The 57671-nt window shown below is 58.9% G+C and carries 49 protein-coding genes and 1 pseudogene (2 of these 50 running past the window's edge); 23 read left to right on the top strand and 27 right to left on the bottom strand.

The window, feature by feature from the left end; all coding sequences use genetic code 11:
• The 6 genes from VJ464_10950 to VJ464_10925 form a co-directional block, all read right to left on the bottom strand.
• On the bottom strand, positions 1 to 807 hold the 5' portion of the coding sequence (locus VJ464_10950) for an efflux RND transporter periplasmic adaptor subunit (protein HKQ05641.1). Its footprint begins 939 nt before the window's first position; only the first 807 of its 1746 coding nucleotides appear in the window; the start codon lies at positions 805 to 807; its stop codon lies off the left edge, out of view.
• Between the two features lie 29 nt (positions 808 to 836).
• Positions 837 to 2168, bottom strand: coding sequence for a TolC family protein (locus tag VJ464_10945; GenBank protein ID HKQ05640.1), 1332 nt, complete (start codon positions 2166 to 2168; stop codon positions 837 to 839).
• A 163-nt stretch (positions 2169 to 2331) separates the two neighbouring features.
• Positions 2332 to 5598, bottom strand: coding sequence for an efflux RND transporter permease subunit (locus VJ464_10940; protein HKQ05639.1), 3267 nt, complete (start codon positions 5596 to 5598; stop codon positions 2332 to 2334).
• Between the two features lie 3 nt (positions 5599 to 5601).
• Positions 5602 to 6069, bottom strand: coding sequence for a hypothetical protein (locus tag VJ464_10935; protein ID HKQ05638.1), 468 nt, complete (start codon positions 6067 to 6069; stop codon positions 5602 to 5604).
• A 38-nt stretch (positions 6070 to 6107) separates the two neighbouring features.
• A complete protein-coding gene (locus VJ464_10930) occupies positions 6108 to 6539 on the bottom strand; it encodes a FixH family protein (protein ID HKQ05637.1) in 432 nt (143 codons plus the stop codon).
• 403 nt (positions 6540 to 6942) lie between these two features.
• Complete coding sequence (locus tag VJ464_10925) at positions 6943 to 7332, bottom strand: hypothetical protein (protein HKQ05636.1); 390 nt, start codon at positions 7330 to 7332, stop codon at positions 6943 to 6945.
• A 539-nt stretch (positions 7333 to 7871) separates the two neighbouring features.
• Here VJ464_10925 and VJ464_10920 point away from each other — a divergent pair.
• From VJ464_10920 to VJ464_10910, 3 genes are read left to right on the top strand one after another with little or no spacing between them, the layout of a single operon-like run.
• The gene (locus tag VJ464_10920) at positions 7872 to 9497 is read left to right on the top strand and encodes an efflux RND transporter periplasmic adaptor subunit (GenBank protein ID HKQ05635.1); all 1626 of its coding nucleotides are present in this window, start codon (positions 7872 to 7874) and stop codon (positions 9495 to 9497) included.
• Positions 9487 to 12654, top strand: a complete 3168-nt coding sequence (locus VJ464_10915) for an efflux RND transporter permease subunit (protein HKQ05634.1) — start codon at positions 9487 to 9489, stop codon at positions 12652 to 12654. The genes VJ464_10920 and VJ464_10915 overlap by 11 nt, the downstream gene beginning before the upstream one ends.
• A 47-nt stretch (positions 12655 to 12701) precedes the next feature.
• Entirely contained in the window at positions 12702 to 13352 is a 651-nt protein-coding gene (locus VJ464_10910; protein HKQ05633.1) for a cation transporter, read from the top strand.
• A 75-nt stretch (positions 13353 to 13427) separates the two neighbouring features.
• Here VJ464_10910 and VJ464_10905 read toward each other — a convergent pair.
• The 3 genes and pseudogenes from VJ464_10905 to VJ464_10895 form a co-directional block, all read right to left on the bottom strand.
• Positions 13428 to 13774 (bottom strand): annotated as a pseudogene (locus VJ464_10905) (YnfA family protein).
• A gap of 89 nt (positions 13775 to 13863) precedes the next feature.
• Complete coding sequence (locus VJ464_10900) at positions 13864 to 15390, bottom strand: ATP-binding protein (GenBank protein HKQ05632.1); 1527 nt, start codon at positions 15388 to 15390, stop codon at positions 13864 to 13866.
• Between the two features lie 49 nt (positions 15391 to 15439).
• A complete protein-coding gene (locus VJ464_10895) occupies positions 15440 to 15766 on the bottom strand; it encodes a hypothetical protein (GenBank protein HKQ05631.1) in 327 nt (108 codons plus the stop codon).
• Between VJ464_10895 and VJ464_10890 the strand changes: the two genes are divergently transcribed.
• Positions 15761 to 15982, top strand: coding sequence for a hypothetical protein (locus VJ464_10890; GenBank protein ID HKQ05630.1), 222 nt, complete (start codon positions 15761 to 15763; stop codon positions 15980 to 15982). The two genes, VJ464_10895 and VJ464_10890, sit on opposite strands and share 6 nt — an antisense overlap.
• A 59-nt stretch (positions 15983 to 16041) precedes the next feature.
• Here the strand turns inward: VJ464_10890 and VJ464_10885 are convergent, their stop codons facing one another.
• The 11 genes from VJ464_10885 to VJ464_10835 all read right to left on the bottom strand — a co-directional run bounded on the left by VJ464_10885 (position 16042) and on the right by VJ464_10835 (position 28693).
• Positions 16042 to 16689 (bottom strand): hypothetical protein, encoded by a 648-nt coding sequence (locus VJ464_10885; protein HKQ05629.1) that lies wholly within the window; start codon positions 16687 to 16689, stop codon positions 16042 to 16044.
• 31 nt (positions 16690 to 16720) lie between these two features.
• Positions 16721 to 18685: a heavy metal translocating P-type ATPase gene (locus tag VJ464_10880; GenBank protein HKQ05628.1), complete on the bottom strand. Its 1965-nt coding sequence runs from the start codon at positions 18683 to 18685 to the stop codon at positions 16721 to 16723.
• On the bottom strand, positions 18682 to 19776 hold the full coding sequence (locus VJ464_10875; protein HKQ05627.1) for an EamA family transporter: 1095 nt from the start codon (positions 19774 to 19776) through the stop codon (positions 18682 to 18684). The genes VJ464_10880 and VJ464_10875 overlap by 4 nt, the downstream gene beginning before the upstream one ends.
• Positions 19777 to 19838: 62 nt before the next feature.
• Complete coding sequence (locus VJ464_10870) at positions 19839 to 20567, bottom strand: transporter (GenBank protein HKQ05626.1); 729 nt, start codon at positions 20565 to 20567, stop codon at positions 19839 to 19841.
• Between the two features lie 74 nt (positions 20568 to 20641).
• Positions 20642 to 20992, bottom strand: coding sequence for a P-II family nitrogen regulator (locus VJ464_10865; protein HKQ05625.1), 351 nt, complete (start codon positions 20990 to 20992; stop codon positions 20642 to 20644).
• Positions 20993 to 21098: 106 nt separating this feature from the next.
• Positions 21099 to 21449 carry a P-II family nitrogen regulator gene (locus tag VJ464_10860; protein HKQ05624.1) on the bottom strand — a complete coding sequence of 117 codons (351 nt, stop codon included), beginning with the start codon at positions 21447 to 21449 and terminating at the stop codon, positions 21099 to 21101.
• A 16-nt stretch (positions 21450 to 21465) separates the two neighbouring features.
• Positions 21466 to 21990: an RNA polymerase sigma factor gene (locus tag VJ464_10855; protein HKQ05623.1), complete on the bottom strand. Its 525-nt coding sequence runs from the start codon at positions 21988 to 21990 to the stop codon at positions 21466 to 21468.
• Positions 21991 to 22099: 109 nt separating this feature from the next.
• The gene (locus tag VJ464_10850) at positions 22100 to 25192 is read right to left on the bottom strand and encodes a CusA/CzcA family heavy metal efflux RND transporter (GenBank protein ID HKQ05622.1); all 3093 of its coding nucleotides are present in this window, start codon (positions 25190 to 25192) and stop codon (positions 22100 to 22102) included.
• 8 nt (positions 25193 to 25200) lie between these two features.
• Positions 25201 to 26655 carry an efflux RND transporter periplasmic adaptor subunit gene (locus VJ464_10845; GenBank protein HKQ05621.1) on the bottom strand — a complete coding sequence of 485 codons (1455 nt, stop codon included), beginning with the start codon at positions 26653 to 26655 and terminating at the stop codon, positions 25201 to 25203.
• 12 nt (positions 26656 to 26667) lie between these two features.
• Positions 26668 to 28092 (bottom strand): TolC family protein, encoded by a 1425-nt coding sequence (locus VJ464_10840; protein ID HKQ05620.1) that lies wholly within the window; start codon positions 28090 to 28092, stop codon positions 26668 to 26670.
• Positions 28093 to 28288: 196 nt separating this feature from the next.
• Positions 28289 to 28693, bottom strand: a complete 405-nt coding sequence (locus VJ464_10835) for a hypothetical protein (protein HKQ05619.1) — start codon at positions 28691 to 28693, stop codon at positions 28289 to 28291.
• 706 nt (positions 28694 to 29399) lie between these two features.
• Here VJ464_10835 and VJ464_10830 point away from each other — a divergent pair.
• The 12 genes from VJ464_10830 to VJ464_10775 all read left to right on the top strand — a co-directional run bounded on the left by VJ464_10830 (position 29400) and on the right by VJ464_10775 (position 42858).
• The gene (locus VJ464_10830; protein HKQ05618.1) at positions 29400 to 29954 is read left to right on the top strand and encodes a hypothetical protein; all 555 of its coding nucleotides are present in this window, start codon (positions 29400 to 29402) and stop codon (positions 29952 to 29954) included.
• Positions 29955 to 31358: 1404 nt separating this feature from the next.
• On the top strand, positions 31359 to 32804 hold the full coding sequence (locus VJ464_10825; GenBank protein HKQ05617.1) for a TolC family protein: 1446 nt from the start codon (positions 31359 to 31361) through the stop codon (positions 32802 to 32804).
• 89 nt (positions 32805 to 32893) lie between these two features.
• Positions 32894 to 34408: a copper oxidase gene (locus VJ464_10820; GenBank protein HKQ05616.1), complete on the top strand. Its 1515-nt coding sequence runs from the start codon at positions 32894 to 32896 to the stop codon at positions 34406 to 34408.
• A gap of 258 nt (positions 34409 to 34666) precedes the next feature.
• The gene (locus VJ464_10815) at positions 34667 to 35239 is read left to right on the top strand and encodes a DUF2318 domain-containing protein (protein HKQ05615.1); all 573 of its coding nucleotides are present in this window, start codon (positions 34667 to 34669) and stop codon (positions 35237 to 35239) included.
• Between the two features lie 52 nt (positions 35240 to 35291).
• A complete protein-coding gene (locus VJ464_10810; protein HKQ05614.1) occupies positions 35292 to 36548 on the top strand; it encodes an FtsX-like permease family protein in 1257 nt (418 codons plus the stop codon).
• 14 nt (positions 36549 to 36562) lie between these two features.
• Positions 36563 to 37267: an ABC transporter ATP-binding protein gene (locus tag VJ464_10805; protein ID HKQ05613.1), complete on the top strand. Its 705-nt coding sequence runs from the start codon at positions 36563 to 36565 to the stop codon at positions 37265 to 37267.
• Positions 37268 to 37286: 19 nt separating this feature from the next.
• The gene (locus VJ464_10800; GenBank protein ID HKQ05612.1) at positions 37287 to 38471 is read left to right on the top strand and encodes an ATP-binding protein; all 1185 of its coding nucleotides are present in this window, start codon (positions 37287 to 37289) and stop codon (positions 38469 to 38471) included.
• On the top strand, positions 38461 to 39825 hold the full coding sequence (locus VJ464_10795) for a sigma-54 dependent transcriptional regulator (protein HKQ05611.1): 1365 nt from the start codon (positions 38461 to 38463) through the stop codon (positions 39823 to 39825). The genes VJ464_10800 and VJ464_10795 overlap by 11 nt, the downstream gene beginning before the upstream one ends.
• 432 nt (positions 39826 to 40257) lie before the next feature.
• Complete coding sequence (locus VJ464_10790; GenBank protein HKQ05610.1) at positions 40258 to 40827, top strand: hypothetical protein; 570 nt, start codon at positions 40258 to 40260, stop codon at positions 40825 to 40827.
• A 134-nt stretch (positions 40828 to 40961) separates the two neighbouring features.
• Complete coding sequence (locus VJ464_10785) at positions 40962 to 41489, top strand: nuclear transport factor 2 family protein (GenBank protein ID HKQ05609.1); 528 nt, start codon at positions 40962 to 40964, stop codon at positions 41487 to 41489.
• A gap of 204 nt (positions 41490 to 41693) precedes the next feature.
• The gene (locus VJ464_10780; protein HKQ05608.1) at positions 41694 to 42233 is read left to right on the top strand and encodes a hypothetical protein; all 540 of its coding nucleotides are present in this window, start codon (positions 41694 to 41696) and stop codon (positions 42231 to 42233) included.
• Positions 42234 to 42420: 187 nt separating this feature from the next.
• Positions 42421 to 42858, top strand: a complete 438-nt coding sequence (locus VJ464_10775) for a c-type cytochrome (GenBank protein HKQ05607.1) — start codon at positions 42421 to 42423, stop codon at positions 42856 to 42858.
• A 131-nt stretch (positions 42859 to 42989) separates the two neighbouring features.
• Here VJ464_10775 and VJ464_10770 read toward each other — a convergent pair whose 3' ends face one another.
• On the bottom strand, positions 42990 to 43310 hold the full coding sequence (locus VJ464_10770) for a metal-sensitive transcriptional regulator (protein HKQ05606.1): 321 nt from the start codon (positions 43308 to 43310) through the stop codon (positions 42990 to 42992).
• A 419-nt stretch (positions 43311 to 43729) separates the two neighbouring features.
• On the opposite strand from VJ464_10770, the gene VJ464_10765 reads away from it, so the two are divergent.
• From VJ464_10765 to VJ464_10735, 7 genes are all read left to right on the top strand, one after another.
• Complete coding sequence (locus VJ464_10765) at positions 43730 to 43888, top strand: YHS domain-containing protein (GenBank protein ID HKQ05605.1); 159 nt, start codon at positions 43730 to 43732, stop codon at positions 43886 to 43888.
• Positions 43889 to 43911: 23 nt separating this feature from the next.
• The gene (locus VJ464_10760) at positions 43912 to 44322 is read left to right on the top strand and encodes a hypothetical protein (GenBank protein HKQ05604.1); all 411 of its coding nucleotides are present in this window, start codon (positions 43912 to 43914) and stop codon (positions 44320 to 44322) included.
• Positions 44323 to 44470: 148 nt separating this feature from the next.
• Positions 44471 to 46963 carry a heavy metal translocating P-type ATPase gene (locus VJ464_10755; GenBank protein HKQ05603.1) on the top strand — a complete coding sequence of 831 codons (2493 nt, stop codon included), beginning with the start codon at positions 44471 to 44473 and terminating at the stop codon, positions 46961 to 46963.
• Positions 46964 to 46982: 19 nt separating this feature from the next.
• Complete coding sequence (locus VJ464_10750; protein ID HKQ05602.1) at positions 46983 to 47681, top strand: c-type cytochrome; 699 nt, start codon at positions 46983 to 46985, stop codon at positions 47679 to 47681.
• A gap of 217 nt (positions 47682 to 47898) precedes the next feature.
• On the top strand, positions 47899 to 48447 hold the full coding sequence (locus tag VJ464_10745; GenBank protein ID HKQ05601.1) for a ubiquinol-cytochrome c reductase iron-sulfur subunit: 549 nt from the start codon (positions 47899 to 47901) through the stop codon (positions 48445 to 48447).
• A 1-nt stretch (position 48448) separates the two neighbouring features.
• A complete protein-coding gene (locus VJ464_10740) occupies positions 48449 to 50200 on the top strand; it encodes a cytochrome b N-terminal domain-containing protein (GenBank protein HKQ05600.1) in 1752 nt (583 codons plus the stop codon).
• A gap of 287 nt (positions 50201 to 50487) precedes the next feature.
• A complete protein-coding gene (locus VJ464_10735; GenBank protein HKQ05599.1) occupies positions 50488 to 52491 on the top strand; it encodes a DUF4365 domain-containing protein in 2004 nt (667 codons plus the stop codon).
• Positions 52492 to 52522: 31 nt separating this feature from the next.
• Here the strand turns inward: VJ464_10735 and VJ464_10730 are convergent, their stop codons facing one another.
• From VJ464_10730 to VJ464_10705, 6 genes are all read right to left on the bottom strand, one after another.
• Positions 52523 to 53086: a class I SAM-dependent methyltransferase gene (locus VJ464_10730; GenBank protein HKQ05598.1), complete on the bottom strand. Its 564-nt coding sequence runs from the start codon at positions 53084 to 53086 to the stop codon at positions 52523 to 52525.
• A 46-nt stretch (positions 53087 to 53132) separates the two neighbouring features.
• A complete protein-coding gene (locus VJ464_10725) occupies positions 53133 to 53897 on the bottom strand; it encodes an AraC family transcriptional regulator (protein ID HKQ05597.1) in 765 nt (254 codons plus the stop codon).
• Between the two features lie 297 nt (positions 53898 to 54194).
• Complete coding sequence (locus tag VJ464_10720) at positions 54195 to 54536, bottom strand: hypothetical protein (GenBank protein ID HKQ05596.1); 342 nt, start codon at positions 54534 to 54536, stop codon at positions 54195 to 54197.
• 63 nt (positions 54537 to 54599) lie between these two features.
• The gene (locus VJ464_10715; protein HKQ05595.1) at positions 54600 to 55157 is read right to left on the bottom strand and encodes a hypothetical protein; all 558 of its coding nucleotides are present in this window, start codon (positions 55155 to 55157) and stop codon (positions 54600 to 54602) included.
• Positions 55158 to 55171: 14 nt separating this feature from the next.
• On the bottom strand, positions 55172 to 57622 hold the full coding sequence (gene mobL / locus VJ464_10710) for a relaxase MobL (GenBank protein HKQ05594.1): 2451 nt from the start codon (positions 57620 to 57622) through the stop codon (positions 55172 to 55174).
• A 7-nt stretch (positions 57623 to 57629) separates the two neighbouring features.
• Positions 57630 to 57671, bottom strand: partial view of a hypothetical protein gene (locus tag VJ464_10705; protein HKQ05593.1) — the end only. It continues 492 nt past the right edge of the window; 42 of the gene's 534 nt are visible here — the last part of the coding sequence; its start codon lies beyond the right edge, outside the window; the stop codon is at positions 57630 to 57632.

The following is a 57671-nucleotide window of genomic DNA, read 5'->3' as shown; positions in this document are numbered from 1 at the left end:
CGAAACCGGCGCGGGCACCGAGATGAGCGACTTGATCTGACCAGGAGATTTGAGCGTCTCGACCTCTTGCGGAGTCAGACCTAACAGGATCAGCCGCTGCCGCGCCGTCGCCACGTTCGCCTCCGCCCGCTTATAGTTCGATATTGCCTGCTCCAGTTCTTCGCGGCTCATGGCACCGATCTCGACCAGCTCGGTAGCGCGGCGATGATGCTGGTGATGCTCCTCCAGTTCAGCGAGCATCTTGAGGTACTCTCCCTGCGCCTCCGCAAGCTCGGTGCTGAAGATGGTCGCAAGTGGCTGCCCCTGCCTGACGCGGTCACCGAGTTGCGCGTTGACTTGGCGCACGATGCCGCTGGCAATGGGGAAGACCGGCGTCTCTCTGTAGGCATTCGACTGCACGGTGCCGGTCGTGCGCAGGCCACCCGCGTTCGGCGCAACCGTACCGGCTTGTGCGGTCGCCACCTCGGTCTTCAGTTGCGCACTCTCCACTTTGTCGGGCGAAAGCGTAATGGTGAGGTCGCCCGGCTGCGGCTCGGTTCCGACAGGCGATCCGTCTGCCGGCGCGGGCACCGTCACGCCTGTCGGCGCGGGCACTGGGCGGCCCTCTTGGTTGCCCGGTTCACGACCACTCAACAGCGCGATGGCAATGGCCGCGACGCCGAGCAGGGCCAGGATGATGATGAGCCATCGCTTCCATGTCAGCAGACGGGTCGCGCGATCACGCTCGCCTGCGGCTTGGCCAGTCTCGCTTGCTCCGCTTTCTTTGAGAGGAGGGATGTCGTGGTTGCTTTGTCGATCTTCAGGCATTGGTTTTCATTCTCCAGTTTCTATTTCAGTCATGCGGAAGGGACCGGCGACGCGGCAGCCCGGTCAATCTCGATGAGTGATTCGTAATACGCTTTGAGTATGTCGGTGAAGCTCGTCTCGACTTCGATGAAGCGGCGCTGTTCGGCAATAAAATCGAGCAGGGTCTTCTGGCCAAGCACGTAGGTCTGCCGAATCACGTCGAGGTTGCGCTGCGCCTGGTTGCGCACGCCATCGCGGTAAACTGTGAGCGCCGCCCGGGCGTGCTCGAAACCGGCATAGGCCGCCGCCACTTCGTTGCGGATGACGATCTCGGCAAATGAACGACGGCTGCGCGCCGCCTCAAGCAGGGCCTGCGCCGCTTCGATATTGCCCTGGTTCTTGTTTCTAAACGGGAGCATCAGCTTTACGCCGACGCCGACGTAATGAAAGATACCTTGCACCGGCGCAAGCAAACCTTGATCGTTGATGCCGCGCACGCCGAATCCCATGTCTTGACGCATATAGCTAGCGAAGAGGCTCGCATCGACTTTGCCTTCAGTGCGCGCCTGATCGATCTGCGCCAGGGCTAAATTCTCTGCCGCATGCGCCGCCGTCAGATCAGGCCGCGCCGCCATGGCATTGCGGGTCGCGTCGCTCTGTGGTGGCGGTTGGTGGGCGACGTCAAATTCGCCTCGTAAGAGCAGAGGCTCGTCAGGCAGTATGCCGACCGTCTTCTTGAGTTCGAGCATGGCCACTTCTGTCTTGCCCTCGAAGTTGATCCGCATCGCATCAACGCGGTTCAACTCCACATAGACAACGTTCTGGTCAAGCGGCGCGCTCTTGCCGCGCTCGACGCGCGCCTGGACGATCTGGTATGAATCGCGCGTCAGGGTCAACAGGTCTTCGGTGAACTTCAGGTTGCGCGCCGCAGCTATCGCGGCGGCGTATTTTATTCGTACTTCAGCGGCGAGCTTGCGCTCGAAATCGGCGACCTCAGCCTGCCGCATCTCCAGTTCGCGCTCGGCGACGGCGACGCGCGCCTCGCGCCGCCCGCCGAGTTCAAGCGGCAATTCCGCCATCAGGTTGAGGTTGTTGTCGCTCGATGTCACGCCACGCTGGTAGCTGCTCTCGACCATCGGGTTAGGCCGCAGCCCAGCCTGATGCAATCGGCCTCGTACTTCGGCGATCATCTGCCGCGCCGCCGCCAATTCACCGTTGTGTTTGAGGGCGTAGCGCACCAGATCATCTGCCGTGAGCCCGTTCGCCGGATCAATGAAGCGTGAGAAAGATGTGGGCGTTTGCGCCGGAGCAACTGGCTGCGCCGAGTTGGCCGGCAGAATGACACCGGCAACACTCGGTTCGCCTGCCGACGTTTCAGACACGCTTGCTCTGACCTGCGCAGCCTTATCGCGCAGTTTATGATCATCATTGGATTGTGGCAGCGCGCGCGCCGGTAAAGACATCAACCAGACTGCGCTTGCGAGAACAATGATTTGAATCTTGCTTACCATACTGAACCTCTCGACCATTGCTTTGCCCATGCTTTCAGCGCTCTTTCTCGGTCTCGGCACTGAGCGCAGAAGGCTCTTCCAACACTTCATCATGATGATTTGTTCTGGCAGCGTGACGCCGCATCTCGCGCTCACGCAGCCAGAAGAAAATCACCGGCGTCACGATCAGCACATGCAGCAGCGACGAGACCATGCCGCCGAGCACCGGCGTCGCCAGCGGCTTCATCACTTCGGCGCCGGCGCTCGCGCTCCACATAATCGGCAGCAGTCCCGCGACTACGGTTGATACGGTCATTACCTTCGGCCTGAGCCTCAGCACCGCGCCTTCCATCACCGCCTCTTTGAGTTCCTGTCGCGTGAGCTGATCGCCGACTTCGAGCTTCTTGCGCTCAACGGCTTCGTTCAGATAGATCACCATCACCACGCCGGTCTGCACGGCTGTGCCGAACAGCGCGATGAAGCCGACCCACACCGCCACCGAGAAGTTGTAGCCGAGTGCGTAAAGCAGGTAGACGCCGCCGGTGAGAGCGAACGGCACGGCCATCAGCACGTGCGCCGCCTCGACCGCGGAGTGATAGGTGAAGTAGAGCATCACAAAGATGACCAGCAAGACGACCGGCAGCACGAGTTGCAAGCGCGCCCGCGCCCGCTGCTGGTTCTCGTACTCACCGCTCCACTCGACGTAGTAGCCAGGTGGCAGATGCACGCGTTCGTTCAAGGCGCGTTTAGCCTCTTCTACAAAGCTGCCGACGTCGCGGTCGCGGACGTTGAGTGTGACAGTGCCGCGCAGCAATCCATTCTCGCTTGAGATCATGGTCGGCCCCGTCACCGTGCGCATGGTCGTCAGTTGGGAGAGCGGAATCTGCATGCCGTTCGATCCGGGCACCAGTAATTGGGCAAGTGATTGCGGGCTGGTGCGGAACTCCGGTGCGTAGCGCACGCGCACCGGAAAGCGTTTGCGCCCTTCGATGGTCACGGTGAGGTTGGTTTCGCCGATGCCTTTATCGATCACGTCTTGAATCGCGCCGACATCGATGCCATAGCGCGCCGCCGCCTGGCGGTCGATTTGAATATCGATGTAGGGTGCGCCGGTGATCTGTTCCGGGTATACGTCTTTGGCGCCGGGAATTGCTTGGAGTACGGTGGCGATTTCGCGCGAACGTTGCTCTAGCTCATTGAGGTCGCTGCCGAAGAGCTTGACGCCGACCTGTGTCCGGATGCCGGTCGACAGCATCTCGATGCGGTTGATGATGGGCTGCGTCCAGATGTTGGTGACGCCGGGCATCTGTAGCTTTTCATCCATCTCAGCGATCAGCTTTTCGCGGGTCATCCCCGGACGCCACTGCTCGGCTGGTTTCAGGTGCACGATGGTCTCGTTCATGTTGACCGGCGCCGGGTCGGTCGAGGTCTCCGCCCGGCCCGCTTTGCCGGTGACCCATTCGACCTCCTGGAACGACTTGAGGATCTCATCCTGCCGCTGCATGACGTGGAGGGCCTGATTGATCGAGATGCCAGGATCGGTCACCGGCATATACATCAGATCGCCTTCATTGAGCGGCGGCATGAACTCATTGCCGATGGGGTGTACCCTCGCAAGCAGTGGCCCGATGATCGGCACATTCGCGGTGTGAGCACGCACAACCGGCAGCCAGCTCCCTGAGGTTGCCAGCAGCGCGGCAATGCTGAATAACAGGGCTGCCGCACTAACGGTCAGCTTGCGGTGACCGAGCGCCCAGTTAAGTGTTGGCCTGTAAACGCGATGTAATCCGCGCATCACCGGATTCTCGTCTTCAGAATGAAAGCGCCCGCCGAGCAGAAGGGTACACAGCACTGGCACGAATGTAACCGCGATTACGGTTGCCGCGACCATCGCGAAGGTCTTGGTGAAGGCGAGCGGGTGAAACAGCTTGCCCTCGCGCCCGGTCAGCGCGAAGACGGGCACGAACGCGAGAATGATGATGGCCATCGAAAAAAAGATGGGTCGCCCGACCAGCTTGGTCGATTCAAATACACCCCACCAGACGCTGTGCCGGTCGCGTGGGTCAATATGATTTTTTTCCATGTGGCGGAAGGCGTTTTCGGTGACGACGATGCCGGCGTCGACCAGCACGCCGATGGCGATGGCGATGCCAGCCAGCGACATCAGGTTCGAACTGATGCCGAGGTAATACATGAACAGGAACGACAACAACACGGCGAGCGGCAACGGGATGGTGACAATCAGGATTGAACGGAAGTGATAGAGAAAGATGATGTGAGCGAGCGTCACCAGAATGATCTCTTCGATCAATGCGCGCCTCAGCGTATGAGTCGCCCGCAGGATCAACTCTGTGCGGTCGTAAAAGGGAACGATCCTCACTCCCTGAGGAAGTCCGGCTCCGAGCGATTGCAGCTTCTGCTTGACCGCGTCGATAACGTCCAGCGTGTTCACTCCATAACGGGCAATCACAACTCCACCTACCGCTTCGTGACCGTCGCGGTCGAGCGCGCCGACTCTGAAGGCATCGCCGATCTTGACGCTGGCGACGTTGCGCGCGTAGACAGGCGTGCCGCCCGACCCGCCGATCACAATGTTTTCAACATCGGCGACCGAGTTGATCAGGCCGACGCCGCGCACCACCGACCACTGGCCATTCTGTTCGATGACGTTGCCGCCGACGTTCAGATTGCTGCGGCGCACGGCATCAACCAGCATCGAAAACGGAAGGTTGTAGGCGCGCAGGCGATTCGGATCGACGTCAATCTGATACTGCTGCACATAGCCGCCGACCGAGGCGACTTCGGCGACGCCGGGAACAGAATTCAATTGGTAGCGGATGAACCAGTCCTGTAGCGTGCGCAGGTCGCGCAGGCTGTAGCCTTCGCCTTCGACCGTGTACCAGAAAATCTGGCCCACCCCGGAAGCATCGGGGCCGAGCGTCGGCACGACCCCTTCCGGCAGTTGCGCCGTCACCAGGTTCAATCGTTCGAGCACCCGTGTGCGCGCCCAGTAGAGATCGACTGAGTCTTCAAAGATGATGTTAATCATCGAGAAACTGAAAGCCGATTGGCCGCGCACCACGCGCACACCGGGCAGTCCCTGGAGCGCGGTGGTGAGCGGATAGGTCACCTGGTCTTCAACTTCCTGCGGGCTGCGCCCGGTCCAGTCCGTGAAGACGATCACCTGGTTATCCGATAGGTCGGGGATAGCATCAATCGGCGTGCGCAAGAGCGCCCAGTAGCCCCAGGCCGCTAGCAGCAGGTAGGCGGCAAGGATGATGAAACGGTTGCGCATCGAGAATTCGATTAGTCGGCTGATCATGGATTACTCCCTTATTTGCCTGCGTGAAATCCAACCCGAAGACAGTCGCATTGCTAACGGGACGAGCAGCGTCAGTTGCAAAAGGGGCCAGAATCCCGCGCCGAACACCGGCACGACCGGCATGCGACTGCTATAAGACCAGAAGTCCACTGCGAGAGACGCCTTCTCAATCACGATGGCGACCGCCGCGCCAGACAGTGACGCCGCCAGGTATGTCTTCCACCGCCCCTCCGACGGCCACCGCCAGCGCTTCGTAATCAAAGCTACAAGCGCGTAGATGCCGAGTGTGATGGCCGCGTCACCAAGGGCCGCGACGGTGCAGGTCAGCACCGTCGTGCGCCACGGGCGACCCATCATCTGCTCGAAGCCAGGCATCTGCAACATCTCCCAGAACCAGTTAAGGGCAAGTGCGACCGCGAATAGCCTGACCAGGAACTGCCGCAACCACCCTGGCTTTCTAATGGATCGCATCTTCGCCCTATTCTTTAAGCGCGCCTGGACGAGCGCGCTCACTTCGCCGTCACGGTCATGCTGGTTTGACCAGTGCCCTGCTGCCCTTGATATTTGACCTGTGCCTCCCAGGTGCCGCCGACTTCGAGCGTGACCTTGGCGTGATACATCCCCGGCGTGTTGGTTGTCGTCAGCGCCGCCTGGTCGTTCATCACAGCCATCGCCCCCATTGCTGGCATGTGAAAGTTCAGCGAGGCAGCGCCGACATCGACGGATTTGCCCGATGCGTCGGCGAAGGTCAACATCAGATCGTTGTCGCCGTTCTTGAGTTCGCCCGTCGAGCTCGACAGCGTTACGGTGAGGCTGCCTGCCTGTGCCGACTTGATCGTTTTACCGGCATCAGCCATTTTGCCGCCGTCAGACGCTTTGCGCCCACATGCAGCGGTAATCAGGATGGTCGTTACGATTACAAATATGGTGATGAGTTTCATCTTCACTCTCCGTTTAACAATGAATTTATTTCTGCCGTTTTTGCGGCCCGAACCGTTTCGGCTGTCCGTCCACCGTTGCCTTCGGGCGCGTGATCCGAGTTACTCGATCAGTCTTGCCACACCCTTTGCCTTCTTCTGCAACTCGTGTGGCGCGTCCAGCCTTTCAGCAAGCAAATGGATTTCGGCCTTGGATCAGCCGGTCTAGCGTTGCAAGTTCCTCTTTCAGTTTGCGTGCGTCTGTCCTATGCCCACTATGGGGTCAGAGTGATTTTGCGAATGCACGCATGAAGGTATTGCAAATCACCCGGGCAGGGCTCAATGTCGGGTCTGGTCGCCATAAGCTATGCCCACGGCAAGCCCGCCACGAGCTGACCGGCCCGGAAAAAGACACACTACGGCCTAGTTAAATCAGGAAGGTCGAATGGTGGAGGAATAGATCGGGAGGATCGTGGTAAAGCAGTGCGGACTCCGCCGACCGCATCGAAACGGCGAGTTGGGCGGCGAAGAGTCTGTCCGAAGGTTCAACACGGACTCTGACAGTCGGCTGTGAGAAATCTAACTGTTGCGCGCTGGCCTGCGGTTGCGCCGTGGGCGTATCGTCGGTGGACTCGCCGCACACCGTCTGGCAGCAGAGCATCGCCGCCGGCGAAGCCGCAGGCGATTTCGCCATCGCACAGCAGGCCATCCTGGCCATGCCGTGACAGCCGCTGCTCTCGGCGCACACGAGCCCACCGGCCAGTTCAGGGCCGATGAAGGCGAGAACGATAACGAGTGCGGCAAGACGGTGCAACATATTCAATCCGATACAGACCTTACTAAGTTATGCATTCCCATCCTACGCTGTCAAGGGCGAAAGAGTTCAAAATTGTCTTTGTGTTACGCCATGTGGATCGGCTATATTCAACAGCATGTTTTCACGGCAATCCGCATTCAATCGCTCAGTGGCAATGCTGCTACCGGTCTGCTTTGTGTGGATTTTCGTGGCCTGTGTAACGATCTGCACGTCTCATGCCGCAGAGGAGCAGCGTCAACACTCCGCGCAGTCAACGAGTGAGACCGTGTGTTCAGGGGATGTTTATTGCTGTCCGATTAACCATCCGCAAGTGAGTGTACTACAGGATCGCCGGTCAGTTGTGCCTCAGGTCAGTGGCTCTCAATGCGTGGATCGCGCCTTGCCAATAGAGTTACCGTTGTCCGGATCATCGGCTGATTCGCGCACGCCCTCGGTTCCTTCCTTTACCGGCCCGCCCTTTGAGCGATTGTGTGCGCTCCGAATTTAACCGACTTTCATTTATAAAGAAGGTATCAGGCACGCGTCGATTGTCTTGAAGTGTGACTGTCGCCGTCCGCTATTGGCTTGACCCTGAGTCGCTGTATGGCTCAACGCGCAAGCCGGTCTTGCATCGAAAAGCTTCCTTTCACCAGGGTGTCATCAACTACCCGCGCGCCAGTGCGGTTCTTAATCTTATAAGGATTAAATCCATGCCAGACGATCTCATAAAAAACGATGGAGTAAGAGGCGCGGCGGTTACCGAAGCCCCGCAAGTAACCACTGAACCAGACGCGCCACACCGCCGCGTCAGCACCGTTCTGCTGGAACGGTTCCGAACTTCGCCAGGGCAAGCCGTCGCAATTGCCCTCGTGTTGGTCGCAGCAACCGCCTTGCTTGTCTACGTGCTCTGGCCGAAACATCCCAAGACCGCGGCGGGGGTTGAGAAACCACCCACGCTTGAGCACGTGGCTGGCGAAGCCGAAGAACATAGCCAGGAAGGGGCCATCGAGATCAGCGATGAGACGGCTGAGTTGATCGGCGTGAAAACCGCAGCAGCGGTCAGCGGCGAGATTGAAGACACCATAGCGACGACCGGGAAAGCTCTCGTCGCCCCGAACGGTCAGGCCATCATTGGCGCCAAGGCCGAGGGCCGCGCCGTGCAGATCTCTGCCGAACCTGGACAGAGTGTTAAAGCCGGGCAGGTTCTGGTTGTGATCGACAGCCCGCAGATCGCTGACCTTCGCGGCCAGTTGATCGAAGCCGAAGCGCGCTTGAAGCTAGCCGAGCAGAACAAGGCGCGCACCGCAATGAGCGAGAATCGGGCTGCCGTCATTCAGGCCAAGAATCGGCTTGATCTGGCGCAGGCTACTTTTGACCGCAAGCGCCGGCTCGCAGAACTGGGAGCTGCCGCCAAACGGGAAGTGGCCGAGGCGGAGACGGAGTATAAAAATGCGAAGGCTGAATATGACTATCAATCCAGTATTCAGATCACTCGCGAACAGCAACAGGCGCTCAGTGAAGTGGAGCAAACTCGCGCGGTCGTCCAACGCCTCACGCAATCACTCGCCGCGCTCGGGGCCAATCCCCGAGGCCAGGGAGGGACAATCAGCATCAACTCTCCGATTGCCGGCACGGTGATTGATCGTCACATCTCCATCGGCCAGGCCGTCACGGGTGGCAGTGAGCTCTTAACCGTGATGAACCTGTCAAGCGTCATCATCGAAGCGCAGCTACCCGAATCGCAAGCGGTGCGGGTGCGCGCTGGTCAGCGACTCACGGCGCGACTTCCTGGCCTGCCGGATCGCCTCTTTGAAGGACACGTCGAGTCGGTCGGCAACGCCGTTGATCCGCAGAGTCGAACCGTCCCGGTCCGCGCACGCATCACCAACGCCGGTGCCGTGCTCAAACACCAGATGGCAGTTGAGGTGCGAATCGTTTCAGGTGAGCGCAAAGAAGGCGTGGTCGTGCCGGTGTCTGCCCTCGTGCAGGATGAAGGGATCACGGTCGTGTATGTGAAAGAGGGCAATCGCTACGAGCGTCGGCCCGTTTCGGTCGGCACAATCAATTATCAATCGGCTGAAATTACCAGCGGCATCGAGGCCGGGGAAGAAGTCGTCGTCGCCGGCGCCTACCAGCTAAAGAACATGCAAAGGGGCGGCGGTGAGGAGGATCACGATGAACACTGATCAAGAGCGGAGCGGCTTATTGAATCGCATCATTGAATTCTCATTGCGTAACCGATTCATGGTGGCCTTTGCGATCACTCTCGCTTCCATCCTGGGCCTGATGGCTTACCGGGCAATGGAGACTGACCTGTTTCCCGACCTGTCGTCGCCGGTGATTACCGTCATTGTCGAAAATCCCGGCCTCGCCGCGCAAGAAGGCGAAACCCTCATCGCCCGCCCTCTTGAATCGGCATTTCGCAGCCTGCCGAACGTGGTGCGGGTGCGTTCCGAATCCGAGATCGGCGTCGTTTCTGTGCGGACGGAATTTCGTTTCGGCACAGATTACTATCTGACCCGGCAGCTCCTGGCCGAACGGCTCTCTACCGTTTCTCGCGCCTTCCCGCAAGGCACGCAAGCGCCGGTGCTCTCTTCGGCGGCGTCACGGCTGGGCGAAGTGATGCAGTTTTATGTCGCCAAAGACGGTGACGAAGATAAGAAAGAACTGAAAGAAACTGCCGACTACCTGATCCGCTACAAACTCCAGACGGTGCCGGGCATCATTCGCATCACCTCCCTCGGCGGCGAGCGCCGGCAGTATGAGGCCGCCCTTAACCCGGACCGTATGCGTTCTTACAACATCTCGCTCGACGAGGTCATCAAGGCGCTCGGCGAGTCGAACGAAAACTTCTCCGGCGGGTTTATCACCGGCAGCGCCACCGAGATGGACGTGCGTGGGCTCGGGCGCATCAATTCGCTTGAGGACCTGGGTCGTGTGGTGGTCGCGGTGCGCCAAGGCGTGCCGGTGCTCGTCCGCGACATTGCCGAGGTGCGCGACGGGGCGGCGGTTCGTCGCGGCATTGCGCGGGTGAATGACCGGGAAGCTGTTTTGATGACAGTCACCAAGCAGTTCGGGGCCGACACCTTGTCAATTACCGATCGGGCGAAAAAAGCATTAGATGAGCTAAAGCCATTCATGCCTGAAGGCGTAAAGACCGTCACCGTCTTCGATCAATCCGAACTGATCAATGTGGCGACCAGAACCCTCGAAGAAGCCTTGCTCGTGGGCGGCTTCGCCGTGGTGTTGATCATCTTCTTGTTCCTGGGCAATGTCCGCTCAACGTTGATCGCGGCGATCACCATTCCGGTGGCCGTGGTCATCAGCTTTATCTTCTTACGCCTGCTCGGCGTCACGCTTAACATCATGTCACTTGGTGGCCTGGCTGTGGGCTTAGGAATCATGATCGACGCGGCGATTGTTGATACAGAAAACATCTTCCGCCACCTCAAGGAGAACCCCGCCGATTCACTACGCGCCACGCTGCGCGGGGCGAGTGAGGTGCGCAGGCCGGCGGCGTACTCGACGGCCATCATCATTGTCGTGTTTCTGCCGCTGCTATTTCTTTCCGGCCTGGAAGGAAAAATCCTCGCGCCGTTTGCGGCCACGGTGGTGGTGCTGATGGCGGTGGGCCTGATTTTGTCGCTGACGCTGACCCCTGCGCTCTGCTACACGCTGTTGAGGAAGGTAGCGCCACGCCTCAAAGAGAATAGCTGGCTCGCCAGGCAGTGTGAGCGGGTGTATGAGCCGGTCCTGCGGGGATCACTCAGAAGGCCGCTGCGTGCCGTGGGCGTCGCCGCCGCGATCTTTGTGCTGTCGCTGGTTCTCCTGCGTTTCTTAGGCACCGAGCTGTTGCCGAGAATGGATGAGGGCGCACTGCTTTTGCAGATCAACACACCAGCGGGAACAAGTCTTCAGGAGACCGACCGCATTGCTTCGCAGGTAACCAAGGTGCTCGAAGGCGGGCCGGACGTTGCGGCAATTATCCAGCCGACCGGGCGCGCCGAAGGCTCGGAAGACCCGATGCCGGTGACCACCGCTGAGCATATCGTCCAGCTCGTGCCCCGCGCCGCGCGCAAACACACCATCCCTGAGATCGAAGCCTGGGTGCGCGAGCAGTTAAAGAAAGTGCCCGGTGTGGCTACATCCATCACGACGCCGCTCAACATGCGCATCGATGAATCCATCTCCGGCACCTCAGCCGCGGTGGCGGTAAAGATTTTCGGGGGTGATTTAGAGACGCTGGCCGGGAAGGGCGCACAGCTTAAAGAGATCGTTGAAAAGGTGCCGGGGGTCGTTGACGTGCGCCTTGAACAACTTCAAGGCGTGCCCCAGGTCATCATTGCGGTTGACCGGGAACGCGCTTCGCGCTTCGGCCTGAACCCCGGCGAAATCGGGCACTCGGTTGAAGCCTTGCTCGGCGGCAGTGAAGTCACGACCGTCATCAAGGATCAACTCAAAGAGTACCCGGTGGTCGTTCGGCTGGGCGAAGTGTATCGCGATTCGCCTGAAAAAATCGCCGACCTGATGATCGATACGCCCACCGGCCAGAAATTGCCGCTCGGTGATATTGCTACGGTGCGCGTCCTGCGCGGGCCGGCGACCATCAAGCGCGAAGATCAGATCCGGCGCATCCAGCTCACCCTGAACGTGCAGGGCCGGGATGTTGGCTCGGTGGTGACGGACATTGAAAAAGCCCTTGCCGGCTTGAAGCTGCCGCCGGGCTACTTTGTCAGTTTCGGCGGCGGCTATGAGCGCCAGCAAGAGGTGAGTAAAGAACTGACCGGCGCCTTCGTCATCTCGGCATTGCTGGTGTTTTTATTGCTCTACGTGGCGTTCCGCTCTATCTGGCAAGCGGTGCTTGTGATCGCGACCATTCCGCTCGCCCTGGCTGGCGGCTTTATCGCGCTCTGGGTGACCGGCAGCACGCTGAACGTCTCCTCTGTCATCGGCCTGCTCGCTCACTTTGGCCTGTCCGTTCAAAAGGGGCTGATCCTCATGGAGTACGTCAACCAACTGCGCGCCCGTGGACTCCCGTTGCGCGAAGCCCTCTATCAGGGCGCGCACACGCGAATGCGACCGGTGCTGATGACGGCAGCCTCAGCCGGGCTTGGCGTCCTGCCCATCGCGATAGGCTGGGGGGCGGGCGCAGAGCTTCAGCAGCCGATGGCGATTGCGCTCATCGGCGGACTGATTACCTCGACCATCCTGACCCTGGTGGCGCTGCCTGCCCTTTACGAATTAAGCGAAGGGCTACAGGAGAGAATCACACTCAAATGGTCCGCGTGGCGCGCGGGAGCCGCGCGCACTGAGCCGCCTGCTCCGGCAGAGGCAGGGGACTGAGATGGCGGTGAAAGCGATGTGCTAGACTGAAAAGGACGGGAGTCGTTATGAGTCAACAGGTTATTCAATTGGGTGGAAGCCAGCGCGCGAGCCTCGTTAAACGGGGGCGTAAGCTGGAATACTTCACCATCGGGTATAACAGCCTGGAAGGATTGATCGCTGTCGTTGCAGGACTTCTTGCCGGCAGCATTGCGCTGGTGGGATTTGGTTTTGACAGTTTGATTGAAGTCACCTCCGGAGCGGTCCTCCTCTGGCGGTTGAACGCCGACGTGGACGAGACAAGACGAGAGCGAGTCGAAGCCATCGCACATCGCCTGGTCGGCGGCTGCTTTATGGCGCTTGCTGCCTACGTCACCTATGACTCCATCAAGTCGTTTGTGCGGCACGAGGCGCCTGAAGAAAGCCTGCCTGGTATCCTCCTGGCGGTCGCCTCGCTGATCGTGATGCCCCTGCTCGTGCACGCCAAACGAAAGGTGGCGCGCGGCATCAACAGCGGGGCGCTGATGGCCGATGCCAAACAGACCGAAGTGTGTACCTACCTGTCGGCCATTCTGCTTGGCGGCCTGTTGCTCAATGCACTCTTTGGCTGGTGGTGGGCTGATCCGGCGGCGGCGCTCGTGATGGTGCCGATCATCGTCAAAGAAGGCGTGGAAGGGCTGCGCGGCAAGTCCTGTTGCGACGATGATGTCTGTCATTGATCGCGGGCATTTGTCTTGCCGTGCCAAACCTAGAGGCGGAACGGTCCTGGCTGATGTGTTTTCTCAAACTTGTCTTTATCTACCGCGCGGTGTGTACATAATAAAACCGACCCCGACTAAACAGATGAGCATCCCGATGACGTCCGACAGATCAGGCTTTACGCCATCAATAAGCCAGCCCCAAAATATTGACATCACGATGAACACCCTGCCATAAGCCGCATAGACGCGCCCGAAGTGGGCAGGTTGCAGGGTCGGGACAATGCCGTAGGCGACGATGACCAAGGCGCGACCAGGCCGATCCACCACGCCCGTTGTTCACGCAGCCACAGCCACATGAGATAGCCGCCGCCAATCTCCATCAGTCCGACCAGCAAAAGTAAAAGACGGATTTGAGAATCGCATTGTTCATGGCCCGTCATCATACCAGAGGCGACCGAGAGAATTGTCTCATAAAGATGTCCATATTCGCCCTGTGATCATAATGTCGGTTAGCCACCCGTTCCTGGCGCTAAACTTTCTCCTGCCAGTCTGGCAGGGATTCACTGACGGCGGGCAGGGTGATGGTGAAGGTCGTCCCCGCTCCTGGCTGGCTCTCGGCGCTGATAGAGCCTTGATGTTCTTCAATGATTTTCCTGGTGACGGCAAGGCCCAGCCCAAAGCCGCTCTGCTTGGTCGAGTAGTAGGGGTCGAAAATCTTGGCGAGATCATCTGGTTTGATGCCGACTCCCGTATCGCGGATATTGATTTCGACAAGACTATCTGTCCTCTCGACCTGTGCCGTCAAGCTGCCTCTTTGAGGCATTGCCTGAAGGGCATTAATGACGATATTTGAAAGGCAGGATTTAAGACGTTCGGCATTTCCGAGTACCAGGGCGGGACCTCCGGCAGTCTCCATAACGACTTTGACTCCTTGCTCGTCGGCCTGTGGCCCGACCAGGCTTAGCGTTTCGCCGACCAGCGCCTGCATGTCGACAGTCGCGATCTCCACCTGGGCCGGGCGCCCGTAGTTCAGGATGTCGCTCACCATGTGTCGCAGGCGGGCGATCTCGCTCTTAATCGGCGCAACGACCCGCAGGAACTGTTCGCGCCTGTCCGCCTCGGCGGGTACGAAGCGATTGCTCAGATGATCAATCGACAGGTTGAGGACGTTGAGCGGGTTACGAATCTCGTGAGCAATCGCCTGCGTGAAGCGGCCGATCACCGCCGCCCGCTCAATCTGGTTCACCCTCTCTTCGAGTTCCAGTTTAGACTTCAGGCCGGCGATCATCTCGTTGAACGTGGAAGCGAGTTGACCAACTTCATCTTTCCGGTTGATGTGTAAGCGGAAATCCAGGTCGCCGGCAGCGACCCGACGGGCGGCGCCGGCCAGCTCCTTGATGGGTTGGGTGAACCGCCAGCCGATCCCCACCACGATAGCGAGCGCGAGGGCCAGCAGGCCCGTGGTTGACAGCAGCCGGTAATTGGAAAGCTGGCGGTTCTTTTGCGCGAGAGTGACGGAAGCGGTGTCGATCTGGTTGATGACGGCCTGCTGCTGCATGACGATGACGATCCAGTGTAAACCCCGGATCGTCACCACCGGGATGTCGAACGTCTTAATCAAGCCGCCGTGAATCTCGACGTGCCCTTCAATGGGGTCGAAATTCAGCGCTTCAGAAGCGTTTTCGGGCTGGTCGGGAACGCTGATACTTTGGTCGACCAATTCGCTCAGCGTGCTGTCGGTCACCTTGCCGGCTTCGTCCGTGATGATGATATCCCGCACTGTCGGGGGCATCCCGATGGTCGGGACAGTCTTGTACAGGTACTCCTCAGAACTCAGGCTGCCGACGGCAAGCCCCATGGCCTGTGCGAAGTCGCCGAAGCTAGAATTAAAAGCGTCTTTCACCTGCCGGCTTTGCCTGGTGACTTCATCGGCGGCGCGCTTCTGCGCCCAGCGGTCAAGCGCCAGCACGAGAACCAGCGTGAGCAATAGGAAGGAAGTCAACAGGAGCATTAGTCGTGCCCTGAAACTCATTAGTAAATTCAACTTATCAGGCATACCATCTCCTCCGACCGGTCCATCCGCCATAGCCTTCATCCCATCATTTTCAACCAGTCTTTTTATAAAACCGCACCTGCTTGCGCTTGGTGACTCTGCCCGTCTCGCCCGTGCGATTGACGAACCGCAGTTCGCCCCGCACTACCGTGGCCACGGTGTCGAGGTTGGGCGCGACACGAATTTTATAACTGCCACGCTTAGCGACGGTGAGTAGAGCGTGAGGCGTGTCCAGTTCGAGTGCGCCAGCATGATCAAGTATACCGACAATGACGAATACCTGTCCCCGCTCAATGTCGAAGCGCAGCAAGCTATCGCTTAGGCTATCGATTCGCGCCCGAGATTCTTGACCGAGCTGAAAATACGAATCAGGATGCATCGCCCATTCGGCGCGGCCATGTTGGCCGGCGGTCACAACGTCCCCCTCAGAAAGCCGCTCACCGACCTGAAGCGCCCGCAGGTCGGCATCACCACGTCGCTTGAGCCAGACCTCGCCATCAAGACGCGATATTTCCCCGGCGCGAGCCGATACGGTCAGCGACTGCCCTGGCTCTGGCATGGGTGTGTGCCGTTTCCCTCCGGTCGGCAGGACTAGAGAGGTGAGAGTTAAGATGGATATAAGAAAAAGACGCACGATGATCGAGAATGACACGGCTAATTGATCTCGATAGAGTTGAGAATTCTTTGTGAGGCGATCACGCCATTACGGTCGGACGCCGGGTGGATGATGATCACTTGCCAAAGCTTCGGCCCATCGCCGATAAGTACAGCCTCAAGTTCCATCTTCTCGCCACGGCGCTTAAACCTTCCTTTCACCAGCACGCCCTTTCGACCCGAGCGATCAATCGGCGTCTTCGTATCCTGATACTCAGTGACCTCTTCGGACTGCCGCAGCGCTTCAACCGCGCCACTTGCCGCCTGCTCAATGCTCGTCGGTAATCCTTCCTTATATGAGATGTCCCACATATCGACCTTGAATGGCCCGACTGCAAGTCCGCAGCGATTCACCCGGCTGATCGCTTCGTCCGCGGATTCCGGAACCTCCGCGCTTTGCGACTGTGGCTCTGCCGGCAACATTAACGAGAGTTGCGAGCTGCCGGGAGAATACCGCCGCCATTCTGACATCAGTACGGAGGATGGCGTTTTCACGTGTAGCATTTCATGAAGGAATATCCTCCACGTGGCCACCAGGAGGAGCAGGGATAAGAGGATCAGGACCTCTTTGCCGAAACGCGGCAGCCGTCTCTTCCTGCCGCGTCCGAGCTTTACCACTTCTAAATGTTTGGCTCCGCGTTTCCGCATCCTTGCGTCCTGACCGTTGGAGACTCGTTCGCTATGATCGTAGTTTTAATCGCTTCTCACCAAAATCTCCGACGCCGGGCAGATCAAAGCGCAGCAGCCGCAGGCTGTTGAGGATCACGACGACCGTCACCCCGACGTCCGCAAAGATCGCAAGCACGAGGTTGCTCATCCCTGCGAGCGCGAGACCCACGAAGACAAGCTTGATCACAACCGCCATCGCCGTGTTGAGCTTGATCGTCGAAATCGTTTTGCGTCCGAGAGCGATCAGGTAGGGGATCAGTTCGAGGCGGTCGTTGAGTATCGCAATCGAAGATGCCTCAATCGCCGTATCGCTGCCCGCCGCCCCCATCGATATGCCAACAGAAGAAAGCGCCAGCGCCGGAGCGTCATTCACTCCATCCCCAACCATTGCCACTGGCCCATACTTTTTCGCCAGGTCGGAGACCGCCGCCGCCTTGTCTTCCGGCAGCAGCTCGGCTCGGACGTCGGCAATGCCGAGCTCGCCTGCCACCGCCATTGCCGGCACGTGGTTGTCGCCCGTGAGCATCGCCGTTGTCACCCCGAGCCGCCGCAGGCTGGCGACCACGCCTTTGCTTTCCGGCTTCATCTCGTCGCTGACGGCGATGATGCCTTCAACCTCGCGATGATTGCTGATCACGATGGAGGTCTTCCCCTGGCGCTGTAAGGCGTCTACACGAGCGATGACCTCTTCCCGGACTTCATGCTCTTCGGTAATGAAGGCCAGCTTGCCGATGCAGTGGTGGCGGTCGTAACAGACGACGCAGTCGGCCTTCGCCCCTTTGCCCAGCACCGCCTCGAAGTTTTCGGCCTCGTGCAGCGTGATCTCTTCCAGGCGCGCGTTGGCCACAATGCTATGCGCGAGCGGGTGCTCAGAATAAAGCTCAATGCCGGCGGCGCACGCCAGCAGGTGCTCCCTGGTGTTGTCGCCGAACGGGATAACATCGGTGACCACAGGCTTGCCGTAGGTGAGCGTCCGCGTCTTATCCAAGGCTACGAGCCTGACGCGCCCGATGGCTTCGATGAATTTCCCGCCTTTGACCAGCGCGCCGCGCGACGAGGCGTTGCCGATGGCTGAATAGATCGACACCGGGGTTGAGATCACCAGAGCACAGGGGCAGGCGATCACCAGCAGTGTCAGGCCCTCTCTGAACCACCGGTCGAACGACTGCCCGAAGAACAGCGTCGGCACAACGACGAGGAGGGCCGTAATGACAATGATCGCCGGCGTATAATACGCAGAGAACTTTTCAATGAACTTCTGCGTTTCGGCCTTGGCCTTGGTCGCCTGAAAGGTGATGTCGATGATTTTCGAGAGCGTTGTATCTTTCGCCGTCTTCGTGACTCTGACTTCGAGGTAGCCTTGCTTGTTGAGCGTCCCGGCAAAGACTGTGTCGCCGGGATGCTTGTCCTTTGGCAGCGGCTCTCCCGTGATCGTCGATTCGTCGACTGATGACGCGCCGGAGACGATCTCGCCATCGAGCGCGATCATATCTGAAGGCCTGACGATCAGCACGTCCCCCACCATCACTTGCTCTACCGGCACATCGCCTTTGTTCTGAACTACGGCAGTCTTCGGCGTGCGCTCGACGAGTCCTTGCAACGCTGATTTGCTCGTCTGGACGCCGAACTGTTCCAGCTGCTCGCCGAGCGTGAAGAGGACAATCACGACCGTCGCTTCTTCGTACTGACCCAGGTAGAAAGCCCCGATCACAGCAATCACCATTAGGAGGTTGATGCTTCTGAAGTTCAGGCGCGAAAGCGCCTTTAAGCCGTTGAGAATCGTGCGCCAGCCGACGGCGAGAATGAGGGAGGCGAAGAAAGGTGCGCCGACGCTCGACGGCAAGTGCCGGCCGCCGAGGGAGAGGAATTCAAAGCCTGCGGCGGTCACAACGCTGAGGATCAGCAAGCGGAACTTCGCATCAGCCCACAAGCCGTTTTTCTTCGAGGAGTGGGCGATATTCGGCAATACGATCATCGTTCCTCCTTCGCATCCCGGTGACCGTGACGATGGTGGATGTCCGGATAATGCGGGTGCGAGTGAAACACCTTATCGTGCTGGTGCGAATGGCTGTGTGGCTCTCCGAGCGCGACTCCAGCGGCGTGTTCGTGTAGGTGATGCTCGTCATGGACGTGCCGGTGTTCGTGTTCTAGCAACTCGTGCTGGTGATCGTGCGCGTGTCGCTCGGTCAAGTGCAGAAAAAGGCCAATTCCCATTAGCACAGCGGCAGTCACGAAGTAAGGCGTAAGTCTGTCGCCAAGAACCGCGATAGAAATGGCCGCTCCGACAAAAGGGGCGAAGGAAAAATATGCCCCGGTCCGTGCCGTGCCAATGTGCCGCAGCGCAAGCACAAAGAGCATCAGGCTAACTCCATAACCGAAGAAGCCTACCAGTGCTGCAAGTAGGGTCGCGGGCAGACTCGGCCTCTGCGTGCCGGCTGCCAAAGCAACGATCAGATTTACTGCGCCTGCGATGAGACCTTTGGCCATTGCGATTTGTAGCGGGTCACCCGCCGACACCTTACGCGTCAGGTTGTTGTCAATCCCCCAAGCCAGACACGCGCCGATGATAGCCAGCACGCCCCAGGGCACGCCAAGCGCGGGCTGCCCCGACCAGGAAAGCAACACCCCGCCTGCGGTGATCGCCGTCATCCCAAGCGCAATGCGGCGGTCGAAGTTCTCCATGAAGACAAACCACGCCAGTACGGCGGTGAAGACCCCTTCCAGGTTGAGCAGCAGCGAGGCCGAAGAGGCCGGTGTAAGCAAAAGCCCCACCATCAGCAGCACGGGGCCAACGACACCGCCCGAAAAGATTGCGCCAGCGAGCCAAGGCAAATCCGCGCCCGTCAATCCGGCTTCTTGAGCCTCCGAACCCTTGAACCGTGAGCGGAGCCACCGCCAAACGGCCAAGCCGGCTCCTGAGCCCAAGTAAAGCAGGCCCGCCAGCAGAACCGGCTTCAGGCTGCCGAGCAGAAGTTTGGAAAAAGGCATCGTCGCGCCAAATAGCGCAGCCGCAGTCAGGGCGAAGAATGCTCCTTGCAAGGGCGTATTGGGTGTGGTTGTCTTCATACGCAATTACGGAATAAGCAAACGGCCATGGCGGCTGGAAACATCGTCACTCGTTTCACGATTTATCCGATCATCCCAAGCACCAAAAAGAGTAGAAAGCCGGCAAAGAACGTGGCCGTCGTCAGCGGCGTCTCTGGCTCTTCGTGCGCCTCGACGAGCAACTCTTCGGTGACAAGGAACAACAGCGCCGCAAGCCCGAAGGAGAGTACCACCTCCAGCGTCTTCTCCGAGATTGCACTCAACAGGGTCGCGCCCACTGTCGCGCCGACCACGATCAACAAGCCCAGAAGCGAGGTGGTAAGGATCGCCTTTCCCCGTGCCGTGCCGCCCTTGCCCAGTGTCGCGCAGACGGCCAGCCCGAGCGACAAAAGCTCAACCGTCAGGGCGAGTGTGAGCAACTTCCCCTCTTTCGCGCCGGCGGCGAAGCCGATACCGATTAAGAAACCGTCCACCAGAACATCAACGCCCACGGCGACAAGCATGGCCACCGGCCATCTCGATTCGACTTGCTCGGTCTTTTGCTCGACCTTCGCGGTTACAGACCTGATGCCGACCATGACCGCGACTCCGAGCGCGAAGCCGATGATGACTTGCAAGGGCGCGTGCTCGCGCACCACGTCCGGCAACAGCTCAACGGCGACGACGGAGAAAACGACGCCCGCAGCGAAGTGTTGGATGTAACTGCGGAGCATCGGCCCCGGCGGTTTGAACGTTGCCAACGTGGCGCCGGTGATTGTGGCAGCAACAGGAAGCAGCGCGTAGGTCAAAACATTCAGCAAGGGATTGGGCATCTGACTGTCATCCGTTCGTTTCTCTTGTAGAGAACACAAAAATTCCCTGGGGCGTTCTCCTCTGACAACCTTCTTCAGAGCGCCCCATCGTTAATCTTTCCCGTTTGCAGCCGGACCACTCCTTCAACCGGCAAGACATAAATCATGCCGTTATGGCGGCTGCCCATGCGGACGGCGCGCTCAACCGTTTCGACGACATCGTCAACCATGTCGTCGCGCACAACGATTTCGAACCGCAGCATCTCATTGTAGTTGACATAATCTTCGAGCTTCAGGCCATAAGGGTAAACGCCTTCGAAGCTCTTGCTGTGGCCGAACCCTCGCGTGCTCGAAATGCTCATCCCCGGAAATCCCTCAATAGCTTCAAGGGCGGCGACGACATTAGTGAGCCAGATAGGCTGAACGATGGCGATAATCATTTTCATTCGAACTCTCTCGAACTACGGCCACTCACCGGCCACTAAAGGCATAGCCATTAAAAGCCCATGTCGCGGTCGCCGCCGGCGCGCTTGTAGATGATTCACCAGGACGTCAGAGGGCGGCGTCATCCGTCTCGCCGGTCATGATGCGCACGGCGTGCTCGACCGGCCAGACGAAGACCTTGCCATCGCCCTGGTTGCCGGTGTGGGCGGCGCGCGCAATCGTCTCAACAATCTGTTGAACCATGTCGTCGCGCGCCACGATCTCAATACGAGTCTTCTTGACGTACTCGACGAAGTCTTCGATCACACGATGCGGCGCGCCCTCCAGGTGGGCGCTCTTTTCGCGCCCGAAGCCGCGCACGTCGGTTACCGTCATGCCCGGAAAGCCTTCGATTTCCTCGAGCGCATGCGTGACCTTGCTGAGCTGGAAAGGTTTCACAATGGCAGTAATGATTTTCATTCTAATAACCTCCGGATTATTGCGAGAGCCAGAGTCGGCGCAGCGCCAGCCTCGCGCTGCCCAGATAGTGACGCACCGCCTCTCTGCTCATCCGCAGATGGATCGCGACGGCTTCGTCGGTCAAGCCTTCCACGTCGTGAAGTACATAGGCCATGCGCTCGGCCTCGGGCAGTTGGGCGATGAGCAAGTCAAGAAGCGCCGGTTTGAGAGGTAGTCGATGGTTGCATTCCTCACCCGCGGGTGCCGTTTCGATGACTGCCCGGTTCACCTCCTCTAGCGCCGCGGAAGGGGTGCGGAATGTAGCGAGTGAATCGGAGATCGCTATCTCGCGCAGGTATAAGAACGTGCGTGAATCGTCCCAACCCTGGCCCAGATGACGGGCGACCCTGACGAAAGCTCTGACCGTGGCGGCCTCCGCGTCCAGGGCGTCGCCGAGCAGTTGCTTACAGAGTGAATAGACATGCGCACCGAACCGGCGGTAAGCCGACTCCAGGATAGACCTATCTGCCTCGGTGCCTGACCTTGATTTGTTTTTCTTCATGGCTACCCCTACTGCATTGCTGAGATTCGCCATAGACCCCCCTCTCGCATATTTATGTAATGAATGCCTCGTATGTTCAGATGCCTGAACCGAGCGCGGCATTCGCCTTTCAGTACTCGACTCGCTCGCGCTCGAACCATCCGTAGAGCATCGGCAGGATGAGTAGCTTGAGCACGGTCGAGACCAGGAGCCCGCCGATCACGACGGTCGCCAGCGGACGTTGCACTTCCGCACCCGCTGAAGTGGCGAGAGCCATTGGCACAAACCCGAGACTGGCGACCAGCGCCGTCATCAGGATGGGACGCAAGCGGGCCTCGGCCCCTTCCTTCACTGCTTGTTCCAGTGAGCGTCCCTGTTCTCTAAGCTGGTTGATGTAACTCACCATCACGACACCATCCAGCACCGCAACACCGAACAGTGCGATGAAACCGACGCCCGCCGAAATTGAGAATGGCAACCCACGCACCCAGAGCGCCAGTATTCCGCCAATCGCGGCCAGGGGGATGCTCGTGTAGATGAGCACTGCTTGCTTGACCGAGTTGAATGTCGTGAACAGCAACACAAAAATGAGAAACAGCGCCAGAGGCACTACAATCAGCAGCCGCGCCGTGGCGCGCTGGAGATTCTCGAACTGGCCGCCCCAGGTGATGTAGTAGCCGGGAGGAAGCGTGACTTGCTTCTCGATCTCCTCTTGCGCCTCTTTGACGAAGCTGCCGATGTCGCGCCCGCGCACGTTCAATTCGACTGCCAGGCGGCGGCGCGTGTCCTCACGCGAAATCTGCGCTGGGCCTTCAACGAGTGACACGTCGGCAAGTTGGGAGAGCGGTATACGTGCGCCGTTTGGAGCGGAAACGAGTAAGCCCTTAATCGTTTCCACATCGCCACCACTTGCCTCAGCCAGGCGAACAACCAGGTTGAACCGCTGCTCCCCCTCGTACACCAACCCTGCCGACTTTCCTGCCACGATCGATTCGACGAGGTCATTGACGTCTTCGACATTTATCCCGTAGCGAGCGATGGCCGCGCGATCCGGCGTGATCTGAAGCTGCGGCAGCCCCGCCACTTGCTCCATCTTTACATCCTCGGCGCCGTTCACCTTTTTCACGACGCGAACGAGCTGTTCGGCGGTCTTATTCAGTGTGTCGAGGTCGTCGCCGAACAACTTGATCGCCACGTCAGAACGGACTCCGGAAATTAGCTCGGCCACGCGCAACTCAATCGGCTGCGAAAAGCTAAAGTTGGCTTCGGGAATCCCGGCTTCCAGCGCGTTCGACATCTTTTCAACCAACTCCTCTCTGGTCCGGGCGCTCGTCCATTGCTCAGGCGGCTTGAGTTCGACGTACACATCGGTCTTGTCGACGCTCTCCGGGTCAGTGGCGACTTCAGCCCGCCCGGTTTTGGACACCACTTTCGTAACCTCGGGGAAGCTGCGAAGCACCTTCTCGGCCTGGCCGGCCGTTTCGAGTGAATGCGTGAGGGACACACTCGGCAGCCGCTGAATTTGGACTGCAAGCGACCCTTCCTCCAATCGAGGGATGAACTCAGAACCAAGAAATGGAAACAGGGCGAAGCTTGCCAGTACCAGTGCCGTCGCGACAATAAGCGATTGCGCGCGATGGCCCATAGCGTATTCGAGGGACGGCACGTAGAGCCTCTTCGCATAGCGAATGAAAATGCTCTCTTTCTCAGAGACGCGCCCTCGCAGCAAGAAGGTCATCGCTGCCGGCACATAGGTTAGACTCAGAATGAGGGCGCCGATTAGGGCGAAGACCACTGTGAGCGCCATCGGCTTGAACATCTTGCCCTCGATGCCCGTCAGACTCAGGATCGGCAGATAAACGATGGTGATGATGGCGACGGCAAAAACCACAGGCCGCCCGACTTCCAGGCAGGCTTCCAGGATCGTACGCTCGGGCGGCTCGTGCGACCCTTCGTGCTGCGCTTCGGCGCGGCGTCGCACGGCGTTCTCGACCACGATTACCGCGCCGTCCACAATGAGCCCGAAATCGAGCGAGCCGAGACTCATCAGGTTTCCCGACACGTTGAAGACGCGCATCAGGATCGCCGCAAACAGCATCGATAGCGGGATGACCGTCGCCACCAGAAGCGAGGCGCGCCAGTTGCCCAGTAGGAGGATGAGTACAATGATAACGAGCACAGCCCCCTCAATCAGATTCTTGGCGACTGTGTGAATCGTTCGATTCACCAGTTCCGCTCGGTCGTAATATGGGATCAATTCTGCGCCCTTCGGCAGGGTTTTCTTAATGGTCTCAATGCGCTGCTTTATTGCATTGACGACGCTCCGCGAGTTCTCACCTTTAAGCATCAAGGCGATGCCCACGACGATCTCGCCTTCCCCATCTGTCGTCACTGCGCCTTGTCTGACGGTCGCGCCTGTCACCACCTCGCCGAGATCACGCACGTAGACAGGCACACCTTCCTTGCCAGTCTTGACGACAATGTTGGCGATGTCATTGGCAGACTTCGCGAGGCCTATTCCGCGCAATAGATATTGTTCCGCGCCGTGCTCAATGTAGGCACCCCCAACATTGGCATTGTTGCGCCCGACGGCCTCAAGCACATTGCGCAACGTCACGCCATAGGCTTGGAGCTTGGCGGGGTCGATGCGAACTTGATACTGTTTCTCAAGCCCCCCGAAGCTGTTCACCTCGGTGACGCCGGGCACGCCCAACAGTTGCCGCCGCACGCTCCAGTCCTGAATCGTGCGCAACGCCATCGCGTCGTAGCCGCTGCCAGGAGCGGCCTTGAGTTGATATTGATAGATTTCTCCAAGCCCGGTCGAAATCGGCCCCATCTCCGGCGAGCCAATTCCATCGGGGATCTGCTCGCGCGCCTGCGACAGCCGTTCAAGCACAAGCTGGCGAGCAAAGTAGGTATCTACCGAATCGTCGAACACTACGGTGACCGCCGAAAGGCCGAACTTGGAGACCGAGCGAATCTCTATGAGGTCAGGCAGGCCACTCATCGACACTTCGACCGGAAAAGTGATTTGACGCTCGACCTCTAGCGGCGCAAGCGACGGCGCGGCCGTCAATACCTGCACCTGTACGTTTGTCACATCAGGGACGGCGTCAATCGGAAGCCGCTGAAGACTGTAGATGCCCGCGCCAATCAGAATCGCTACCATTAGCAAGACGAGCAGGCGTTGTGACACTGCGAAGCGAATGAGTCCATTAATCATAAGCGTTATTATTCCTCCAACGAACTCTTCAGAAGCTGCGCTTTGAGTACAAAGCTGCCCTTTGCCACCACTCGATCACCCAGCGCAAGCCCGCTCAGGACACGATGGTATCCTTCGAGCGTGCCTCCGACTTCCACATCGCGCACCTCGAAATGCCCTCGTTCGTTGTCCTTGGGTATAAAAACGATGGTGCGTTCCCCGATTCGCTGGACTGCCTCATCGGGGATCACCAGGTCGTTACCGGCTTCCTTGCCGGCGGCGCTCGTTCCCGTCTGGAATCCGACTTCAGCAAACATGCCAGTCTTCAGCTGCTCACCCGGATTCGCGACCTCGATGCGCACGCGGCCCGTTCGTGTCTCTTCGTTGAGCGCAGTGTCGATGTAGGCGACGCGGCCGGCGATTGCACGCTGACCGAGAGCGGCGGACCGCACTTCAGCCGGCGTTCCTACACGCAATGCATTGACCTGCGCCTCGGGCACGCTCGCAATCACCCACACTATCGTCATGTTCGAAATCGTGAAGACAGGCTTGCCCGCTTCAATGCCGGCGCCGGCATTGACTAACCGCTCAGAGACCGTGCCGGAAACGGGAGCACGTAAGGCGATGATGGAAGTGTCATGCGGGCTTTTGCTATGAGTTCCCTCTGCAACGACGGCTCCAAGTGCGGTCAGGCTGTCGCGAAGCTGCGAAACCTCTGCCCGCGAGGTTTCAACTTCGGAGCGCGCTTGCTGCACTTCCCGGTTGAGAGAAATGTTGCTTTGAAAGTCGTAATCGGCCTTGGCCGTCTTATAGGCGGCTTCGGCAGCGATGAGGTCTTTACCTGCGCCCGCGCCAAGCTCAATGAGTTTTTTAGTGCGGCGCAATGTGGCTTCTGCTTCATCAAGGCGAGCTTTCGCCTGAATGACCGAGGCACGGTTTTCGGCGCGCTGGACACGCGCGTAGTTTTGTTCTGCCAGAGCTAGGCGCGTCTCCGCCTGGTGCAGCTTCCCATGCATCTCGGCCACTTCAGGACTGGAAACGATGGCAAGCACAGCTCCTGCGCGCACATGGTCGCCGAGCGCGACATTAACACGCTCGACGCGCCCAGGTGCAAGCGGCGTTACCTGCTGCGTCTGTTGCTGGTTGGCTTCGACTGCGCCGGTGACGCGCATGAGGGCAACGGCTGGGCGCTGGGTCACGGCGACAATCTCAATACCTGCGGCAGTCATCGCTTCGGGTGATAGCTCGACCTCGCTGCCAGCGCCTTCCTCCCGCTTCTCGCCGCGTTCGGCTCCGGCACCCGCCCTGGAATCGCTCGGACCAGCGCTCTTATGACGCGGCCAGAAGATCAGCGCGAGGATGAGGGCGAGGACGAGCGCTCCCACGATGAAGAGGAGATTGCGCCGGCGCAACATGGTCGCCGGACCGGCGGCGTGGCGTTCAACGTCATGGTCTGTGTGGGTTAAATTTTTATCGTCAATCATCTTTTCATCTCCTCAGGGCTTGGGCACTCCCATGGCCGATTGCAGGTCGGCGAGGGCGCGATAGTATTCGGTCAGCGCCTCTGTGAATTCGCGCTGCGAATCGACGAAGCGGCGCTGCTCCGCAAGCAGGTCGGTGACACGGAAGGCCCCAACCTCGTAAGCACCGCGGATCGCCTTGATGTTTTGAGCGGAGCGGTCAAGGACGCCTTGCCGGAAGGTGTTGATGGCTGCCTGCGCCGCTTCGTAGCGCCCGTAGGCACTCGCCACTTCGGCGCGAACCATCTGTTCGGTGAACTCGCGCCGGTGCCGCGCCTGAGCGATGACGACCTCCGCCTCTGCCTTCGCCCCCTGGTTGCGGTTAAAGAGCGGAATGCTGATCGACACGCCGAAAGAAAGCAGTCGATCGCGGTCGCGGAGAACGCCAACCGGGGTGTCGTCGAAGACGGAGCGGTTGGTCGTGTACTTACTGAAGGCGGTAACGTCAGGTGCCGCCTGCGCACGTGCTAAGCGTAAGCCCGCCTGTGCTGCTTCCTCAGTCAGCCGGGCCAGGGTCAGGTCGGGTCGCGTGCGCAAAGCGATGTCGAGGGCGGCTGCGACCGAATCGGGAGGCGTTGAGAAGTCCGGCGCGGCGAGTTCTTCGCGCAGCCGTAGCGCCTCACCAGGCGGCACGCCCGAGATGCTTTTGAGTTTCAATAGCGCGCCTTGCAGCCGCCCTTCGATGAGGGCGCGGCGGGCGCGCAGCCGTTCGACCTCGACGCGCAGCAGGTTGTGTTCGAGCGGCGCCGAGTCACCCTCGTTGACGCGGACCTCGATAACGCGGGAAGTCTGTAGATCGATGTCGATCAACTCTTCAGTGATCTGCAACTCGCGGACGGCGGCCAGCGCCTCGGCGTAACCCGCCCGCACTTCAGCGATGAGCCGGCGTTCGCGGTCGGCGATTTCCGCCTCGGCGGCTTGAAGCTCAACGCGCGCCAGGTCGATGCGGCGCTGGCGCTTGCCGCTCAGTTCGAGCGGCAGCGCGAAGCCGATGCTGGTCTCGCGTTCGCCGGGCGAGCCGGTCAGCCGCCCGGTCGTCTGCTCGAAATCAAACGTCGGGTTGGGCCGCAGCCCAGCCTGTTGCAGGCGGGCGCGCCCGCGTTCGATGTCAAGCCGCGTCGCAACCAACTCGGCGTTGGCCGCAAGCGCTCGGCGCACGAGGTCACTTGAGGAAGCACCCTGAACCGGGTCGACGTAGAGCGCCACCGTGGAACGGGGTAGATTGGTTAAAGCCAGCGCGTCCTCGCCAGTCGCGCGCGACTGCGGACGCGATATGATCCCCTCTGGCGCACGACCGGCACCAGTCAAAGGAACCTGGCCAGTGGTCACGGAGGCGATGATAATGATCGAAAGCGAAGTGGTGAAAACCCCCGCCAGCCGGCGGGCCCATTGCGTAGCCATCTATCCATCCCTTCAAAAATAATTCTAATGTGGATAACGCCCTTCAGGACTGCGCTCGAAAAAGTTCAAGCGCGCCAAGGGTCAAAGGCCAGGGATCGATGAGCAGCGATGGCAAGGCGCGGCAGCAAAAGTTTCTCCACCGGCAAGCGATAATTGCACAGCGATGCCTGTCCAGTTAATGAGTTGGAGGGGAAAACTACGACAAGCGAGGGGGATGAAAAGCGCTTTGTGGCGGAGCAGTTGGCAATGCGATGAGCGTCGGTTCGCTCACACGGGGCGCAAAACTATGCTCATCCGCATGAAAGATTGCACCGGGCAGGATGTGCGAGCAGCAACAAAAGCAGTCGTCCTCGGCAGGCGCCGAATCAGAATCTGAAGATGATTTTTGAATATCGGCAGATATGAAGGAAGTTTCCGATCCGAAATCGGTGGATACCTGGATGGGCACCTGGGACGATGCGGCTTTCAGTAACCCCCAGACGTCTTCGCCGCAATTCTGCGGTGAGGCGAGGTCGGTCATCGTCATGAAGAAGAAAGCGAGAACTATCCCGCGACGCAGGTATTGTCGTTCGAGCAGCCCTTTTCGAATCATCCGTAACATTTACGATCTGGTAAACAATCTACCACAACCGTTCGGCTATGCCAACAACAGAAACCGGCGGATAGAGTCTTTGCGTTGTCTGGATAAATTAGCGAACCCTGTGGAATGCGAGTTAGCAATGACCTTTGGATCGAGCATCTATTTCTTTTAGCCTATCATAGATGTTTAGACCGCAAGCTGAGAGAATAAAGCTTTAACCTTTGCTTCGATGGTGTCGCGCACTTCTCGAAACTTTTTAGGCGGCATATTTTTCGAGTCAGGAATGTTCCAATCCTCATGCCGCTTCGCTCTCACGAACGGGCATTCGTCGCCACAGCCCATTGTCGCTACGAAGTCATACTGAACATCAGGAATATCATCAAGCGATGGGGTTTGTGAAATTCGGCAGCAAGCGTTTAATGCACATCTTACACACACTGGATGGCCCTTACGCAAAAACCGCTGGCATTGGGAAAAACGGAGTAGGAAATGAGTAGGGACCAAGTTGTGTGAACTGAAGTGTTGCGAAAGCCACACAACTCAACGCTTGCCATTGCCATAGCCGGGAAGTAACTGAATATTGCTTTACTTTCTATCAATGACATTGTCGGGTAGCACAGCCATCGCGGTAATATATATGTGCACCTGATACTGAGTTTGTCCTCTCATCTGAGGATTTGCTTACAGCAGCCTGTACCGGGATCATTCTTTTCAGAAGAGGAATAAGATGCAGCCAATTGGACAGCCCTCCAGACTTGAAAAAGAAGTCCGCGACATCTCCGTCGTGCGTTACAACAAAGGGCGCTGGACGGAGCCGAAGACGTTGAGCGCCGATGGCTGGGAAATTCACGGCTGCCCGGTTAATGGGCCGTCGGTCTCTGCCGATGGCAAGCGCGTGGCCGTGGCATGGTTCACGGCGGCGAATGACATCCCGCGAGTCAAGCTCGTCTTCTCTGGTGACGCCGGTGCGACCTTTGGCCAGCCGATCCAGGTCGATGAGGCCACTCCCGTCGGGCGTGTAGATGTTTTAATGCTGGCCGATGGCTCGGCGCTCGTGAGTTGGCTGGAGCGAGCGGCGAAAGGCGGAGAAGTTAAAGTTCGCCGAATCAGACACAATGGTTCGCGCAGCCAAGCTATCACTGTAGCCGAGTCGAGTGCAGCGCGAGCAAGCGGCTTCCCGCAAATGGCGCGCGCCGGAAATGAGGTCATCCTCACATGGACTCAGCCCGGCACTCCTACCAAGGTACGTACCGCAGTCATTCGCCTCGAAAGTAACAACTGAGGGCGGGGTTGAATATACTCGTGTGACTCTCCTACCTCAGACTGGTCCAATGTGGCTGCGTGGAATAATTGATACCCCCTACCGGTATTATACTGACAGGCGAGCAAGGCCGGTTTTCTGCTTGCGGGATCTCTTGCTGCACAGCTAGAATATGCTTTCTATGCGCACTGCGAAACGCCCAGTGATTATTGCGATGGCGGTTGTGATCAGCCTGGGGTTGATGTATTCGCAGTTGTGCGGCGTGCTGTGCGACATTTCCGGCTGCTCTTCACCCGCACCGGCGAACTTTGCGGCGGCCTCGAACAGCGGGAGCGCAGGGTTGGGGAGCCACGGGTGTGAGCACCACAAGCAGACCAAACCGAAAGACTCTGAGCAGGCGGGGCATCACGCGAGAGGCGCTGCGTTCACTACCTCCGAGGGCCCCGGCCATCCTCATGGGTCGGGATGCTTTCACAGCCACGATCAAATAGGGCTTTTTTCTACAGGCGGCAAGTCAGCCGACAGCTTCAACCAGCAGCCCCATCCTATAATAGGAGCCGTCTCACCGGCGGCTGATACTTCATTCGCGGAACTGGTTGGCGAAACCACCGCGCGCACTCCCGACCGGTCTCCGCCCAGGCGCGTTGCCTCTGTCCTTCGAATCTAACTCCTTCCTCTCTGAACCCAACCTGAGAGACGCCGTGTGTTCACGCGCCGAAATCAATTCGGCGAGAAACTGCTAAACCACAAGGAGGCACAAGCATGAACATCGGGAGACAGCGCCCGGCGCTGTGTGCGAACTCGCGCGCCGGAATCAAGGGCGCGGTTGCTGCCATATTCTTCACATTACTAATTGCGGTCTGTTTGTCCGCGCGGGCGACGCAGGCCGCACTGCTTTCACAAACGGCGGGGGCCACTGACGGGGAAGTCGCTCTGGGCCTAGACCACTTCGACGCTCACTGTGCGAATTGCCACGGTGCAACGGGGAAAGGCGACACCGAACGGGGCAAGTCCTTAGCCGCTGCCGACCTCACCTCGAAAAAGACGCAGTCCAGATCGGATGACGAGTTGTTTCGCATCATCTCGAATGGTATGCCGGGTACGGGCATGCCCGCGTTCGGCAAGTCACATAATCCTACAGAGATTCGCCAGACGATACTCTTCCTCAGAAGGCTGCCTGCGCTTACGCCTGAGGAAAGAGAGAAGCTGGAGGCTGCCGTCCCAGCCAGCGCCCGTCATAAACACAGCCAGGAAAAAGATGACCACCATGAAATGCAAGGCGGCGAGCATATGCATACCAAGGGAGAGGCTCAACATGAGCATGGCGCTCAGCCTGTAGGCGGGGCCTCAACCCAAAAGCCTGCTTCGGAGGAACACCATCACGAGATGACAGCTCAGCCATCTCCTAATACTCAGCAGCAAAATATGTCGGAGATGCAGCATCAGCCTGGCGGGCCGCCTGCGCAAGCGACGCCCCAACAGCCTCAGAACACGCAGCAAGAGAGCAATCCGCATGCGGGCCACCAGATGCAAACGCCGGCCACGCAAGCGCAACAGACAACTCCGCCCGGTCCTGTGATGACGCTTGCCGATGTGGAACGGACGGCGTTGCAGAACAACCCGACGCTCGCCCAGGCGGAGTCGGCGATCCGCGCCGCCCAGGGGAGGAGGAGACAGGCCGGCCTGTGGCCGAATCCGACGGTGGGTTATCAGGGCGAGGAGTTTGCCTTCCGCGCTTTCGGGGACAAGAGCGAGCACTTCGCTTTCATAGAACAGACCATCCCTCTGGGCGGAAAGCTCAAAAAGAGTCAGCGCATATTCGAGCGCGAGGTCCAACAGGCCGAGATCGAAGCCACTGCCCAGAAGGCGCGCGTCCTCAACACCGTGCGTATGCTCTACTACGAGACTTTGGGGGCGCAGCAGATGGTTGACCTCCGCACCGAGCTCGCCAGGATCGCGCGCGACGCGGTGAAGACCACGTCCGAGTTGTTGAACGTCGGCCAAGCCGATAGGCCGGACCACCTGGAAGCCGAGATCGAGTCACAACAGGTCGAGCTTGAGCTTGAGAGCGCGAGAAACAACCTCCGGCAGGTCTGGCAGTTGCTCGCGTCGGTTATCGGGACGCCGGCGATGTCACCGATGCGATTGGCCGGCAATCTCGAAGAAAATCTCCCGACCCTGGACCAGGAGACGCTCATGGCCACCTTGCTACAGGAAAGCCCGGAGATCAAGCGGGCGCGGGTTGAGGTTGAACGCGCACAGGCAGTTCTGGCGCGCGCCAAAGCCGAACGCATCCCCGATCTGTTCCTGCGCGGCGGTATTGGTTACAGCTCTGAATTCCTGGAAACTGCTAATGGCGCTACGGGCAGGCGCACAGGGCCGGAGGCGAATGTCCAGATAGGAATTACCCTGCCGGTCTTCAACCGCAATCAGGGCGGCATCGCCGCCGCCGAGGCTGAATTGGCCATCGCAGAGCGCGAGATGACTCGTCTTGAACTCTCCCTGCGCGTCAGGCTGGCGCAGGCTTTCAGAGACTATAACAACGCAGCGGACGCAGTGCGGCGTTACCGGGAAGTCATCCTGCCTCGCGCCGAGCGGGCATATAACCTCTACCTGGCGAGCTTCCGGCAGATGGCCGCCTCTTATCCGCAGGTGCTCATCTCGCAGCGCACCATGTTTCAGGTCAGGGAACAATATCTGAATGCCCTCGTGGAACTCAAGCAGAACGCGATTCAGTTGGAAGGCTTCCTGCTGACGGGCGGACTCGACGCGCCGCGCTTTCAATCGGCTGAACCTGCGCGGGTCGAGATGACCGGCGTGCGGTCAGGCGGACAGGGCAGCGCCGATCACGTCGAGAACCGGCGGCCCTGACGTCTGAGGCGACGGATTCTTAGACAGGTAAGAGGGATGTCAATAACCGAAAAGTTTGCAATGGATCTGATTGCTACAGGAGCAAAGTTATGAATAAGAGCAGACGCAATTTCTTTTTACGCAGCTCGGCGATTGTCGGGACCGGCCTGATCGCCGGTAAGTCGGTAGCCGCCCAGCACGAGCATCACATGCAGCCTCAGCCGCAAGCCCCGAAAAAGGAAGCTCCGGCGCAGCCGCAGGCCCCGCCAAAAGTCAAAATGGCTGAGGCCCCTGCCGGCAACGTGCCCGTCATCACGCCCGACGTGGCCAGGCTCCCTTGGAAGATGGAAGGCGGTGTGAAGGTGTTTAACCTCACGGCGGAGGTCGTCAAGCGCGAAATCATGCCGGCTAATTCAATGGGGCCAGCAAAGGTGCTCGACCTCTGGGGCTACAACGGCAGCGTGCCCGGCCCGACCATCGAGGTCAATGAAGGCGACCGCGTCAGGGTGGTCTTCAGGAACAACCTTCCCGAAGACTCTACCATCCACTGGCACGGTCTGGAGATTCCAATCGAGATGGACGGCATGCCTTACATCAGCCAGCCGCCGGTCAAGCCGGGCCAGACATTCGTCTATGAATTCACTGTTCACCAGAAGGGGACGTTCTTCTATCACTCGCACGGGGCGATGCAGGAGATGATGGGGATGATCGGGTTTTTCATCATCCACCCTAAGAAGCCTTATGACCCGCCGGTGCATAAGGACTTCGCCATCGTCTTGCAGGAGTTTGCCGCGCTGCCGAACAACAACGTGCCGAACTCGATGTCGATGGAGTTCAACTGGCTAACGATGAACGGCAGGGCGGCGCCGGCGACCACGCCGATGATCATCAAGCTCGGCGAGCGCGTGCGCATCCGGCTGATCAACATCGGCATGGACCATCACCCGATTCACCTTCACGGAAACCAGTTCTACGTCACGGGCACCGAAGGCGGGCGCATCCCGCAATCGGCATGGTATCCGGGCAACACGGTGCTGGTTGGCGTGGCGCAGGCGCGCGACATCGAGTTCGACGCCATCTATCCTGGTGACTGGATGCTGCACTGCCACCTGCCGCACCACATGATGAACAACATGGTGTCGATGGTCGGGCCGATGGCGCACGCCGGCCACGGCATGCACACCGGCGCGGGGATGGAAGAAGGCATAGGCATGGTAAGGGAAGGCAGTGCCACGTCAGAGAACCTCGGCCCCGCGCTGGGTCGCGGCATGGGCATCACGGCGGACCGCGAGAAGGCCACCTCGAACGTGGTCGGGCAGCAGCAGCAAATGTCCGGTCATGACATGTCCCAGCACCAGATGTCCGGCGACCAATCCATGGAAACCAAGAAGCTCGTTCCCGGCTATCCGCAGGACGACATGATGATGATGATGGTCATAGACGAGGCGGTGGCCAAGCCCGAAACCAATGGGCTTGCGCCTGGGTGGTCGGCCGGGCTTCAAGGGATGATGTCGCTCGTTCGTGTGCTCCCACCCGACCAGTACGACAAGCTGATGACCGACATAAAGGATGGCCGCGTCGAGCAGAATAAGCCGCAGCCGGAGCACAAGCATTCCGGGGGGTAAACATGAAACGGGCCTCAACTGATCTAACCGGATCGTCCTTTGTTTTTCCAAAGCGCGGCTGGCGTGCGCTCGCCGCTGGCGGTGGTGCCGTGAGCGGCTCATTCGAAAGGTTATCCCTCTCCAAAGAGCCGCCGCAGCGCAACTGACTTTCACCTGGGGCCGGATGAGCTTTTGCTGGCTGCCCGGCCCACAATCAATTGAATGCCTGACAACCGATTGCCGCGCCGCGGCAACACGAACAGATAGTGAGGTGCAGTAATGAGTAAGCAAGTCCCATTTCACACAGACCCATCTCGTGAGAAGAAACGCGCCGAGTTCGCATCACCGACACCGCGCAAGAAGCGTTTATCCCCTATTTTATTAATCGCCCTGGCTGCCATTGTTGGACTCGGCGCTTACCTGGCATTCGGCGGATCGGGCGATCACCCCCGATCTGCTTCTGTCGTCAACACGGGCCAGAACGCATCTCAAAGCGCAGCCGGCATCGGCGATATAAAGATACCGCTCGCGGACCTCGTCGGCGGCAAGGCGAAGTTTTTCGATTACGCCCTGTCGAACAAAACTCCGGTGCGCTTCTTCGCGCTCAAGAGCGCGGACGGAACCTACAGGGCGGCGATGGATGCCTGCGAGGTCTGCTTCCATGCGAAGAAAGGCTATCACCAGGAAGGCGATGACATGGTCTGCAACAACTGCGGCAAACATTTTCCGACCGCGCTCGTCGGCGAGGTTAACGGCGGCTGTCATCCAATCGGTTTACAGCGCGCCGTCGAAGGCGACCAACTGGTAATTAAAGCGAGCGAGCTTGAAAGCCGCGGCGAGTATTTTCAATGAGAGTTGACCTTGGTTTCAGCAGGCCGGTCTCACAGGGCTAGGAGTAGAAAAAATGCGAATCACTACAATCGCCTTTGCCAACCTCAAACGTCGCAAGGGTAAGGCCATATTCCTCTCCGTCGGCATCAGTATCGGCATTGGCACCGCCGTCGCGCTCCTGAGCCTGAGCGGCTCAATCAAGGAAGAGATCGGTGCCCAGCTCGACCGCTTCGGGGCAAACATCATCGTGCTGCCACAATCCAACAGCCTTTCACTCGACTATGGAGGAATCACCGTATCCGGCGTTTCGTTCGACGTTCACCAACTGGCCGACGAAGACGCTAAAAAGATTCTGGAGATTCCATACAACAACCGCCTGAGCCTCATCTCACCAAAGTTACTGAGCGTTATAAACGTTGAAGGCCAGCAGGTACTGCTCGCCGGGGTCGATTTCAAAAGCGAGATGGTGTTGAAGCGGTGGTGGCACATCGTCGGGCGGAAGCCTGAGGGCGACGGCGACGTGCTGGTCGGCTACGAGGCCGCGCGGGCGCTTTCGCTGGTCGGACCCGAGCCGCGATCCCACGTACAAACTGTTTCAAGTATGCCCGACATGCCTGAGATGGCGGCGCACGACGGCGGAACCCGGGGCGGATTTGAAATCACGAAAGACAAGCTACAGATTGCGGGGCGTGAACACCGGGTCGTGGGCGTTCTGGCTCCGACGGGTGGCCCGGACGACCGCATCATCTTCGGCGCGCTCCCACACGTCCAGTCGCTTTTGAACAAGCCCGGACAGTTGAGCCTGATCGAAGTAAGCGCGCTGTGCAAGGACTGTCCCGTCGGCGACATCGTCACGCAGATCAGCGAGAAGCTGCCCCACGCGAAAGTATCAGCCATTCAGCAGTCGGTCCGCGCCCGCACCGAAACCGTCGAGCGGCTCACGCGATTTTCAGCCGCCGTGGCCGCGGTCGTTCTCGCCATCGGCGCGCTGATGATCTTCACGACGATGATGGGGGCAGTGGTCGAGCGCACGAAAGAAATCGGCGTGCTGCGCGCCATCGGATTTCGCAGGACTCACATCGTCAAAGGACTTGTCATCGAAGTCGCGGCAATCAGCGTCGTCGGCGGGCTTTTTGGATGGGCGGCAGGAACGCTCGCAAGCTGGCTGGCCTTGCCATATTTTGCGGAAACCGGTGTGGCCTTTCATATCCAGCCGGTGCTGGCCCTAGTCGCGATTGTTGCAGCAGTGATGATCGGCGTGCTGAGCAGCTTTTATCCCATCATTAGGGCTTCGCGTCTCGACCCGTCCGAAGCCGTGCGATACGTATAAAAGGGAGACTCAAGATGGCTTTTGTGGCGGTTGAACAGGTCAGCAAGGTTTATGGCGGGGAGCGTGGGGCGTCGGGCGTGCGGGTGCTTTCCGGCGTCAGCGTCGAAGTCGAAGAGGGCGAATTCATTTCTCTGATGGGGCCTTCAGGGTCAGGCAAAAGTACGCTGCTCACGATAGTCGCGGCGATGAATCAACCTTCCGAGGGGAGGGTCTTAGTGGATGGCATTGACGTATACGGACTGTCAGACGAGCGCCGTGCTGATTTTCGGCGGGAATACTTGGGCTTCGTCTTCCAGCAGCACCACCTGTTGCCTTACCTGAATGCTCTCGAGAACGTGATGTTACCGCTCGCCACGACACCCCTTCCCTCGAAAGAGAAGCGTGCCCGCGCCATTGAGGTATTGGAGAAGGTCGGCCTCGGAGATAAAGGGGTTCGTTTGCCGAATCAACTCTCCGGAGGAGAGCAAGGGAGACTTGCCATTGCTCGCGCCATCGTCAACCAGCCTCCGCTGATCCTGGCAGACGAACCAACAGGCGCGCTCGACACTAGAACCGGTCAGGAAATCATGGAAGTCTTTTTAAGTCTCAACGTTCAAGGGCAGACCATCTTCCTGGTGACTCATAACCCGGATAATGCCCGCCTCGCTGACCGGACCATTCATATAAGGGATGATCGCATGGTAACGGAGTCCGCCGTTCAGACCGCGACCGCCGGGTGAGCGTGCCGCGCAACCGGTTATGAACAACTCATCGCGAAAAGTAAAGCTGGTGACGGGGCTGCTCCTGGGCTTGAGCGTGGTCCTCATCACGCTCTTGCATTACCACACAATGGCTGGCGGAAACTTTCTTCTGCATGAAGTATCACAGCGCCTCTATTATGTCCCCATCGTTTACGCGGCCTACGCGTTCGGCGTTAGGGGGGGCCTCAGCATATCGCTGCTGAGCGGGGCGGTCTACCTGATGCACATATCCGAGCACGGGCATGACCCGCAGGCCGCCATCCTCAACCAGTATGCCGAAGTATTCATGTTCCAGGTTGTCGGCGTCGTGACCGGCCTCCTCGCCGGCGCCGAACGGCGACAGCGGCGGCGGTTCGAGAAAGCGTCTGCCGACCTAGCCGCGGCCTACCAGGAATTGAGAGACACGGTGAGCTTGTTGATCCGCGCCGACCGGTTGAAGTCGGTCGGCGAAGTTGCCGCCGCCATCGTGCATGAAATCAGAAACCCTCTCAGCGCGATCAAAGGGGCGGCGCAGATCATCGAAAAAGAGATTCCTCAAGACAGCCCGAGGCGCCGCTTCACCGCCGTCATCGAGGAGGAGGTGGACCGCCTGAACAAGCTGGTGAGTGAATTCTTAACTTTCGCCAGGCCGCGCCAGCCCGAAAAACGACCGTCGAACCTTAACCATCTCATTGAGTCCGTCATCACCTTCACCTCCAAAGAAGCGACCAAGCGCGGCGTCAGGCTCGTGCCGAAGCTTGACGAGCACCTTCCCGCCGTTGAGGTTGACGCGGAGCAGATCAGGCAGGTGTTGTTGAACTTGATACTCAACGCGATCCACGCGATGCCGGAAGGCGGCGTTGTCGAAGTTTGCAGCAAGCGCATCGGGGAAGTCATAGAGTTGTCCGTGCGCGATTACGGCACGGGCATTGATCCGGCCATACGGGACAAAATATTCGACCCGTTCTTCACCACGAAGCCTGAAGGTTCGGGCCTGGGGCTGTCCGTAGCTTATGGCCTGATCAAACAGCACGACGGTGAAATCGAACTCGGCGCACTCAATGGTCCAGGCAGCCTGTTTATCATAAAGCTTCCGCTCACGACAAGTGGCGCAGCCAAGCCGGTAGAACCCGACGGTCATGGCAGCAATATGCTTCCTGAGTCGGCGACTGTGGGGGGACGATTGAAAGGCCATGATGAGTAAGAAGAAGATTCTCGTTGTTGAAGACGAACACTCGTTGCGGCAGGTCATCGAGTTTCAACTGTCTGAGGCCGGCTACGAAGTCGCGACGGCAGAAGACGGTGCGCGCGGCTACGAGACGCTCACCGAAAATTTGCTGGATCTGGTCATTACCGATCTGGCCATGCCCGAGATGGATGGCCTCGAACTTACCAGGCGCGTGAAAGCGATCTCGCCTGAAACGCCCGTGATCGTCATCACCGCCTTCGGAGAGGTGCAGACGGCGGTGGCCGCGATGAAGTTCGGGGCGGAAGATTATCTGACCAAGCCGCTCGACTGGGATGAGCTTCGAATGATTATTGAGCGGGCGCTGAAGGTGAAGGATCTGGCGCGAGAAAACCGCGAGTTGCGGGCGTTCATCGGGGAGCAGTTCAAACCGGAAAACATCATCGGAACGTCGAAACGGATGCGGGAGTTGTACGGAGTCGTCGAGCGCGTCTCGCGGACTGACGTGAGCGTCTTACTGCTTGGCGAAAGCGGCACGGGCAAGGAACTCGTCGCCAAGTGCATTCACCAGAATGGCGCCCGTCGCGCGCAGCCTTTTGTGACGATTGACTGTGGGGCGATACCCGAGCAGTTATTGGAGTCGGAACTGTTCGGGCATCACAAGGGCGCTTTCACCGGCGCGATTGCCGACAAGCGCGGCATGTTTGAAGAAGCGCACGGCGGGACCGTGTTTCTTGACGAGATCGGCGAGATGCCGCTCAACCTGCAAGTGAAACTGCTCAGGGTCTTGCAGGAAGGCCAGTTCATGCGGCTCGGCGAGAACACGCCGCGGCGCGTCGACCTGCGGGTGATCGCCGCGACGAATCGTGACCTGGCCAGGATGGTCGAGGACGGGGCATTCCGCGAAGACCTGTACTTTCGAATCAATATCGTCCCGGTAAAACTGCCGCCGCTGCGCGAACGCCGTGAAGACGTTCCGCTGCTGGTCGCCCACTTCATTGAAGACGCCGCACGGCGGTACAGCCAGCCTCAGCCGCGTCTGTCAAAAGACGTGTACCGCTATTTCCATCAGTACCCCTGGCCGGGAAACATCCGTGAACTGAAGAACACGATCGAGCGCCTGTTGGTTCTGTCAAACGATGAAGAGATCACAACTGACGACCTGCCCGATGAGATCAAGAATGTTCGCGCCGGCGCGGGCAGCCTTTCATTGAACCTGCCCGAAGGCGGCATTGACCTCGAAGAAGTGGAAAAAGAGATCATCCGGCAGGCGCTGGAAAAGAACGGCCACAACCAGAGCCGCACGGCGAAGTACCTCAACATTACGCGCAACACTCTGATATATCGTATGCAAAAGTTCAATCTTGGTTAGCGCATGAAAAAGCCTGTAGATTTGTCGGCCCCGCGGTCTTATGCGATCTCAAGCTGGGCATCTCCCTACGCGCTAATTAATGCCTCATCGCCTCAACGTCATTCTAAAGGTTAGCCAAGGCCAAGACCTGTCGCAGATGACACACTGCTGTTGGAAATCCAACAGTCATGCGCGAAGCTGTTCAAACAACCTTCATGGATCAGGTTATGCGTAAGCCCTTTCAACAATTTACTAGAAGGTCATCTCGGACCATTTGTCCAGACGGTGGTATAAGACTTGCCCTTATAGAACGTCACTGCCAGAACGCCAAGGGGGCCGTGAGTTCTGGTTGAGGACGATTTAGCAGCGAGCCATATAGAGAAGGGCAAATGGCGAATAGGGGTATCAGCGTTGTTATCGCGCTGATCACTTTTTAATTGGATGTAGGCAGTCATGGCAAACCCAGTTCATCGGTGGTCGCTTAATCACAGAATGATCATTACCGTCAGCAGTCTCGCTCAAGCTCTAAGAGGCTATAAGGAGATATGGTACGGAGCCGGTATGGGCATCAGCATGTGGGTGCTTGATGCAGCGATGCACTGCGTGCAGCGCGCCCCAATTAGCTGGAGCGGATTTACGAAAGAGATGATCGCGAGTGACGGCGCGCAGCTACTATTTCGCATTCTGTTTGTGGCCATGGCGACGGCGCTGGGCGTCAGCCTATGGCGGAGCAATCGGCACAGGTGCCAGGTGCGGGACCTCCAAGCTTTGCTCGGCGCTTTTCATCGTCAGGTGGTCAACCCGGTGGTGTTGATCGTCGGCTATTCTCGTATGCTCTCGCTTCGTGAAGGGTGGCCCGTAGGCCGCGAAGCAGTCGAGATCATCAGTGAGATTCAGCTTAACGCGCAAAAAATTAATAATGCGATCAAGCGCCTCCCGCCACCCTTCGAGCCTCTGGAGGCGGCAAGCGTGGGTGATCCAGAGATGGCGCGAGCCAGGGCAACGCTGGGCAATTCAGCATAGGCGATGGATCACCACAAGCGATGTCAATTCTTCCCAACGCAGGTTATGGTGCCAGCTCATGCCACCTCGCAGAGAATATGTTGGCGTAGGCATCGCGGCAATGGCCGAAGATGCGCGGCCTATGGAGAAGGGGTATGAATAACTCGACGGGTAAAACCATCTCGCTGACCACCCTGTTCAGGTTTACCGTTTCGATGATCGCAATGGCGACGACTGCTTTCGCGCTCACCGCATCAACTCGGACGGATGATGAGTCAGCCGTGCGAGCGGCGCTGGTCGAGAACGCGGCAGGGTTTGAGCGCAACGACATCGCCAGGGTGAGTAAGGTGTGGGCGCAGGACGAATCGGTCACCGTCTTTGAGAGCGGGCACGCAAACTACGGCTGGGCGGACTATCGGGATCATCACCTTGTGCCGGAGATGGCAGAACTGAAGAACACGAAATATGCCCTCAGCAACATTAAAATCCGCGTGGCAGGCGACTCGGCTTGGGCGACGTTCAAATATACGATCTCGGCTGATCTAAAAGAGCGGCATGTCGAGGGGGAAGGTCTGGGCACAGCGGTTCTAGAAAAGAGAGCGGGGCGCTGGCTGATCGTGCACTGGCATTCGAGCAGCCCGCGCCGCACGCCGGCTGACTCGCCACCGCCTAAGAAGGGGTGAGGCTACGAAGCCCGGTCGCGATGACAGCCGATCATCGGAAACACGGACTTGATCTTGGAACGCTGAGTTGATCGTCAGGACGAGACCAGAGAAAGGTGACGGAACAATCAAGCGAGTTAATCGAACAAACGGGGCCGTAAGAGTGATGGACAAACGGACCTTAAACTTTATTCGTTTATGAATTGATTCGAAGGGAGAAGAAGTATGAAGGCAAGGGTGTACTCAACAGTTTTGGCAATCATCACATTTGCATTTGTGAGTGTGGTCAGCGCGATGGCGCAACATGAACATCAGCATGGCGGGCAAAAGCCCCCGGCCCAAAGCGGCAAGCCGGCGGATATGTCGGCGATGATGAACGGCCCTCACCACCTGCTGGCGATGGCTTACGCGCGCAACATCAGTTCCTTCGCGGCAGTCCTGCACGAGCAGGCCGGTAAATCGAATTCGGTAGACGCCGACCTCGCCCGCGCGGCGACGGCTGAAATCAGGCGGAGCTTCGACGCGATGCAGCAGCACATGCAAGAGCACATGAATGGCATGGGCGGCGATATGCAATCTCACCTGAGCATGATGCAGGGGGCTGACGCGCACGTCACTGCCATTAAACAGCACCTGACCGCGTTGGAGCGAGATGTGCAGGCAGATACGCTCAACGCCAGGAGCATTGCGGACCATGCTGCCGAGATTCACAAACACGCTGATGAAATGGCCGGCGCCCAGAGCGGCCATGAACACAAGATGTAATCGAACACGCGGCGGTGTTGCCTGGCGAGGGCAGTGGACTCGCGCGGCAGCAAGGTATTGCCAGGGGCTGGAGACGCGTCCTTACAGGTAGCAGCGTGCGGCTCCGAGACGGAGCGATGCGTGATGTATTCAGGTAGATGCTGCTCAGACAAAGGAGGGATGAATCGTGATGTCCCGGAAAACCAAGATGCTTACAATGGCGATCGTCACTGGCCTGCTGGCGGCCATGTGGGCCTCCGGCCCTAAGGCAATCGCCCTTGCCCATGATCCGCATGAGCACTCGCATGCGCCGGCCAGCGCCAAGAAGCTCAAGAACCCGCTGACCGCGACAGATGACAACATCGACAAAGGGCGCGCGCTTTACAATAAGAACTGCGCTTCGTGCCATGGCCAGGATGGCAAAGCGCAAACCGATGTTGCCGCAGGAATGAAGATCAAGCCGGCTGACCTGACGGCGCTGCACGAGAGAACGGATGGCGAAATCTACTGGGTCATCACCAACGGCATCAAGAAGAGCGGCATGCCCGCCTTTAAGGCCAAAGCAGGAACTAACGAGCGGTGGCAAATGACGCTATACGTCAAGCACCTTCTGGGCGAACACCCGCATGGGACCGGCGGCGAGTAGCCGGTGCCGGCACGTTGCCGTGTGCGACGGGGCGCTGAAAGACCGAAGGCAGCTATGGAGCAAAGCTTTGACGCTTTTGCCCGTCATCATATGAAGCCATACGCAGCGCGCCCGGTGACTGGATGAAAGGGTCAACGCAAACGTGTCAGCACACGCCCGACCTCTTCGGCCAGTCGCCGGGCTTCGGCTGGCTTACACTGGCTGTTGAGAGCAGACTCAGCGCATGCCGCGACATGGTCGCTAAGCATATCGCCCTCGACGCGACGCAGCGCCGCGATGATGGCGTTGATCTGGTGAACAATGTCGATGCAATAGCGCTCGTCGGCCACCATCTGCTGTAGGCCGCGCACTTGGCCTTCTATGCGGCGCAGTCGCGGTAACTGCTTCAGGTGGTCAACCGGCTTGTGGGCCGTGGGCTTCTTGCCCTTTCGAGATTTGATAGAACGAGTCATTGAGTTTGCTGCTTCCTTTCCGCAAAGGGGGTGGCGAATGGCGGCGGTCACCACATCGCACTGATGGAACGCCGCCAACGTTGGCGGCGGGATGCTTACCTCATTCCGCCGCCTCAAATGACCTACCGTGAAAAGAGTCCCGGCTCTTGAATGAGAGGCGCAACGGCTTTTCAGAGTTGCATACCGCCAGGGCATCGGGTAGCATTCAATTATACCCCACTAGGGTATACTCTTTTTTGTGTGACGCTACAGCAAGGCACGGGGCGGACTTTTGCTGTAGGCGAAATCGACCTCACTCAGAAAGCCTTCTGCCAGTTGTCCGGTTTCCTGGACGCCTATCTCACTCGAGAAGGATCCACCCAAACACGCCGTCGCTCTTGCGACCCGGCTTTAGTCTACACGAGGAGAGAGTAAAAGCAATGGCGACTCAAACTGACCCTGGCTGCGGCATGCAGGTTGATGAGCAGAACGCAGCGGGACAATCGCAGCACCGAGGGCAGAGCTATTACTTTTGCAGCCAGAGCTGCAAGTCAAAATTCGATCAAAACCCTGAGCAATATGCTCAAAGCAATGAATGATACGCGGGCTAGACTACGGTCATGTGCAACGTGTCCCAGGCCACGGCGCCTATGAGATTAGCGTCACGTTCGCAGGGTTCAGAGACTCAGGCTTGAACCAGGGGTACTGGATCGGTTACTGGTCGCGTAATTTCGGCTGGGGCATCGCCGAGGCAGGGCACAACTTCACTTTTGTAAATCCGGATGACTGGCAGCAGGCGGTGACCGGCTCGCTGCTTTCGCACCTGGGCAAACACGGCCCGATGATCCTCACGCAGCCCGAAGGGTTAGGCGAGGGTGCCGTGCGCTACCTCGAAATGGTGAGGCCGACATGGGGAACCCCGCCCGACCAGCTTAACAACCACGGCTGGATACTGGGCGGCACGGATAAGATCAGTTGGCCAGCGCAGGCCGACATCGACGCGCTGCTGGAGCCGGGAGATGCTTCTGAATGAGGCTTCCTCTATACACCCGCCTTGAGCGAATGCCAGGTTAAGACGAATATTAAGGTGAGTACGTGTCGCGTGACAAAGAGACGACCGTCAGACCCTATGTCTGATCTCGCATGCTTCGGAACTATAGCATGGCAAAAGGAGTGGTTCGATGAGCGGAAAGAAAACGAATGTGGATGTAAGAAGTGGCGACTCGACCGCAAATGAGAGTGTCGCGCTCGTAACAGACCCCGTCTGCGGGATGCAGATAAACCCGGAGACCTCCGCCGGCTCCTCTCAGTACGGCGGGAAGGCATATTTCTTTTGCAGTAAGACCTGTCAGGAAAAGTTCGAGGCTGATCCATCCAGGTATCTGAAGGCGTCTGCAAAATCAGGTGTGGCTTCAGCGCGGCCTGCGCCGCCTCATGCGGCTGAGAAGGGGGATCTATACACCTGTCCGATGCACCCGGAGGTCAAGAATCAAGGGCCGGGTTCCTGCCCGAAATGCGGCATGGCTTTAGAGCCGGTGGAAATCTCCCTGAAGGCGGCAAAGACGGAGTACACCTGCCCGATGCACCCGGAGATTGTGCGCGATGAGCCGGGCTTTTGTCCGATCTGCGGGATGGCTCTGGAACCCAGAACCGTCACCGGCGAAGAGGCGAATGAGGAACTGATCGATATGACGCGCAGGTTCAAGATCGGCTTGATCCTGACCGTTCCGCTGCTACTGGTCGCCATGTCAGACCTGATACCCGGTCAGCCCGTGCAACACGCCGTCTCGATGCGACTGCTCAAGTACATTCAGTTGGCTCTTGCCACACCCGTAGTGCTCTGGGGGGGATGGCCGTTCTTCCAGCGCGGCTGGGCCTCAGTCATCAACCGCAGCCTCAACATGTTCACCCTAATCGCCCTCGGTACGGGAGTCGCCTACTGGTACAGTGTAGTCGCCACTTTCTTCCCGACCATCTTCCCTGCTTCTTTCCGCACTCACGGCGACGAGGTGGGTGTCTATTTTGAGGTCTCGGCGGTAATCGTCGTTTTAGTGCTCCTGGGTCAGGTCCTCGAACTACGCGCGCGCAGCCAGACAAGTAGCGCCATCAAAGCCTTACTGGGGCTAGCCCCGAAGACAGCCAGAGTCATCCGCGAAGACGGGACGGAGGAAGAAGTCTCGCTCGACAGCATCAAGCCCGGAGACCGGCTGCGGGTTCGCCCCGGAGAGAAGATTCCTGTGGATGGAGTGATTCTCGAAGGCGCAAGCTCAGTTGATGAATCTATGGTCACGGGTGAACCCATCCCCGTAGAAAAGAGCAAAGGTGACAAAGTCACCGGCGGCACCGTGAACGGGACGGGAGGCTTTATTATGCAAGCGGAGCGGGTCGGCAGCGATACGCTTCTCGCCCAGATTGTGCGCATGGTGAGCGAAGCCCAGCGCAGCCGCGCGCCCATTCAGCGCCTCGCCGACGTCGTCTCTTCGTACTTCGTGCCTGCCGTCATCGTGAGCGCCGTGCTCACCTTCATCGTGTGGAGCCTCGTCGGTCCGGAGCCGCGCCTGGCTCACGCCATCGTCAATGCCGTCGCCGTCCTCATCATCGCCTGCCCCTGTGCGCTGGGGCTTGCGACGCCGATGTCCATCATGGTCGGGACCGGTCGCGGGGCCACGGCCGGCGTGCTCATTAAAAACGCCGAGGCGCTTGAAGTCCTGGAGAAGATAGACACACTCATCGTGGACAAGACCGGCACGCTGACCGAAGGCAAGCCGCGCCTCACCTCGGTCGTGCCGTCGAACGGGACCGGCGAGACAGAGCTACTTCGCTTGGCGGCGAGCCTCGAACGCGGAAGCGAACACCCGCTGGCCGCGGCCATCGTCGCCGGCGCACAGGAGAGAGGCGTGACATTGACTGAGGCCGAAGAGTTTCAATCTATAACCGGGAAGGGCGTTGTCGGAAAGGTGGAAGGGCGCATGGTCGCGCTCGGCAACGTCAAGCTGCTCGAGCAATTGAATATCAAATCAGACGGCTTGATGGGGGAGGCAGAGGCTTTGCGCAAAGACGGCGCGACCGTGATGTTCGTTGCCATCGACAACCGGCCAGCCGGTCTGCTTGGCGTCGCTGACCCCATCAAAGAGTCTACTCACGAAGCCTTGAAGGCGCTGCACGAAGAGGGCATCCGCATCGTCATGCTGACAGGCGATAACCGGACCACCGCCGAGGCCGTCGCCCGGAAGCTTGGAATTGACGAGGTGGAAGCCGACGTCCTGCCCGAACAGAAGGGCGGCGTGGTGAAGCGCCTACAGGCTCAAGGGCGGACGGTTGCCATGGCCGGCGACGGCATCAATGACGCCCCGGCCCTAGCGCAAGCCCATGTCGGCATCGCCATGGGCACCGGCACGGACGTTGCAATAGAAAGCGCCGGCGTCACGTTGATCAAAGGAGACCTTCGCGGCATCGTCCGGGCCCGCAGGTTGAGCCGGGCCACGATGCGCAACATCAGACAGAATCTCTTTTTTGCGTTCATCTACAACGCGCTCGGCGTGCCCATAGCGGCGGGCGTGCTCTACCCGGTCTTAGGGTTGTTGTTAAGCCCGATGATCGCGAGCGCCGCCATGAGTGTCAGTTCGGTATCAGTCATCGGCAATTCGTTGCGGCTGCGCAGGGTAGAGCTTTAAGGATAGGAGTAAGGGATCGATGAAGAGAACAATAAAGATTGTAGTCATCACCATCTTTGCCCTATTCCTGATTGAAGTCATTGCGGGTGAAATCTTCTTGCGGACGCACAGGTTTTCCGCGAGAGAGAAACCTTCCTGGCTTGAGAAGACCATGGCCATGCACGCGCGACGCGTCTCCACTCCTTCTGACGCGATGTCATTAAAGAATCCCAACGCGATCACTGAAGAGAGTATGGCAGAGGCCCGCGAGCATTTCGTCGAGCACTGTTCGGTCTGTCACGGGATAGATGGCAAGGGGCAAACGACCATCGGCCAGCGCATGTATCCGCCGGTCCCCGATATGACGCAAGGGGAGACGCAACAGAAGGCGGATGGTGAGTTGTTCTACATCATTTCTAACGGCGTTCGGTTAACGGGGATGCCGGCATGGGAGGGCGAAGACACCCCTGAGTCAATCTGGGATTTAGTCGCCTTCATCCGTCATCTGCCCCAGCTTACGCCCGAAGAGTTGGACTGCATGAAAGAAGTGGCCGGGCAGGCGGGCGAGGAGACGGGCGGGGGAAACAATCACAGTGGTGAAGAAAAGGGCGACCACAAGAATGACGAAAAGAAAAGCGTCGGCAATGAAAATCATGCCAAGCCCGACGCGGCAAAGCCGAAGATGAAGCCTCACACACACGGACCAGGGGCGAAGCCACACGAACACCCACAACCGTAACCATCCCGGTCGCGGCCACATTCTACGCTGCCATTAAATTGTTTGTTGTGATGCGCTATATGGCACACGGCTGCTGGAAATCCAACAGCCGACCTTTGAATAAGCCTCTGAGCCTACCCTTCCGTAGCGATCATTTGAACGCATTGCATTGCTCAATCCATGTGCGACGCAGGGCCTGTTCATTGGCACTCTGCTTGCGGCAGATGAAAAGAAGCAAATGAGCTTAGAACAGAATAGCCATTCTTCGGAGTCCAATACCCTAGCGTCTGAATCCGCTGGGCGCCGGTCCTTTCTTGGTTATGTCATCGGGCTGATCATCTCCGGCATTAGTCTGGTGCTCGGCGTTACGATCGGCCGTTACAGTATCGCGCCTGCGCTCTCGCCTGCGGACGCGTCCGAATGGGCCGAGGTGGGGCTCGTGGAAGACATCCCCGAAGAGAAGCCGGTCAAGCGCAATGTCGTCGTCTCCAGGACGGCGGGGTGGGCACGCTTCAATTCTCAGCAGTTGGTGTGGGTAATAAAAAAGGGCGACAGCATTACGGCGTTTTCTGCCATCTGCCCGCACCTCGGTTGCACGATCAACGAGGCGGCCAAAGGGTTCATCTGCCCTTGCCACGGCAGCGCCTGGGACGGCCTAGGGGAGAGGCTTGCCGGGCCGACGCCGCGCGGGATGGACACGTTGGAGACCCGCGTTGAAGGAGACCTGCTAAAAGTCAAATACCAGTACTTCAGGCAGGGCGTGCCTCAGAAGGAAGAGGTGCGCTGAGATGAGTGAGAAGAAATCGCCGAGGGCACGATTATATGATTGGCTCGACGAGCGTGCCGGACTGCGGGGTCAAGTCCGTAAGATACTCGACGAGCCAATACGCGGCGGCGCTCGCTGGGCGTACGTGTTCGGGAGCACGTTAGTCTTCCTGTTTGTGCTTCAGGCCATCACGGGGGTGTTCCTCGCGATGTACTATGTGCCGAGCGCAGACCATGCCCATGCGAGCGTCGCCTACATTCAAAAGGCGGTCCCCGGCGGCGCGCTGATTCGGGGACTGCACTACTACGGCGCTAGCGTGATGATCATTGTCATCGTCGCCCACGTCGCGCAGACTTTCCTCTTCGGCGCTTACAAAGGAAAACGCGAGTTGGTTTGGGTAGTCGGAGGAGTCCTTCTGCTCCTGGTTCTGGGTTTCGCCTTCACCGGCTACCTGCTACCTTGGGATCAGGAGGCGTATTTCGGCACGAAGGTAGGTACGTCAATCGTAGGCGAAATGCCCGTCGCTGGTGCGGCCACGCAACGCATTATGCTCGGCGGGACCGAGATAACATCACTTACGCTTTCGCGCTTCTTTATGACGCATACCTTTCTGCTTCCGCTCGCGCTCGCGCTCCTGGTCCTGCTCCACCTGTACCTGTTCAGGCGCGTAGGGCCGGCCGGGCCATTCCATCATAGAGACGATGACCGCGTGGATCGCTTTTACCCGAAGCAGTTATTCAAGGATTCACTCTTCATCCTGGCCGTCTTCATTGTCCTGGTGGCAGTCGCCGAGTACATGCCGGCGAAGCTGGGCCCACAGGCCGACCCGACGACGGACTTCCTGGCGAGGCCGCCCTGGTACTTCCTACCTCTGTTCGAGCTGTTGAAGTATTTCCCCGGAAAGCTTTCCCTGATACCCACGGTGTTGCTACCGGCAGTTCTTTTCGGGACAATCTTATTACTACCTTTTCTCGCCCGCCGCAGGGAGCGCAACCCACTTAGGCGACCCGTGGCGAGCGCATCTCTGGTATTTGTGCTCGCAGGCGCAGTCTCGCTGATCGCTTTATCGAAGTACCAGGACAGGAGTAATCCGGAGTTCAGGGCAAAGCTCGAACAGCAGGAGGAGGAAGCGAAGGCTTTTCTGCAAGCGGAGTTTCAGCCGCAGCAGATCGGCAGGTCGGTAGCCATCACCCCGCCCGCGGCGACCAACCCGGTTGAAACCAATTCCGGGGCTTTGAAGATATTTCTCGCCAACTGCGCGAACTGTCACGGCGTGAATGCGACGGGAGGCCCGCTCGGCCCGCCGCTCCTTAATCTTGCGCGGCGGCGCAACCTGAGCTTCGACTATCTTACAAACTGGATCGCTGGTCACGCTCGTGAGCCGATGGCGGATTCGATGCCGAGGTACAATCAGCTTGCAGAAGAAGAGCGAAGAGAATTAGCAGAATGGTTGTTGAAACTGGACAAGCCCGTGCAGCGGAGTACCGCCGCGCTCCCGGCTGCGGGGAATGCCCAGCCGCCCGCCGCATACAACACAAGCTGCGCCGTCTGTCACGGGGATAGGGGCGAAGGCAATATCGGGCCCTCGCTCATCGGCGTGATGAAAAAGCCAAAGCGCAGAAAAGAAGATCTGTTGAATATTCTCGACAACTCCCGAGCCTATGGGCTGAAAGACCCGATGCCGAAATCGTTCCCCGCAATCTCCGAAGAGGACAAGCGCGCCATCGTCAAATGGCTTGCCGGATTGAACGCGACCCCTGGCGCTCGTCAGTAAGCCGGAGACATCGGTCTGGTTCAGTCAGAGAGTAAACATGTATTTTTGTAATATGATTAAACAGAGAGATGGGAGCCACTGGTTGAGCCACGGCGCTCGCATCCAATGCTCAGTCAACTTCGCAACGGGCAAAAAAAGGCGGTACGCTAACCTTAAGCGGGGCAGCCGCTCTCGTCAAAGGGATACCACTTCCCGTTGCTGAAGACGCCGTAGCCGCTCCTGCCAGCCGGCGGAGCAGGCAAGACAAGCGGATTGCGGTGCTGGCTACCCTGCGGGATAATTATTCAATGATGAGGACCTATTCCCCCCAAGACCTCGGCCCGCTGCCGAAGCGAGACCCTTACAAGGCCAACGAAGAACGTAGCATCGACGCCTTTCGCGCCGCCCTGCCGAAGGAGAAGTTCCAGTATCGGGACGATAGGCAGAATGACGAGGGCGTGGATGGCTCCGTCGAATTGCTGACCAAGTCCAGCAGTCTGAATTTGCGCGCGCAGGTTCAGTTGAAGAGCAAGGTAAGCGGGAAGGCCAACGCCGACGGGTCAATCTCCGTGAGTGTGAACGTCTCTAACCTGAACTACCTGCTTAATGGCCCATCCCCGATATACGTGCTTTACGTAGTCGAGACCGGCGAACTGCGGGTCGCATGGGCGCGGGATGAACGAGAAAGATTGAACCGCATAGACCCTGACTGGATAAGCCAGGAAAAGGTGACCATCAGATTTGTCGCCCCCCTCACGCCGCAAGCGGTCGATCAAATCTACGAACGCATCCTGCGCGAGGGCTGTATGCACCGCGAAGTACATGAAAGGCTCGCGCGTGCGACCCTTGGGGAGCCGGTGCACATCAGCATCGACCCAGAGACCCTGGCGGTTAGCGACCCTTCCGAAGTGTATGACAGGCTGTCGACGAGCGGCCTCAGCATCGTGTCGGCGGGCTACGGTTCTTTCGTACTTGAGCAGGTCGAGTTGCTCGGCCCTGAAGCCGCCCGAGCACCGCGAATTCAACTCGTGAAGGCTTACGCCCTGTCCGCGCAGGGCAGGTATCTGGGAGCGCTTGCCCTCCTCCAGGAAGTCAGGCTTCGCGAAGGCGACCTCCCGAACGACGACCAGCGTTTTGCAACGTACCTGCGGGATTTTTGCGAATACGCGTCCGGCGCGATTAACCTCACCGAGTATGGGGAGCGCCGGCAGCGCTGGGAGGACGAAGCGGAGAGCGGCTATGCCCTGGCGCACCGTTCGCTTGAGCTTTACCAGCGGGCGCTCGCCGAGCTTGATCCTATTGTCAGAAAGCAACTGCTCTCCGATTTACGCCGCGTCATGGACGAGATGCTGAGGCATGATGAAATTCCTGCGGCCTTAAAACTGGAGGCCCGCATCGAACTGCTGTATATAGAAGGGAGCCAGCTATCCATCCGCTCGTTGCAGGAGATGTTCCTGGGGCGGGGGCCGGAAGATAGCGGGCGACGAGAAATACGGGGCGCCTTGCAGTCTCTCGAAGACCTCTGGCCGCGCTGGGAGGAGGAGGCCTTGGCTCTTACCCGGCAGGCCGTTGCGTCGGGGCACCCGTTCGTCATCGCGTCGGCGCTCAGCACACATGCCTCTATAATCACCGAGCGCCTTGAGTGTATTGAACGCGCGAACATCCTTCTTGGGGGGACGTTCAGCATACCGGCGCAGTCGATTGAACTGGCAATAAAGAAGGCTGTCCGGGCGCTGAACATCTATCTGCGGGCAGGCGCGCTCGATGGCGAACTGCGCTGCAAGCTGCTGATCGCCGACCTCCTCGTCCTGGCGCGGCGAGACGACGAGGCGCGGGAGATCGCCCGAGAGGTGCTTCCGAAGGTGGAAGCCTTCGGCTATGCCGACCTGAAGACAAAGGCGGAGGAGTATGTAGCCGGGCATACCCTGCTGACCAGATGCGAGGAAATGAAGTCGCAACTGGAGCCGGAGCCAGACCCCGACGTAGGTCTCGCAGGGTGGACTGACGACGAAGTGCGGCAGTTTGCAAGCCATTCACCCGACCTAGCCCGGCGCGGTGATGACTGGCTTCCCGCTATCGAACGTGAATACCGCAGCCAGCGTGATGCGGCGCGGGAGCGGATCAACTGGTGCCGACACATCACGCTCGTTGCGGAGCGGGACAGTTACGCGAAGGATCCCGATCGTAAGTGCGTCTGCGACCGGTTCAATTACACATCGGCGATTGCGCATCGCGATTGGCAGCTTGTCATCTCGGCGTTCAAGCGGGGTTACTGCGCCGGTTGCCCCGACCGTGATCCCAAACTGTCATAGCCGGCAAAATCAATTCAGTGCCCTCGGGCAGTCAAGGCCGCCGAGCGCGGAATCGGAAGGCGCCTCTCGCTAAGTCCACGGAGACCTGAGTAAAGCCAGCGGCTTCGAGCCTGACGCCGAATCTGCTCGGGTCGACGACCACCATCGTGTCGAACAGGTGAATCAGTTGGAAGGCTCGGCTCCATGTGCTGTCAGTCCCCGCGAACATCGCCCCCGCCCTGAGTACGCGGAACACTTCCGCGAGGAGTCGGCCCTGCAAAGCCACGGAAGGGACGTGATGGAGCATGGTGAAGCAGACGGCTCCCGAAAATGAGCCATCCTCGAAAGGCATGGCCGTGGCGTCGCCCTTTACGACCTGAACGTTGGTGTTGCGAAGACGGTCTTCCAGTGAGGCGGCCAGAGACTCATCGACCTCGATGGCGGTGACACGGGCGTATCGCTGCCGCAGGACGTCGGTGGCCAGACCCGGTCCGGGCCCCACCTCAAGCAGGTCTTCACCCAGGTCGATGTTTTTAAGAGCCCACGGGATCAACCCCTCTGAGAGCGCCTTCCTCCAGAAGGCCGAGCGGCAAAACCAGCGGTGAAATTGATTCATTCGATTTTCCCTCTTTCGAGCCTCGACATTTAATCTTCAAGAGGGTTCATTCTACCTGGGGAGGGCAAGCAATCACTTGAACAAACTGGCTACTCCGGAAGATTTCTGATGGCGTGATGCCGAACATCCGCCTGAAGGTGCGGGTCAGGTGGGCGGAATCGGCAAAGCCGGCTGCGTGAGCGGCGTCGGTCAGAGATGCTGCTCGGGACAACTGACTTATGGCCTTCAGAAGTCTGAGCCACAACAAGTACCTCCTGACCGGCAAGCCCGTCTGTTCCCGAAAGAGGTGGGCGAACCTGCCCGCCGAGAGCCCGACGCGGGCGGCGAGTTCCCCGGCCGGGATGCGAGGCTCTGGAAGGGCGTCGAGAATTTGGCAAGCGTTCGCGACACGCGAATCCAACGGGCGGTCCGCTTGAGTGAATCCGGTTAAGGCGTGGACAAGGCGGTCCGTTAATTCAGTCGCCTCCCGGCAGGAGACTCCTTGCGACCAAAGGCCGCGAAGTTGCGGGACGAAGTCGGCAGCCGCGGGCAAGGCGAGCAGCCGGTGGGCCTTCTCTTTCAAGCCAGTCGACAATCGCCTTCCAATCTCACTTTCAGGATCGAGGTAGAGGCTGGCCACTGGCGCGCTGAGGCTGTCGAGTTGATGGGGCTGGTCGCCGTCAATCAGAACCACCGGGTATTCACTCCAACTCTCAGCATCGCTGCGCAAGCGGAACGCTCGATCAAGACCAACGGAAAGTTGTACCGCGTGGTGCTGGTGGGAGGTGGTGTCGACCGACGTACAGAGAAACAGGGCGCGGCCATGCCACAAGTAGAGCCTTCCCTGCTGGCTGCCACAATCAGGGGCTGGCGATTTTGGATTTCGAAGCCGGTTATGACCAAGCATCGGACGGTACAGTAATACCCTTTCACGGGGGCCGCAAGACGACGTGTAGCAACTCCCCAACAACCGCTCGCATGATTTGAGAAACAACGACGATCTACTTGGGGCAGACCATCTTTATGTTGACTCACAATTCGTGAACCACCCAGTTTGCAGACTTGGAGAGACTCGTCGCCGATACACAAGCCGCCCATCCTCTCAGTCATGCGCACAAACTACTCGGCTTCACTCTGAAGTAGAGGCATCTCTCTGCCCGGATGTTGAACTGTTACTCTGTTCGCCAGCGAGTTCCGTCTGGGGCTGGCGGGCGAGCCACTCGACGAAATCCGCGTCGCTGCTCAGCGTGCTGATGATGCACTGTTCGAGGACCTCGCCGATGGGCGGCTCGTGATCCGTGTGTTCCTTGACGTAAAGCGGGTAACCGCGAACCATCTCCAACGCCCGGACATCGATCCTGGTTTGCGGAAGCGTCTCTCGCCTTATGTGGTTGAACTTGAGCATTGGGCCTGAGCCGTCAGCGTTCATTTTGTCTTTAGCCTTATTGTTAGCCTTGCTGTTCTCTTTCATATTCCCCTTGCCTTTCTGAATGTTGATTGGTCGATATGAATCACTCGCGATGACAATTGGCCTCTATGCTGATCCTGATCCATCTTCACGACCAGCACCAAGACTTCTAATAGCCTGCTCAAGCAGGTCGGCGGCTCGGTCGCGCTCTGCATTCCAGGTTCGGCGTTCATTGTCGAGACGTTGCATGATCTGTTCGGGTGAAAGCCCCTCATCACGCAGCAAGCCTTCGACGACGTATTTCCAGATCAAGTGGCGCGCCGCATAGCCTGCCGCAACGGATTCCAGGACCATCCCATACTGCTCGCGCAGGTGGAACGCGACCCGAAGCAATATGTCATTTTGTAGGGACGCCTTCTGAACCAACTGCTGAATCACCTGCGCGAGCTGGACAATGTCGTCGTTGCTCTGCCCCGGTTGCCCTGCTCCTGTGACGGCTACTTCACAGCCTTTATCACTTCGCCTCATACGCGCGTTGATGCCTTCGTCAAGCAGATCACGCAATTCCTCGGCGGGTTTTCGCCCACTCGCCTCGCACAGCGCCATCACTGCACCATAATTCTCTTCGTAGGCGTTAAAAGAAAACGGTTGAGCTGCCAGCGCGCGCTTGTTCATTTCTTTCATCGGTTCTCCCCTTCTTAACGAGTGCGGCCTGTCGAGCGGGCGGGGCTGTCATACATATGCGACTGCTCGGTGGCGCGCCCGTGGTCAAATCGGCTCGCCTGATCATGCGCGAAACGATTACCGGTTGTGTCGTGTGAAGGTATCGCATGGACGACTTCGCCACGCGCGAGGCCCAGGTAATGCGCCCGCTCTCGTGGGTCCGCCTGGCGCTCGGCATAGATTTCCAGGTTGATCCTCTCCTTCGCCGTGAATGCCGGCATCAGATGAGTCTTATCAATCGTCTGTTCGCGCAACTCTAGGCGGAGCCCGCCGGCGACCTCACGAGCCGCCTCCAGATAAGCTCGACTCTTTTCATAGTCGGTCACCAGCCGAGCTTGCGCGGTTGCCGACGCCGCTTCGATTGCATGACGAGCCTCACGAGCAGCGGGCTTCTCCAGCAACGGCCTGAGCGCCCGCTCGACCACCGAGTGCGGCCTCGTGTCTTTCAAGCGGTGGACGTTCAGGTGACCATCCTTGCTTTCGATGGCGAGGGGCTGCGCGTCGCTTCGCTCGTTGAAGTTAGCGAGGCGGTCGGCGCTCTCTCGGTACGCCACTTCCGCGATAATCTCGCGAGCCATCGCGCGGCTCAGCCGCTCTTCCGGTTTGATGTGCTCGGCTGAACGATCGCGTTCGTTCAAATGTTTTTCAATTTCGTCGAGTTGCCTGAGCAGCCCAGCATCGCGCGTCGCCTCGGCGTTTGCTTCAATGCGCCGGATTTCGTCACGCGTGAACTCAGGCGGCGGCATAACACGGCCCCTCAGGGAGCGGTCAGCCGTTTCGCTCTCATGAGCGCGAATCAGAACCTCGACAAGTTTGCGGGCATCCTCTGTTTCTTTATGAAGCTCATTTCGCCGTTCATCAATCTTTTTAACGAGTTCATCTCTGACCATCACAAGCCGCTCGGCCTCTTTGCCTGCCGCTTTGCGCGCGCGCGGGTCGAGATGGTAGTGATACCTGCCGATCACGCGCGCCTGGTCAGTTTGCCATTCAATCTGGCGATCAAGGTCGGTGAGCGACCACCTTTCACTGTTGATCTCCCACCGCTGGAGATGGCGCATCTGGTCAAGGCCCGCAACTCGTTCCTGCCTGGCCTCAAGCTCGGTGCGCGCGGTGAAAAGCTGTGCGCCGAGGCGGGCGGCTTGGTTGTCATTGCGGGTCGGCTGACCATTCTCAATTGCGAGAGCGACGCGAATCTGCTCCAAGGTTTCTACGCGGTCGCCGAGACCATAACTGATGGCTTGCTCTTGGAGTTCGATGAGCGTGTCGCGCGCGATGATGGGAACAGGCATCTCCTGGCCGCCCACCGCATACCTCTGTCGAACACCGCTGGCGCGCGCCTGCGCCTGCGTATGTTCAAGGTTAGCCCTGCTCCGTTCCTTCCCCAATCTCTCTAAAAGATTGCTTCTGAACTTACGCAACTCTTTGATCGTCGTGCCATGGTGGTTGACATCGCTCTCTGCCACCTGTTGGCGGACCTTTTGCCGCTCGACCGCAGTGCGCACATTTTGTTCAGCGGCGGCGCGGGAGCCGCGGGCATCGGCGCGGCGTCTTACGTCAGATTCGGATATCTGCCGCTCGCCGTCGATGCTCTCGTCGCGCGCACGAAAGCGAAAGGTCTCGCCGTGCTTGAGCGCCCTTTCGTAAGCAAGAGCCGAATAAACCCGGCGCAAGCTCTTCTCAATCGCTTCGCCTAGCAAGACCCGATCTTGGCGCACCTGTGATCCATTGGTATCTTTCTCCGGCGTTCCCCACGATGCCTCGACATCGCGCGCTCTGGCTTCATTACGCAGCCACTCACCCACGCCTCTTGCCGCTCCTGCTTCGCGCACAGGTTGAAGTTTTCGCTCCACCGGCTCTCTTGCATGCTCAATGTGACGATCCAGCGCCGCGACGAAGTGATTGCCGATACGCCCTTCGACTGGCCGCGTGCTGCCGTCAGCTTGGACTTCACGGTAAGGTAGAAGCCGTTTGGGAATTTTCCCTATGCGCCGAGACTTATCCGTTTCGAGGTCTTTGATCTCTTTGCTGATGACGATGTGAATATGTGGGTGGTCGGTGTTGAGATGGATGCCGGCGACCCAACGCAGATCATTGGCGCGCATCTCTTTGCTCATCTCTCGCATCGCTTCGCGGGCTACTTCGCGGAGTTGTTCTTTGCGCTCATCATCTGTCGACCCCAGTCGCTCGTAATCTTCATTGCGGAAGCTTACGGCAATGTGGATGAGATCATCTTTATCGGGTGTGCCCGTGCCGTTGCTTAACAGGCGGTCAGCACCGCGATAGGTCAACACATCTTCTCTGTCGGAGAAGAGTGGGCGCAGTCCTGCGCCCTCACGCTCTGGGTTGCGGTCGCGCTCGGAGATGTAGCGAGTGGCGCGCGAAGCGCCGCGACCGCCGGTAGATTTGATGGCAACGACTGCGCGCATCTTGAGACTACTTCTTCTTGCCGAGATCAATTGGCTGCTGCTCGGTCAT

The organism is Blastocatellia bacterium (assembly GCA_035275065.1).
GTDB lineage: Bacteria > Acidobacteriota > Blastocatellia > UBA7656 > UBA7656 > DATENM01.
The sequence above is the reverse complement of the archived record's forward strand: the minus strand, read 5'-3'. Positions and strand labels throughout refer to the sequence as shown.

Excerpts from the sequence above, each read along its gene's own strand:
- VJ464_10940 (HKQ05639.1), bottom strand. The coding sequence starts at position 5,598 with ATGATCAGCCGACTAATCGAATTCTCGATGCGCAACCGTTTCATCATC.
- VJ464_10935 (HKQ05638.1), bottom strand. The coding sequence starts at position 6,069 with ATGCGATCCATTAGAAAGCCAGGGTGGTTGCGGCAGTTCCTGGTCAGG.
- VJ464_10930 (HKQ05637.1), bottom strand. The coding sequence starts at position 6,539 with ATGAAACTCATCACCATATTTGTAATCGTAACGACCATCCTGATTACC.
- VJ464_10925 (HKQ05636.1), bottom strand. The coding sequence starts at position 7,332 with ATGTTGCACCGTCTTGCCGCACTCGTTATCGTTCTCGCCTTCATCGGC.
- VJ464_10915 (HKQ05634.1), top strand. The coding sequence starts at position 9,487 with ATGAACACTGATCAAGAGCGGAGCGGCTTATTGAATCGCATCATTGAA.
- VJ464_10910 (HKQ05633.1), top strand. The coding sequence starts at position 12,702 with ATGAGTCAACAGGTTATTCAATTGGGTGGAAGCCAGCGCGCGAGCCTC.
- VJ464_10900 (HKQ05632.1), bottom strand. The coding sequence starts at position 15,390 with ATGCCTGATAAGTTGAATTTACTAATGAGTTTCAGGGCACGACTAATG.
- VJ464_10890 (HKQ05630.1), top strand. The coding sequence starts at position 15,761 with ATGCATCGCCCATTCGGCGCGGCCATGTTGGCCGGCGGTCACAACGTC.
- VJ464_10895 (HKQ05631.1), bottom strand. The coding sequence starts at position 15,766 with ATGCATCCTGATTCGTATTTTCAGCTCGGTCAAGAATCTCGGGCGCGA.
- VJ464_10885 (HKQ05629.1), bottom strand. The coding sequence starts at position 16,689 with ATGCGGAAACGCGGAGCCAAACATTTAGAAGTGGTAAAGCTCGGACGC.
- VJ464_10880 (HKQ05628.1), bottom strand. The coding sequence starts at position 18,685 with ATGATCGTATTGCCGAATATCGCCCACTCCTCGAAGAAAAACGGCTTG.
- VJ464_10875 (HKQ05627.1), bottom strand. The coding sequence starts at position 19,776 with ATGAAGACAACCACACCCAATACGCCCTTGCAAGGAGCATTCTTCGCC.
- VJ464_10870 (HKQ05626.1), bottom strand. The coding sequence starts at position 20,567 with ATGCCCAATCCCTTGCTGAATGTTTTGACCTACGCGCTGCTTCCTGTT.
- VJ464_10865 (HKQ05625.1), bottom strand. The coding sequence starts at position 20,992 with ATGAAAATGATTATCGCCATCGTTCAGCCTATCTGGCTCACTAATGTC.
- VJ464_10860 (HKQ05624.1), bottom strand. The coding sequence starts at position 21,449 with ATGAAAATCATTACTGCCATTGTGAAACCTTTCCAGCTCAGCAAGGTC.
- VJ464_10855 (HKQ05623.1), bottom strand. The coding sequence starts at position 21,990 with ATGAAGAAAAACAAATCAAGGTCAGGCACCGAGGCAGATAGGTCTATC.
- VJ464_10850 (HKQ05622.1), bottom strand. The coding sequence starts at position 25,192 with ATGATTAATGGACTCATTCGCTTCGCAGTGTCACAACGCCTGCTCGTC.
- VJ464_10845 (HKQ05621.1), bottom strand. The coding sequence starts at position 26,655 with ATGATTGACGATAAAAATTTAACCCACACAGACCATGACGTTGAACGC.
- VJ464_10840 (HKQ05620.1), bottom strand. The coding sequence starts at position 28,092 with ATGGCTACGCAATGGGCCCGCCGGCTGGCGGGGGTTTTCACCACTTCG.
- VJ464_10835 (HKQ05619.1), bottom strand. The coding sequence starts at position 28,693 with ATGTTACGGATGATTCGAAAAGGGCTGCTCGAACGACAATACCTGCGT.
- VJ464_10830 (HKQ05618.1), top strand. The coding sequence starts at position 29,400 with ATGCAGCCAATTGGACAGCCCTCCAGACTTGAAAAAGAAGTCCGCGAC.
- VJ464_10825 (HKQ05617.1), top strand. The coding sequence starts at position 31,359 with ATGTCGGAGATGCAGCATCAGCCTGGCGGGCCGCCTGCGCAAGCGACG.
- VJ464_10820 (HKQ05616.1), top strand. The coding sequence starts at position 32,894 with ATGAATAAGAGCAGACGCAATTTCTTTTTACGCAGCTCGGCGATTGTC.
- VJ464_10815 (HKQ05615.1), top strand. The coding sequence starts at position 34,667 with ATGAGTAAGCAAGTCCCATTTCACACAGACCCATCTCGTGAGAAGAAA.
- VJ464_10810 (HKQ05614.1), top strand. The coding sequence starts at position 35,292 with ATGCGAATCACTACAATCGCCTTTGCCAACCTCAAACGTCGCAAGGGT.
- VJ464_10805 (HKQ05613.1), top strand. The coding sequence starts at position 36,563 with ATGGCTTTTGTGGCGGTTGAACAGGTCAGCAAGGTTTATGGCGGGGAG.
- VJ464_10800 (HKQ05612.1), top strand. The coding sequence starts at position 37,287 with ATGAACAACTCATCGCGAAAAGTAAAGCTGGTGACGGGGCTGCTCCTG.
- VJ464_10795 (HKQ05611.1), top strand. The coding sequence starts at position 38,461 with ATGATGAGTAAGAAGAAGATTCTCGTTGTTGAAGACGAACACTCGTTG.
- VJ464_10790 (HKQ05610.1), top strand. The coding sequence starts at position 40,258 with ATGGCAAACCCAGTTCATCGGTGGTCGCTTAATCACAGAATGATCATT.
- VJ464_10785 (HKQ05609.1), top strand. The coding sequence starts at position 40,962 with ATGAATAACTCGACGGGTAAAACCATCTCGCTGACCACCCTGTTCAGG.
- VJ464_10780 (HKQ05608.1), top strand. The coding sequence starts at position 41,694 with ATGAAGGCAAGGGTGTACTCAACAGTTTTGGCAATCATCACATTTGCA.
- VJ464_10775 (HKQ05607.1), top strand. The coding sequence starts at position 42,421 with ATGCTTACAATGGCGATCGTCACTGGCCTGCTGGCGGCCATGTGGGCC.
- VJ464_10770 (HKQ05606.1), bottom strand. The coding sequence starts at position 43,310 with ATGACTCGTTCTATCAAATCTCGAAAGGGCAAGAAGCCCACGGCCCAC.
- VJ464_10765 (HKQ05605.1), top strand. The coding sequence starts at position 43,730 with ATGGCGACTCAAACTGACCCTGGCTGCGGCATGCAGGTTGATGAGCAG.
- VJ464_10755 (HKQ05603.1), top strand. The coding sequence starts at position 44,471 with ATGAGCGGAAAGAAAACGAATGTGGATGTAAGAAGTGGCGACTCGACC.
- VJ464_10750 (HKQ05602.1), top strand. The coding sequence starts at position 46,983 with ATGAAGAGAACAATAAAGATTGTAGTCATCACCATCTTTGCCCTATTC.
- VJ464_10745 (HKQ05601.1), top strand. The coding sequence starts at position 47,899 with ATGAGCTTAGAACAGAATAGCCATTCTTCGGAGTCCAATACCCTAGCG.
- VJ464_10740 (HKQ05600.1), top strand. The coding sequence starts at position 48,449 with ATGAGTGAGAAGAAATCGCCGAGGGCACGATTATATGATTGGCTCGAC.
- VJ464_10735 (HKQ05599.1), top strand. The coding sequence starts at position 50,488 with ATGATGAGGACCTATTCCCCCCAAGACCTCGGCCCGCTGCCGAAGCGA.
- VJ464_10730 (HKQ05598.1), bottom strand. The coding sequence starts at position 53,086 with ATGAATCAATTTCACCGCTGGTTTTGCCGCTCGGCCTTCTGGAGGAAG.
- VJ464_10720 (HKQ05596.1), bottom strand. The coding sequence starts at position 54,536 with ATGAAAGAGAACAGCAAGGCTAACAATAAGGCTAAAGACAAAATGAAC.
- VJ464_10715 (HKQ05595.1), bottom strand. The coding sequence starts at position 55,157 with ATGAAAGAAATGAACAAGCGCGCGCTGGCAGCTCAACCGTTTTCTTTT.
- mobL (HKQ05594.1), bottom strand. The coding sequence starts at position 57,622 with ATGCGCGCAGTCGTTGCCATCAAATCTACCGGCGGTCGCGGCGCTTCG.